This window comes from Siculibacillus lacustris (assembly GCF_004328075.1).
GTDB lineage: Bacteria > Pseudomonadota > Alphaproteobacteria > Rhizobiales > Ancalomicrobiaceae > Siculibacillus > Siculibacillus lacustris.
In genome coordinates this window covers 1-57,186 of record NZ_SJFN01000002.1, presented here as the reverse complement: position 1 = coordinate 57,186, position 57,186 = coordinate 1, and the positions used below count along the sequence as shown (strand labels likewise).

At 69.8% G+C, this 57,186-nt stretch carries 46 protein-coding genes, 1 tRNA gene and 1 pseudogene (1 of these 48 only partly in view); 27 read left to right on the top strand and 21 right to left on the bottom strand.

Annotated elements, in window-relative coordinates; all coding sequences use genetic code 11:
- Positions 1–977 carry the 3' portion of a citramalate synthase gene (gene cimA, locus EYW49_RS01665; RefSeq protein WP_131305300.1) on the top strand. 622 nt of this gene lie to the left of the window's left edge, so 977 of the gene's 1,599 nt are visible here — the last part of the coding sequence; its start codon lies off the left edge, out of view; the stop codon is at positions 975–977.
- Positions 978–1,006: 29 nt separating this feature from the next.
- Complete coding sequence (locus EYW49_RS01660; protein ID WP_131305298.1) at positions 1,007–2,164, top strand: acyltransferase family protein; 1,158 nt, start codon at positions 1,007–1,009, stop codon at positions 2,162–2,164.
- Between the two features lie 16 nt (positions 2,165–2,180).
- On the opposite strand, the gene EYW49_RS01655 is transcribed toward EYW49_RS01660, so the two are convergent.
- A complete protein-coding gene (locus EYW49_RS01655) occupies positions 2,181–2,786 on the bottom strand; it encodes an LOG family protein (protein WP_131305296.1) in 606 nt (201 codons plus the stop codon).
- Positions 2,787–2,992: 206 nt separating this feature from the next.
- Between EYW49_RS01655 and EYW49_RS01650 the strand changes: the two genes are divergently transcribed.
- The 3 genes from EYW49_RS01650 (at position 2,993) to EYW49_RS01640 (ending at position 6,629) form a co-directional block, all read left to right on the top strand.
- On the top strand, positions 2,993–4,894 hold the full coding sequence (locus EYW49_RS01650) for an ABCB family ABC transporter ATP-binding protein/permease (protein ID WP_131305294.1): 1,902 nt from the start codon (positions 2,993–2,995) through the stop codon (positions 4,892–4,894).
- A 138-nt stretch (positions 4,895–5,032) separates the two neighbouring features.
- Positions 5,033–5,737 carry a phosphatidylserine decarboxylase gene (locus EYW49_RS01645; RefSeq protein ID WP_131305292.1) on the top strand — a complete coding sequence of 235 codons (705 nt, stop codon included), beginning with the start codon at positions 5,033–5,035 and terminating at the stop codon, positions 5,735–5,737.
- Positions 5,738–5,774: 37 nt separating this feature from the next.
- Entirely contained in the window at positions 5,775–6,629 is an 855-nt protein-coding gene (locus tag EYW49_RS01640; RefSeq protein ID WP_131305290.1) for a CDP-alcohol phosphatidyltransferase family protein, read from the top strand.
- Between the two features lie 4 nt (positions 6,630–6,633).
- On the opposite strand, the gene EYW49_RS01635 is transcribed toward EYW49_RS01640, so the two are convergent.
- Positions 6,634–6,879 (bottom strand): hypothetical protein, encoded by a 246-nt coding sequence (locus EYW49_RS01635; protein WP_131305288.1) that lies wholly within the window; start codon positions 6,877–6,879, stop codon positions 6,634–6,636.
- Positions 6,880–7,175: 296 nt separating this feature from the next.
- Between EYW49_RS01635 and EYW49_RS01630 the strand changes: the two genes are divergently transcribed.
- Positions 7,176–7,586: a hypothetical protein gene (locus EYW49_RS01630; protein ID WP_131305286.1), complete on the top strand. Its 411-nt coding sequence runs from the start codon at positions 7,176–7,178 to the stop codon at positions 7,584–7,586.
- Between the two features lie 260 nt (positions 7,587–7,846).
- Entirely contained in the window at positions 7,847–8,761 is a 915-nt protein-coding gene (puuE, locus tag EYW49_RS01625; protein ID WP_131305284.1) for an allantoinase PuuE, read from the top strand.
- Positions 8,762–8,786: 25 nt separating this feature from the next.
- On the opposite strand, the gene EYW49_RS01620 is transcribed toward puuE, so the two are convergent.
- Both EYW49_RS01620 and EYW49_RS01615 read right to left on the bottom strand, forming a co-directional pair.
- Complete coding sequence (locus EYW49_RS01620) at positions 8,787–9,893, bottom strand: ATP-dependent DNA helicase (protein WP_131305282.1); 1,107 nt, start codon at positions 9,891–9,893, stop codon at positions 8,787–8,789.
- 140 nt (positions 9,894–10,033) lie between these two features.
- Positions 10,034–10,987 carry an AEC family transporter gene (locus tag EYW49_RS01615; protein WP_165498097.1) on the bottom strand — a complete coding sequence of 318 codons (954 nt, stop codon included), beginning with the start codon at positions 10,985–10,987 and terminating at the stop codon, positions 10,034–10,036.
- Between the two features lie 339 nt (positions 10,988–11,326).
- On the opposite strand from EYW49_RS01615, the gene ilvD reads away from it, so the two are divergent.
- Positions 11,327–13,183 (top strand): dihydroxy-acid dehydratase, encoded by a 1,857-nt coding sequence (gene ilvD / locus EYW49_RS01610; RefSeq protein ID WP_131305278.1) that lies wholly within the window; start codon positions 11,327–11,329, stop codon positions 13,181–13,183.
- A 124-nt stretch (positions 13,184–13,307) separates the two neighbouring features.
- Here ilvD and EYW49_RS23345 read toward each other — a convergent pair whose 3' ends face one another.
- The 4 genes and pseudogenes from EYW49_RS23345 to EYW49_RS01595 form a co-directional block, all read right to left on the bottom strand.
- A complete protein-coding gene (locus EYW49_RS23345; RefSeq protein ID WP_228259384.1) occupies positions 13,308–13,919 on the bottom strand; it encodes an EF-hand domain-containing protein in 612 nt (203 codons plus the stop codon).
- Between the two features lie 189 nt (positions 13,920–14,108).
- Positions 14,109–14,471, bottom strand: a pseudogene (locus EYW49_RS23695) (hypothetical protein); the annotation flags it as partial.
- A 756-nt stretch (positions 14,472–15,227) separates the two neighbouring features.
- Positions 15,228–16,037 (bottom strand): RlmE family RNA methyltransferase, encoded by an 810-nt coding sequence (locus EYW49_RS01600; protein WP_131305274.1) that lies wholly within the window; start codon positions 16,035–16,037, stop codon positions 15,228–15,230.
- Complete coding sequence (locus EYW49_RS01595; RefSeq protein WP_131305272.1) at positions 16,034–17,422, bottom strand: Ppx/GppA phosphatase family protein; 1,389 nt, start codon at positions 17,420–17,422, stop codon at positions 16,034–16,036. Before EYW49_RS01595 ends, EYW49_RS01600 begins: the two co-directional genes overlap by 4 nt.
- 1,182 nt (positions 17,423–18,604) lie before the next feature.
- On the opposite strand from EYW49_RS01595, the gene EYW49_RS01590 reads away from it, so the two are divergent.
- Positions 18,605–18,678: transfer RNA gene (locus EYW49_RS01590), tRNA-Gln, on the top strand.
- 502 nt (positions 18,679–19,180) lie between these two features.
- Here EYW49_RS01590 and EYW49_RS01585 read toward each other — a convergent pair.
- The 4 genes from EYW49_RS01585 to EYW49_RS01570 all read right to left on the bottom strand — a co-directional run bounded on the left by EYW49_RS01585 (position 19,181) and on the right by EYW49_RS01570 (position 23,749).
- On the bottom strand, positions 19,181–19,939 hold the full coding sequence (locus EYW49_RS01585; RefSeq protein WP_131305270.1) for an SDR family oxidoreductase: 759 nt from the start codon (positions 19,937–19,939) through the stop codon (positions 19,181–19,183).
- 95 nt (positions 19,940–20,034) lie between these two features.
- Positions 20,035–21,579, bottom strand: coding sequence for a galactarate dehydratase (gene garD / locus EYW49_RS01580; RefSeq protein WP_131305268.1), 1,545 nt, complete (start codon positions 21,577–21,579; stop codon positions 20,035–20,037).
- A gap of 454 nt (positions 21,580–22,033) precedes the next feature.
- On the bottom strand, positions 22,034–23,074 hold the full coding sequence (locus EYW49_RS01575) for a transporter substrate-binding domain-containing protein (protein WP_131305266.1): 1,041 nt from the start codon (positions 23,072–23,074) through the stop codon (positions 22,034–22,036).
- A 117-nt stretch (positions 23,075–23,191) separates the two neighbouring features.
- Positions 23,192–23,749, bottom strand: a complete 558-nt coding sequence (locus tag EYW49_RS01570; RefSeq protein ID WP_165498095.1) for a phosphatase domain-containing putative toxin — start codon at positions 23,747–23,749, stop codon at positions 23,192–23,194.
- An 85-nt stretch (positions 23,750–23,834) separates the two neighbouring features.
- On the opposite strand from EYW49_RS01570, the gene EYW49_RS01565 reads away from it, so the two are divergent.
- A complete protein-coding gene (locus tag EYW49_RS01565) occupies positions 23,835–25,034 on the top strand; it encodes an amino acid ABC transporter permease (RefSeq protein ID WP_165498094.1) in 1,200 nt (399 codons plus the stop codon).
- 5 nt (positions 25,035–25,039) lie between these two features.
- Entirely contained in the window at positions 25,040–26,110 is a 1,071-nt protein-coding gene (locus tag EYW49_RS01560; protein ID WP_131305260.1) for an amino acid ABC transporter permease, read from the top strand.
- A 38-nt stretch (positions 26,111–26,148) separates the two neighbouring features.
- On the opposite strand, the gene EYW49_RS01555 is transcribed toward EYW49_RS01560, so the two are convergent.
- On the bottom strand, positions 26,149–26,895 hold the full coding sequence (locus EYW49_RS01555) for a response regulator transcription factor (protein ID WP_131305258.1): 747 nt from the start codon (positions 26,893–26,895) through the stop codon (positions 26,149–26,151).
- On the bottom strand, positions 26,892–28,145 hold the full coding sequence (locus EYW49_RS01550; protein WP_131305256.1) for a GAF domain-containing sensor histidine kinase: 1,254 nt from the start codon (positions 28,143–28,145) through the stop codon (positions 26,892–26,894). The genes EYW49_RS01555 and EYW49_RS01550 overlap by 4 nt, the downstream gene beginning before the upstream one ends.
- Positions 28,146–28,335: 190 nt before the next feature.
- Between EYW49_RS01550 and EYW49_RS01545 the strand changes: the two genes are divergently transcribed.
- The 5 genes from EYW49_RS01545 to EYW49_RS01525 all read left to right on the top strand — a co-directional run bounded on the left by EYW49_RS01545 (position 28,336) and on the right by EYW49_RS01525 (position 33,879).
- The gene (locus EYW49_RS01545) at positions 28,336–29,256 is read left to right on the top strand and encodes an SMP-30/gluconolactonase/LRE family protein (protein WP_131305254.1); all 921 of its coding nucleotides are present in this window, start codon (positions 28,336–28,338) and stop codon (positions 29,254–29,256) included.
- 45 nt (positions 29,257–29,301) lie between these two features.
- A complete protein-coding gene (locus EYW49_RS01540; RefSeq protein ID WP_131305251.1) occupies positions 29,302–30,324 on the top strand; it encodes a sugar ABC transporter substrate-binding protein in 1,023 nt (340 codons plus the stop codon).
- A gap of 81 nt (positions 30,325–30,405) precedes the next feature.
- Positions 30,406–31,428: an ABC transporter permease gene (locus tag EYW49_RS01535; RefSeq protein WP_131305249.1), complete on the top strand. Its 1,023-nt coding sequence runs from the start codon at positions 30,406–30,408 to the stop codon at positions 31,426–31,428.
- Between the two features lies 1 nt (position 31,429).
- Positions 31,430–32,938 carry a sugar ABC transporter ATP-binding protein gene (locus EYW49_RS01530; RefSeq protein WP_131305247.1) on the top strand — a complete coding sequence of 503 codons (1,509 nt, stop codon included), beginning with the start codon at positions 31,430–31,432 and terminating at the stop codon, positions 32,936–32,938.
- The gene (locus tag EYW49_RS01525; protein WP_131305245.1) at positions 32,935–33,879 is read left to right on the top strand and encodes an ABC transporter permease; all 945 of its coding nucleotides are present in this window, start codon (positions 32,935–32,937) and stop codon (positions 33,877–33,879) included. Before EYW49_RS01530 ends, EYW49_RS01525 begins: the two co-directional genes overlap by 4 nt.
- Positions 33,880–33,940: 61 nt before the next feature.
- Here EYW49_RS01525 and EYW49_RS01520 read toward each other — a convergent pair whose 3' ends face one another.
- Together EYW49_RS01520 and EYW49_RS01515 are read right to left on the bottom strand one after the other, a co-directional pair.
- A complete protein-coding gene (locus tag EYW49_RS01520) occupies positions 33,941–35,071 on the bottom strand; it encodes an iron-containing alcohol dehydrogenase (RefSeq protein ID WP_131305243.1) in 1,131 nt (376 codons plus the stop codon).
- Positions 35,072–35,164: 93 nt separating this feature from the next.
- Complete coding sequence (locus tag EYW49_RS01515; protein WP_131305241.1) at positions 35,165–35,974, bottom strand: IclR family transcriptional regulator; 810 nt, start codon at positions 35,972–35,974, stop codon at positions 35,165–35,167.
- Between the two features lie 1,273 nt (positions 35,975–37,247).
- On the opposite strand from EYW49_RS01515, the gene EYW49_RS01510 reads away from it, so the two are divergent.
- The 3 genes from EYW49_RS01510 (at position 37,248) to EYW49_RS01500 (ending at position 40,873) form a co-directional block, all read left to right on the top strand.
- Positions 37,248–38,144, top strand: a complete 897-nt coding sequence (locus tag EYW49_RS01510) for a dihydrodipicolinate synthase family protein (protein ID WP_131305239.1) — start codon at positions 37,248–37,250, stop codon at positions 38,142–38,144.
- Positions 38,145–38,214: 70 nt separating this feature from the next.
- Complete coding sequence (locus EYW49_RS01505) at positions 38,215–39,615, top strand: sodium:solute symporter family protein (protein WP_131305237.1); 1,401 nt, start codon at positions 38,215–38,217, stop codon at positions 39,613–39,615.
- A 76-nt stretch (positions 39,616–39,691) separates the two neighbouring features.
- Positions 39,692–40,873 carry a sialidase family protein gene (locus EYW49_RS01500; protein ID WP_131305235.1) on the top strand — a complete coding sequence of 394 codons (1,182 nt, stop codon included), beginning with the start codon at positions 39,692–39,694 and terminating at the stop codon, positions 40,871–40,873.
- 78 nt (positions 40,874–40,951) lie between these two features.
- Here EYW49_RS01500 and EYW49_RS01495 read toward each other — a convergent pair whose 3' ends face one another.
- Positions 40,952–41,509: a VOC family protein gene (locus EYW49_RS01495; protein WP_131305233.1), complete on the bottom strand. Its 558-nt coding sequence runs from the start codon at positions 41,507–41,509 to the stop codon at positions 40,952–40,954.
- A gap of 124 nt (positions 41,510–41,633) precedes the next feature.
- On the opposite strand from EYW49_RS01495, the gene EYW49_RS01490 reads away from it, so the two are divergent.
- Together EYW49_RS01490 and EYW49_RS01485 are read left to right on the top strand one after the other, a co-directional pair.
- A complete protein-coding gene (locus EYW49_RS01490) occupies positions 41,634–42,653 on the top strand; it encodes a TRAP transporter substrate-binding protein (RefSeq protein ID WP_131305231.1) in 1,020 nt (339 codons plus the stop codon).
- 4 nt (positions 42,654–42,657) lie between these two features.
- Positions 42,658–44,532 carry a TRAP transporter large permease gene (locus tag EYW49_RS01485; RefSeq protein WP_131305230.1) on the top strand — a complete coding sequence of 625 codons (1,875 nt, stop codon included), beginning with the start codon at positions 42,658–42,660 and terminating at the stop codon, positions 44,530–44,532.
- Positions 44,533–44,952: 420 nt separating this feature from the next.
- Here EYW49_RS01485 and EYW49_RS01480 read toward each other — a convergent pair whose 3' ends face one another.
- Genes EYW49_RS01480 through EYW49_RS01470 form a run of 3 tightly spaced genes read right to left on the bottom strand, consistent with a single transcriptional unit; the run spans position 44,953 to position 47,988 of the window.
- Positions 44,953–45,813, bottom strand: coding sequence for a class I fructose-bisphosphate aldolase (locus tag EYW49_RS01480; protein WP_131305228.1), 861 nt, complete (start codon positions 45,811–45,813; stop codon positions 44,953–44,955).
- A 14-nt stretch (positions 45,814–45,827) separates the two neighbouring features.
- Positions 45,828–46,586, bottom strand: a complete 759-nt coding sequence (locus EYW49_RS01475) for a DeoR/GlpR family DNA-binding transcription regulator (RefSeq protein ID WP_131305226.1) — start codon at positions 46,584–46,586, stop codon at positions 45,828–45,830.
- Between the two features lie 28 nt (positions 46,587–46,614).
- Positions 46,615–47,988 (bottom strand): four-carbon acid sugar kinase family protein, encoded by a 1,374-nt coding sequence (locus EYW49_RS01470; protein WP_131305224.1) that lies wholly within the window; start codon positions 47,986–47,988, stop codon positions 46,615–46,617.
- A 231-nt stretch (positions 47,989–48,219) separates the two neighbouring features.
- Between EYW49_RS01470 and pdxA the strand changes: the two genes are divergently transcribed.
- The 4 genes from pdxA (at position 48,220) to EYW49_RS01450 (ending at position 53,437) form a co-directional block, all read left to right on the top strand.
- Positions 48,220–49,212: a 4-hydroxythreonine-4-phosphate dehydrogenase PdxA gene (pdxA, locus tag EYW49_RS01465; protein ID WP_206365353.1), complete on the top strand. Its 993-nt coding sequence runs from the start codon at positions 48,220–48,222 to the stop codon at positions 49,210–49,212.
- Positions 49,213–49,509: 297 nt separating this feature from the next.
- Positions 49,510–50,490, top strand: a complete 981-nt coding sequence (locus tag EYW49_RS01460; RefSeq protein WP_131305223.1) for a sensor histidine kinase — start codon at positions 49,510–49,512, stop codon at positions 50,488–50,490.
- A gap of 216 nt (positions 50,491–50,706) precedes the next feature.
- Positions 50,707–51,690 (top strand): ABC transporter substrate-binding protein, encoded by a 984-nt coding sequence (locus tag EYW49_RS01455; RefSeq protein ID WP_131305220.1) that lies wholly within the window; start codon positions 50,707–50,709, stop codon positions 51,688–51,690.
- 7 nt (positions 51,691–51,697) lie between these two features.
- The gene (locus EYW49_RS01450; RefSeq protein ID WP_131305218.1) at positions 51,698–53,437 is read left to right on the top strand and encodes an ABC transporter permease; all 1,740 of its coding nucleotides are present in this window, start codon (positions 51,698–51,700) and stop codon (positions 53,435–53,437) included.
- Positions 53,438–53,453: 16 nt separating this feature from the next.
- On the opposite strand, the gene EYW49_RS01445 is transcribed toward EYW49_RS01450, so the two are convergent.
- Positions 53,454–54,497, bottom strand: a complete 1,044-nt coding sequence (locus EYW49_RS01445) for an ABC transporter ATP-binding protein (RefSeq protein ID WP_131305217.1) — start codon at positions 54,495–54,497, stop codon at positions 53,454–53,456.
- 430 nt (positions 54,498–54,927) lie between these two features.
- Here EYW49_RS01445 and EYW49_RS01440 point away from each other — a divergent pair, with 430 nt between their 5' ends.
- Together EYW49_RS01440 and EYW49_RS01435 are read left to right on the top strand one after the other, a co-directional pair.
- A complete protein-coding gene (locus tag EYW49_RS01440; protein ID WP_131305215.1) occupies positions 54,928–56,244 on the top strand; it encodes an MFS transporter in 1,317 nt (438 codons plus the stop codon).
- Between the two features lie 210 nt (positions 56,245–56,454).
- A partial coding sequence (locus tag EYW49_RS01435) for a glucuronate isomerase (RefSeq protein ID WP_206365352.1) occupies positions 56,455–57,186 on the top strand: 732 nt, incomplete at its 3' end.

Genomic DNA, 57,186 nt, shown 5'->3' with positions numbered 1-57,186 from the left:
ACACCGGCCAGGCGGTGGCCAATTCGCTGGCCGCGGTGCGCGCCGGGGTGCGCCAGATCCAGGGTACCCTCAACGGCATCGGCGAGCGCTGCGGCAACGCCAATCTGGTGACGATCATCGCCACCCTGGCGCTGAAGCCGGAATTCTCCGACCGCTTCGTCACCGGCGTGACGCCCGAAAAGCTCGGCGAACTGACCCACGTCAGCCGCGCCTTCGACGACATTCTCAACCGCTCGCCCAACCGCCACGCCCCTTACGTCGGCGCCAATGCCTTCGCCACCAAGGCCGGCATCCATGCCTCGGCGCTGGTCAAGGACCCGCGCACCTACGAGCACGTCCCGCCCGAGACCGTCGGCAATCGCCGCCGCGTGCTGGTCTCCGATCAGGCCGGCAAGTCCAACCTGCTCTCCGAACTCGCCCGCTTCGGCATCACCGTCGACCGCGCCGATCCGCGCCTCGACCGCCTGCTCGGCGAGGTCAAGGACCGCGAGGCCCGCGGCTTCTCCTACGAGGCCGCCGACGCCTCGCTGGAGCTGCTCGCCCGCCGGACGCTCGGCACCGTGCCGCGCTATTTCGAGGTCCAGAGCTTCCGGGTGATGGTCGAGCGCCGCTTCAACGAACTCGGCGAGCTGGTCACCCAGTCGGAGGCGACGGTCAAGGTCAAGATCGGCGATCAGCTGATGCTGTCGGCGGCCGAGGGCAACGGCCCGGTCAATGCGCTGGACGCGGCGCTGCGCAAGGATCTCGGCCCCTACCAGTCGGCGATCGACGATCTGGTGCTGGTCGACTTCAAGGTCCGCATCCTCAACGGCGGCACCGGCGCGACCACCCGCGTCTTGATCGAGAGCCGCGACGGCGCCAAGAACCACTGGACCACCATCGGCGTCTCCGAGAACATCATCGATGCCTCGTTCCAGGCGCTGATGGACGCCGTGGTGTACAAGCTGGTCAAGAGCGGCGTCACCGCCGTCGCCTGAGTCTGTCCGCCCGAGAGGATCGCCGCAGGATGTCGGACGTCTCCCCCGCCACGACCGCCGGTACCGCCCCGGGCGGCGGCCGCATCGCCTTCCTCGACGGGCTGCGCGGCGTCGCGATCCTGATGGTCGTGGCCTTCCACGCCTATGCGCGCTGGCCGGAGCACTATCCGTTCGGCGCCCGCTTCGTCGGCAATCCGTTTCTCGACACCGACCGCACCGGGGTCCTGTTGTTCTTCATGATCTCCGGCTTCGTCATCCTGATGTCGCTGGAGAAGAACGATCGCTTCGGCGGCTTCCTCTGGCGGCGCTGGCTGCGGTTGTTTCCGGCGATGCTGGTGTGCTCGCTCGCCGTCTTCGCCCTCTCGGTGGTGATCGTGCCCTGGCCCAAGGGACCGCTCGCGGCGTTCAACCTGCTGCCCGGCCTGACCCTGCTCGGCGAAGACGTGTGGATGCGCCTGACCGGCCTGTCCTGGGACGACGTCGCCTCGATCGAGGGCTCGTTCTGGTCGCTCTATGTCGAGACCCGGTTCTACCTGATCTTCGGCGCCCTCTATTATCTGTTCGGCCGCACCACCGCGGTCTGGGGGCTGCTCGGCGTCTACGCCCTCCTGCACCTGTTCCGGGTGATCGACCTGCCGATGATCCGCGGCAACGGGGCGCTGCCGCTCGAGTCGATCGCCGCGGCGCTCCAGGCGCTGCACGGCTACGGCGCCCTCAAGGTGATGGGCGCGCCCTATTTCCTGTGGTTCTTCGCCGGAGCGATGTACTACCTGTGGGAGATGGAGCGGCGCGAACGCCACTATGCGATCGCCGTGGTCGCCTCGCTGGTGGCGGCTCTGTCGCCGATCGCCGGCTGCGGCCCGCGCCTGTTCGTGGTCGGCCTGATGGCGGCGGTGATGCGTTTCGAGGCCGTGCGCCGGGTCGTCGCCAACCCGGTGTTCCTGATCCTCGGCTTCGCCAGTTACCCGCTCTACCTGATGCACGAGAACCTGATGGTGGCGCTGATCGTGCGGGTCGGCGCGGCCTGGCCGGGGCTGCCGGCACTCGCCGTGCCGGTCCTGCCGATCGTCCTGGTGATCGCCGTCGGCTGGCTGGTCGCCCGCTTCGTCGAGCCGGGCGCGCGCCGCACCGTCGCCCGCCTCGTCGGCGGGCTCGCGCGCCCGCGGGTGCGCACCGACGCGGCGTGAACCCCCGCGATCGGCGTCACATGTGGCGCAGATCGACCGGCGCCGGTTCGGCGGCCCGCGCCGCCAACTGCCCGAGGCGCTTGCGCATCTTCGGCAGGATGTCGTCGATCGAATTGGCGACGCCGTAGGACAGCTCGAAGCCGGACCGGATGAACGCCGCTTCGTTCATGTGGTGCAGCAGCGTCACCAGCGGGTCCCAGAAGTGGGAGATGTTGGCGAGCATGATCGGCTTGGCGTGCTGGCCGAGCTGCGCCCAGGTCATCTGCTCGACCACCTCCTCGAGCGTGCCGATGCCGCCCGGCAGCGCCACGAAGGCGTCGGCCTTCTCGAACATCAGCCGCTTGCGCTCGTGCATGTCGACGGTGACGATCAGTTCGGACACTTCCGGCAGCATCAGCTCGCGGTCGACCAGGAACTGCGGAATGATGCCGGTGACTTGGCCGCCGGCCGCCAGACAGGCGCGCGCCGCCGCCCCCATCAGCCCCAGCGACCCGCCGCCGTAGACCAGCCGGATGCCCTCGCGGGCGAGCAGCCGCCCGAGATCGACCGCCGCCTGTTCGAAGGCCGGATCGGCCCCGGAGCCGGAACCACAATAGATGCAGATCGAACCGAGTTCGCTCAACGTCGCTCTCCCCTCCGGCGGCGGGCGGCCGGCGGCTCGCCCGATTCCGCGCTGCGGTACGTCGCGCCAGTCTAGCCGCTTCGCCGACGCAGGGAAGCGCGTTTCGCCGCGGCCGTCTTGCACGGATGCGCGGGCCGAGGTTTGAATTTCTCGAAAGAACGCCTATGTGAGGACGACATTCGCCCCCCTTGCGCCAGCGAGTCCCCATGTCCAGGCACCACCGTCCCGTCGGCCCGCGCATCACGGCCGAGGAGGGGCAGACGCTCCGAACCCTGAAGAACCTGTGGCCGCATCTGTGGCCCGCCTCGCGTCCCGACCTCAAGCGGGCGGTGATCCTGGCGCTGGTCGCGCTGTTGGCCGGCAAGGTGGTGACCGTGTGGTTGCCCTTCGCCTACAAATGGGCGACCGATCTGTTGGCGCCGGGCGCCGTGGTGCCCGATCGGCTGACCTGGTGGGCGCTGCCGATCCTGCTGGTCGTCGCCTATTCGGTGGCGCGCATCGCCTCGAACGGCTTCAACCAGCTGCGCGACGCCCTGTTCGCGGCGGTCGGCCAGCATGCGGTGCGCGAGCTCGCCACCGCGACCTTCCGCCACCTCCACGCCCTGTCGCTGCGCTACCACCTGCAGCGCCGCACCGGCGGCCTCTCCCGCGTCGTCGAGCGCGGCGCCAAGGGCATCGAGACCATCGTCCGCATCACCATCCTCGCCGGCATCCCGACGCTGGTCGAATTCGCGCTGATGGCCGCGGTGATCCTGTGGCAGTTCGACTGGATCTACGTCGTGGTGATCGGCGTGACCACCTGGCTCTACGTGTGGTTCTCGATCAAGGCCTCGGACTGGCGGATGGACATCCGCCGCGACATGAACGACGCCGACAACGACTCCATGTCCAAGGCGGTCGACAGCCTGCTGAACTTCGAGACGGTGAAATACTTCACCGCCGAGGAACTCGAGGTGTCGCGCTACGACCGCGCCATGGCCAAGTACGAACACGCGGCGATCCGCACCTTCACCTCGCTGGCCTGGCTCAACATGGGGCAGGCGGTGATCTTCTCGATCGGCATGGGCATCTGTATGGCCCTGTCGGCGGGCGCGGTGCTGCGCGGCGAGCAGACCGTCGGCCATTTCGTGATGATCAACGCGCTGATGATGCAGCTGTCGATCCCGCTCAACTTCATCGGCACGCTCTATCGCGAGATCAAGCAGAGCCTCGTCGACATCGAGAGCCTGTTCGTGATCCTCGAGCAGCCGGCCGAAGTGGTCGACCGCCCCGACGCCAAGCCCTTGGCGATTCACGAGGCCACCGTCCGCTTCGAGAACGTCAGCTTCCACTACGATCCCGAGCGGGAGATCCTCAAGGGCGTCACCTTCGAGGTGCCGGCCGGCAAGACGGTGGCGATCGTCGGCCCCTCCGGCGCCGGCAAGTCGACCATCTCGCGCCTGCTGTTCCGCTTCTACGACGTCAGCGGCGGCCGCATCCTGATCGACGGCCAGGACATCCGCGACGTCACCCAGACCTCGCTGCGCGCCGCCATCGGCATGGTTCCCCAGGACACCGTGCTGTTCAACGACACCGTCGCCTACAACATCCGCTACGGCCGCCCGTCCGCGACCGAGGACGAGGTGATCGAAGCGGCGGCCAATGCCCAGATCGCCGATTTCATCGAGCGCCTGCCCAAGCGCTACGACACCGAAGTCGGCGAGCGCGGCCTGAAGCTCTCCGGCGGCGAGAAGCAGCGCGTCGCCATCGCCCGCACCATCCTCAAGGCGCCGCCGATCCTGATGCTCGACGAGGCCACCTCGGCCCTCGACACGCATACGGAGCGTGAGATCCAGGAGGCGCTCGACCGGGTGTCGCGCAATCGCACCACTCTGGTCATCGCCCATCGCCTGTCGACGGTGGTCGCCGCCGACGAGATCCTGGTGCTCGCCGACGGGGTGGTCGCCGAACGCGGCCGCCACGACGACCTGCTCGCCGCCGATGGGCTCTATGCCTCGATGTGGGCGCGCCAGCGCGCCGCCGACGAGGCCCGCGAGCGTCTCGCCGAGACCGAGGCAGCCGATCCCTTCCGGCCGTCGCCGCGGCCGGCCCCGGTCGCCGCACAGTGACGCACGGGGGCGTCGCGGCGCCCCCGCCGTCCTTGGCTCTTTCCAATTCGGGCGATCCCGTATAGGTCGGAAGCGGCGCGACGGTGCTCGCCGCCGCACCCGTTTCCCGCCGCGCCCGCGGTCTTCAGAGTACCTCCGATGGATTCCCTGTTCGCGACCATCACCCGCGCCTTCCCGCCGATCAATCGCGCGGGCTGGCCCTTCGTCGCCATCGCCCTGATCCTGACCGTGGTGATCGGCCAGTTCTGGCAGCCGCTGTTCTGGCTGCTGCTCGGCCTGACCATCTGGGTCGCCGCCTTTTTCCGCGACCCCGCCCGCGTCACGCCGATCGCCGAAGGTCTGGTGATCGCCCCGGCCGACGGTCGCGTCAGCCACATCGGCCCGGTTCTGCCACCGCCCGAACTCGGTCTGCCGGCCGAGGAGATGCTGCGCATCTCGATCTTCATGAACGTCTTCAACGTCCATGTGAACCGCATGCCGATCACCGGCACGGTCGAGCGCATCGTCTATACGCCCGGCAAGTTCCTCAACGCCGAACTCGACAAGGCCAGCGAGTTCAACGAACGCAATGCCCTGGTGGTCCGTCACGCGCTGGGTACCCTCGCCTGCGTGCAGATCGCCGGGCTGGTCGCCCGCCGCATCGTGGTGTGGACCACGGAAGGCGCCGAACTGGCGGCCGGCGAGCGCTTCGGCATGATCCGCTTCGGCTCGCGCCTCGACGTCTACCTGCCGCTCGGCACCACGCCCCTGGTGGCGCTCGGCCAGACCTCGATCGCCGGCGAGACCATCCTCGCCGACCTCGCCGCCGCACCGAGCGCGGTCCGCATCACCCGTCGCGACTGACGCGGGGGCGCGCGCCCGAATTGGAGCTTCGACGCCGATGAGCGATCTGTTTCCGCCCGTGGTGCATCAGTCGGTCCGCACCGGCCGCCGTTTCGCGCGGCTGCGCTCGGTGCCGTTCCGGGTGGTGCTGCCCAATCTGGTGACGTTGCTGGCCCTGTGCGCCGGCTTGTCGGGCATCCGCGTCGGGCTCGAGGGCCATTTCGAATGGGCGGTCGGGGCGGTGGTGGTGGCGGCGCTGCTCGACGCCGTCGATGGCCGCGTCGCGCGCTGGCTGAAGGGCACCTCGCGCTTCGGCGCCGAGCTCGACAGCCTCGCCGACTTCGTGAACTTCGGCGTGGTGCCGGGGCTGCTGCTCTACATCTGGGTGCTGAATCAGGCCGGTTCGTTCGGCTGGCTGGCGGTGCTGGCCTACGTCATCGCCGCGGTGCTCAGGCTCGCCCGCTTCAACGTGATGATCGAGACCCCCAAGCCCGCCTGGCACGCCGATTTCTTCGTCGGCATGCCGGCCCCGGCGGCGGCGATCACCGCCCTGTTGCCGCTCTATCTCGCCGAGATCCTGCCGATCGGACGGGTCCCCGGTGTCGCGGCGGTTGTCGCGATCCATACCATCTTCGTCGCCTTCATGATGGTCTCGACCATCCCGACCTGGTCGGGCAAGAAGTTCGGCACCCGCGTGCCGCGCGAATCGGTGATCCCGCTGTCGGTGGCGGTGGTGCTGTTCGCGGCGTCGCTGGTGAGCTTTCCGTTCCCGATCCTGACGGTCGTGACCCTCGCCTATGTCGCGGCGATCCCCTTCGGGTGGCGCGCCTTCCGACGTCTCGCCGCCGCCGATGCGGAGGCCGCCAGACGACAGGCGCAGGCCGCGGACGAGGCCGTGACCTCGCCGGGCTGAGCCCTCAGCGGTGCGAGAGCGCCGCGACGCGGTCGGCGAGGCTGGCATCCGGGAAGGCGCTGCGCAGCGCCTGGAGGGCCTCGGCGTCGCTCTGCGGCCGCATCCTGCCGAGCAGGGCGCGCATCGCGACGATCCGCGATTCCAGGACCGGCGAGAACTGCGCCGGGTCGCGCCCGGGCGGGCACTCGCCGAGCGTCCGGCTCATGCCGTCGGCACTCGGTCGCGTCGGTGTCCTGTCGTTGCCGGTCATGTCGCTCTCCGTCCCGACGCCCGAGGGCGATCGTCCATCGTCCGATGGTTAGAAGCAAGGCCCGTGCCGTTCCGACTGCGGATCCCGGCCGTCGGCCCGTCCACGGCCGGCGAGCGCATGATGGCGTCGTCGCATGGCAGAACGACGACCGGATCCTCCGAGTTCCCGAGAGTCGCACGATTTCTCCTCGGATGCGCGCACTGGTTTCGGGCACGCCACCCGCACTTCGACGAATTTCTCCTCGCCTCGGCCCGCGCCGCCCTATGTAGTGGGGAGCGACCCAGGGAGACTCGATCATGACCGCCGACCGCCCGTCAGCCCCATACGACCCCGCCGCGCCGCAGCTGTCGCCGGCCGGCGGTCCGACGCCGCTGCGTCATCAGCCGCTGCTGCGCCTGCTGTTCGTCAATTGGCTGATCGGCGCCGGCGTCGCCCTGGTCCTGGTGGTCGCGGTGCTGGTCACCGACACCGCCCATCTGCGCTCGCTGATGATGGCCTCCGACCAGCCGTGGATCCCGCTGTTCCTGTTGTTCTTCGGTTTCCTGGTGACCATGTGCTCGGTCGCCATGGCCACCGCGGTGATGCTGCTGCCCGGCGACGACGAGTCCGACGGTTCCGGCGGCGGCTCCGCCCCGGCCACGGTCGAGACCCGCACACCGGTGCCGGTCCGTGTCGCCGTGCGTTCGAACACCCGCCGCCGGCGCTGAGCGCCGCTGCGCGAATGCCTCGGGAAATCGCACCAACCATCTGAAATTGAAGCAGAAAGCCTCCGCCTTCACGCGCTCCTCGAGGCACCGGAATCGATTCTTGAGGCGCTTGAATCGGACTCTCTGCTGCAACTGCGGGCCGGTGCCGGCGCTCGCGATCTTCCACCGGAATCGAAACTGCAACGACACGCGCTTGAATTTCGCCGCGTGCCGGGCTCAGTTCGGGGGGAGATGAACCCGTTCGACGAGAGGAGTCGGTCATGACCGACGGCGCGCCCTATCCCCGCGACTTGATCGGCTACGGCCGCAATCCGCCCCATCCGCGCTGGCCGGGCGACGCCCGCGTGGCGGTGCAGTTCGTGCTGAACTACGAAGAGGGCGGCGAGAACAACATCCTGCACGGCGACGCCGCTTCGGAAGCCTTCCTGTCCGACGTGCTCGGCGCCCAGCCCTGGCCGGGCAAGCGCCACATGAACGTCGAGAGCATGTACGAATACGGCTCGCGCGCCGGCTTCTGGCGGCTGTGGCGGCTGTTCACCGCCCGCGAGATCCCGGTCACGGTGTTCGGGGTGGCGACCGCGCTCGCCCGCAACCCCGAGGCCGTGGCGGCGATGCGCGACGCCGATTGGGAGATCGCCTCCCATGGCCTCAAGTGGATCGACTACCGCGACTTCTCCCGCGACGAGGAGCGTCGCCACCTCGACGAGGCGATCCGCATCCACACCGCGGTCACCGGCTCGCGCCCGCTCGGCTGGTACACCGGGCGGACGTCGCTCAACTCGCGCGATCTGGTCAAGGAGGAGGGCGGTTTCCTCTACGACAGCGACACCTATTCCGACGATCTGCCCTATTGGGAACAGGGACCGCAGGGGCCGCACCTGACCATCCCCTACACCCTCGAGACCAACGACATGCGCTTCGCCAACGCCCCCGGCTTCACCGAGAGCGAACAGTTCTTCACCTACATGCGCGATGCCTTCGACGTGCTGTGGGAGGAGGGGGCGACGGCGCCGAAGATGATGTCGATCGGGCTGCACTGCCGCATCGTCGGCCGCCCCGCCCGCATCGCCGGGCTGATCCGCTTCCTCGACCACATCGCCGCCCGCGAGGCGGTGTGGGTCGCCCGGCGCATCGACATCGCCTGGCACTGGCACGCCCATCACCGGCCGACCTGAGGGCCGACCGGGCGGAAGCGGCGGCTCACACCACCAGGGTCAGCCGCTCCGCCGCCCGGGTGATGCCGGTGTAGAGCCAGCGCGCCCGGTGCTCGCGGAAGGCGAAGCTCTCGTCGAACAGCACCACGTCGTCCCATTGCGAGCCCTGGGCCTTGTGGACGGTCAGGGCGTAGCCGTAGTCGAATTCGTCGGAGCGCCGGCGCAGCGCGAAGGGCAGGGCCTCTTCGCCGCCCTCGAAGAAGGCCGGCAGCACGGAAGCCGCGATCCGCCGCTTCTCCACCGTCTCCTCGGCCGCCAGATCGAACTTCAGGAAGCCGTTCTTCGGCTCCTTGATCCGGGTGACCCGGAACAGCCCGCCGTTCTGCAGGCCCTTGGTCTTGTCGTTCCTGAGGCACACCAGCTTCTCGCCGACCTCCGGGGTCGGGCTGGTGTAGCCGCGCAATTCGCGGATCCGCTTGTTGTAGAGGTGCCGGGTCTTGTTGCGCCCGACCAGCACCTGATCGGCCGACAGGATGCGGTCGGCGGAGATGTCGCGCCGGCGGATGATCTGCGTGTCGCCGTGGTCGCCGATCGCCAACTCGCGACCCTCGCGCACCTCCATCGACAGGCGGATGATCGGATTGTCGGCGGCCTGCCGGTGGACCTGGGTCAGCATCACGTCGGGCTGGGCCTCGGTGAAGAAACCGCCGCCCTTGACCGGCGGCAGCTGCGCCGGATCGCCGAGCACCAGGGTCGGCTTGCCGAAGGACAGGAGGTCCTTGCCGAGCTCCTCGTCGACCATCGAACATTCGTCGATGACGATCAGCGACGCCTTGGAGGCTTCCGACTGGCGATTGAGGGCGAAGGAGAAGGTCTCCTCCTCCTCCTCGTCCTCGGCCGGCCGCTTCGGTCGGTAGATCATCGAATGGATGGTCGAGGCGCCGTCGCAGCCCTTCGACCGCATCACCAGCGCCGCCTTGCCGGTGAAGGCGCCGAAGGCCACCGGCCCGGAGATGCCTTCGGCGAGATGGCGGGCGAGCGTCGTCTTGCCGGTGCCGGCATAGCCGAACAACCGGAACACCTGCGGGCTCCCGCGCTTCAGCCAGGCGGCGATTTCGCGCAGCGCCGTATCCTGTTCGCTCGACCAGTCCATGCTCGCCTGCGTCTCCACGCCTCGTCCGGGCGTGCGACCCTATCCGATTCCCGCCGCCGCGCACCGCGCGCACTGTGCAACGACGAGAACGAAAAGGAAACACCGGATCGTCCCGTCGCCGCGACGACGGATCGTCGCGGTCAGACGAAGCGCGCCAGCAGCATCAGCCACAGCGAACTCGTGACCACGCTCACCACCGTGGTCATCACCACCGTCGCCGAGGCGAGGCGCTCGTTGGAGCGGAACTGGATGGCGATCATGTGGACGTTGATGCCGGTCGGCAGCGCGGCGATCAGCACCAGGGGGCCGATGTTCGAGCGTTCGAGGCCGAGCGCCAGCGCGATCGCCAGCACCGCCGCCGGCATCAGCGCCAGTTTGGCGACCGAAGCCGCGACCGCGGTCGCCACCTCGCCCTTGACCCCGTGCGCCCACAGCGACATGCCCAGCGCGAACAGCATCACCGGCGTCGAGGCCTGGGCGATCATGCCGATCGGCTTGTCGACCAGTTCCGGCAGCACCAGCCCGGAGAGGCGGAAGGCCGTGCCGCAGATCACCCCGATGACCACCGGCTGGCGGCCGACGTTGGCGAGGATCTGCAGCATCACCCGCAAGGGCGAGCGCCCGTCGCCGCCCTTGACCTGCCGCTCGGCCCTTTCCATCAGGATCGTCGCCGTCGCCATCATGATCGGCATGTGGACGGCGAGCAGCAGCGAGACGATCAGCACGCCGTGTTCGCCATAGGCGCGCTGGGCCAGCGGCAGACCGACGAAGGCGGTGTTGGCGAAGGCCGAGGCGATGCCGGCGATCACCGCGGTCGGCGGATCGCGCCGGAGCACCCGACCGGCGAACAGATGGCCGGCGGTCCAGGCGATCGCCGCGCCGGGGAAGTAGCAGGCCCACAGCATCCACGGGGCGTCGGCGGTCATCTGCGCCGAGGCGATGGTCTTGAAGATCAGCACCGGCAGCCCGACCTTGGCGGCGAATTCGGCGAGCCCGGCGCCGGCGGTGCGCCCGAGCACGCCGACCGCGGCCAGCGTCCAGCCGAAGGCGATCAGCGTGAAGATGGGAAGGACGATCTCGATCGCGAAGAGCAACGGCCGGCTCCGGTCTCGGCATCGGATCGACGATCGGATGCGGGCGCAGGGACAGTCATCGTACGACTGCCCGATCTTCCTATCATCTGTCGGCGCGGGGCGAACCTGCAAGCCGCGCATGGCGTGCGCGGCGCTTCTGCATGGCGGTTTCGAGCAAGCGCTGCTCGCCGGCCCCCGCCGATCGACGGCGGCGTTCCCTCGCGAGCCGATTTTCGGCGAATTTACGATCTCCGCCGCCGGCTCGCCTCTGGTCCGCCGTCTTCGAAGGCGCTATGTCGAACGTCCACCGACCGCAACGCGCCGGGCCCGCCGCCCGCCGCCCGCTCAGAGGGTCCGCCGATGCCCGCCTATCGCTCCCGCACGTCCACCCACGGCCGCAACATGGCCGGCGCCCGCGGCCTGTGGCGCGCCACCGGCATGAAGGACGGCGATTTCGGCAAGCCGATCATCGCGGTGGTCAATTCCTTCACCCAGTTCGTGCCCGGCCACGTCCACTTGAAGGACCTCGGCCAGATGGTCGCCCGCGAGATCGAGGCGGCCGGCGGCATCGCCAAGGAGTTCGACACCATCGCGGTCGACGACGGCATCGCCATGGGCCACGACGGCATGCTCTATTCGCTGCCCTCGCGCGACCTGATCGCCGACTCGGTCGAATACATGGTCAACGCCCACTGCGCCGACGCCATGGTCTGCATCTCCAACTGCGACAAGATCACCCCCGGCATGTTGCTCGCCTCGCTGCGGCTGAACATCCCGACGGTGTTCGTCTCGGGCGGCCCGATGGAGGCCGGCAAGGTGCTGTTGTCGAGCGGCGCGACCAAGGCGGTCGACCTGATCGACGCGATGATCGCCGCCGCCGACGACAAGGTCTCCGACGAGGACGTCAAGTCCTACGAGCGCTCGGCCTGCCCGACCTGCGGCTCCTGCTCGGGCATGTTCACCGCCAATTCGATGAACTGCCTGACCGAGGCCCTCGGATTGTCGCTGCCCGGCAACGGCTCGATGCTGGCGACCCACGCCGACCGCAAGGGCCTGTTCCTCGCCGCCGGCCGGCTGATCGTCGATCTCGCCAAGCGCCACTACGAGCAGGACGACCCGAGCGTGCTGCCGCGCGCCATCGCCTCGAAGCAGGCCTTCGAGAACGCCATGACCCTCGACATCGCCATGGGCGGCTCGACCAACACCGTGCTGCATCTCCTCGCGGCGGCGGAAGAAGCCGGGGTCGACTTCAAGATGGCCGACATCGATCGGCTGTCGCGCCGCGTCCCCTGCCTCAGCAAGGTCGCTCCGGCGGTCGCCGACGTCCACATGGAGGACGTCCACCGCGCCGGCGGCGTCTATGCGCTGCTCGGCGAGCTCGATCGCGCCGGCCTGATCCACGGCGACCTGCCCACCGTCCACACGCCGACCCTGAAGGCGGCGATCGCCCATTGGGACGTGGTCTCGACCAATTCGGAAGAGGTCCGGACCTTCTGGCGCGCCGCGCCCGGCGGCGTGCCGTCGCTCGAGGCCTTCAGCCAGGCCCGGCGCTGGGACGCCCTCGACCTCGACCGCGCCGGCGGGGTGATCCGTTCGCGCGACCACGCCCATTCCAAGGACGGCGGCCTCGCCGTGCTCTACGGCAACATCGCGCTCGACGGCTGCATCGTGAAGACCGCCGGCGTCGACGCCGCGAACCTGACCTTCGAAGGCCCGGTCAAGATCTTCGAGAGCCAGGATTCGGCCTCGGCCGGCATTCTCGGCGGCACGGTGGTCGCCGGCGACGTGGTGGTGATCCGCTACGAGGGCCCCAAGGGCGGCCCGGGCATGCAGGAGATGCTCTATCCGACCAGCTACCTGAAGTCGAAGGGCCTGGGCAAGGCCTGCGCGCTGCTCACCGACGGCCGCTTCTCCGGCGGCACCTCGGGCCTGTCGATCGGCCACGCCTCGCCGGAAGCGGCGGAGGGCGGCGCCATCGGTCTGGTGGAGAGCGGCGACCGCATCCGCATCGACATTCCCGGCCGTACCCTGGCGCTCCTCGTCTCCGACGAGGAGCTGGCGGCGCGGCGGGCGAAGATGGAGGCGAAGGGTTCCGCGGGCTGGAAGCCGGCCGAACAGCGCACCCGCAAGGTCTCCGCGGCGCTGCGCGCCTATGCCGCGATGGCCACCTCGGCCGCCCGCGGCGCAGTCCGCGACGTGTCGCAGATCGAGCGCTGAGTCGACCGGCGCGGCCGGCGCGACCGGGGACCCCGGCTCGCACGGTCGCGGCTCGGAAACGGGAAAGAGGCGGGCTGGGGATCCCGCCTCTTTCTCACCAGGGCCCGGGTGGGGAGCCGGGGCCTCAGGCGATCGCGTCGATCGACTTGAGCAGGGTCGACTGCAGGTCGTTGTGCGAGCCGACGCGCTGGTAGGACTGCTGCAGCATCTGGGCGATCACCGCCGAGAAGGCCGAAGCGGCGTCGGTGCTGCTGCTGGTGCTGCTGTCGGTCGAACTGGTGTCGGTGCCGGTCGAGGACGACGTGGTGGTGGCCGACTTCGCCAGATAGGCGTCGAGTTCGGCCTGCGAGATGGTGCCGTCCTTGTTGGTGTCGATCGCGCTGAAGGCGCTCGACGACCCGGAAGAGCCCGAGGATCCGCCGCTCGACGAACCGCTGTCGCCCGACGTGCTCGTCGCCGTGGTGGCGGTCGTGTCGGTGGTCGCCGCCTGATCGCTCGGCGGCGGGGGCGGCGGCGGCGCATTGGCCTTCATGTAGCTCGCCAGTTCGGTCTGCGACACCGAACCGTCGCCGTCGGTGTCCATCGCCGAGAACAGATCGCTCGCCGAACTGGTCGAGGACGACGACGTGCTCGACGTGGTCGTGGACGACGACGTGGACGAGGTGCTGCCGTTCAGCGCCGCCTCGAGCTCGCTCTGACTGACCGATCCGTCGCCGTTGGTGTCGAGCGCCGCCATCAACCGGCTGGCCGGATCGCTGCCCGTGGTCGAGGTCGACGAGGTCGTGGACCCGGTGGTCGTGCTGCTCGTGCTGCTCGACGAACCGCTGCTCGTCGTCGTGTCGGATGATCCGCTGCTGCCGTCGGGCGGCGGCGGGGGCGGCGGCATCGACGCCTGCATGAAGCTCGACAGTTCGCTCTGGCTGATCGTGCCGTCGCCGTCGCTGTCGATGGTCGCAAAGGCGGACGCCGTGCTCGACGACGTCGACGACGAACTCGCGGTCGAGGTGGTCGAGGACGTCGACGACGTGCCGTTCTCCTGCACGCCGAGCAGGGCGCTGCGGGTGGCGCTCGAGAAGCTGTCGACGAAACTCTGCAGCTCGGTCGACGACACGCCGCCCGAGGAGTCGGAGTCGATGGTGCCGAACAGCGCCTGGAGCGGATCGGTCGAGGATGTGGAGGACGTGGCGGACGACGTCGCCGTCGCGCCGGCCTTGTCGGCGCCCGTCGTAGTGGTCGACGAACGCGGCCAATAGAGGCCCTGGCTGGTGGAAGTCGTGGAACCGATCATTCGGATTCCCCTCTCGTCGGTGACGTCCCGCCATCGGAAGCGATCGGGACGCCTGAGAGAGATCAAGAACCGTGCCGCGGCCCCAGAGGTTAAGATCCGGAAAGTTTTGCAGAATTTCGGAAACGGGCGGGAAACGGACGGGATACGTCGAAGGTCCCCGAAGGTTTCCACGCCTCCGCCCGCATCGGGACGCCGCCTCGTCGACCGGCCGACGCAGGGGCGCGGCGGGGGAGGGGGTGACCCGGATCGGGGGAGGGGCGGAAACGCGCTCGAGCCTGGCCGCCCCTCGGCCTTCATCCCCGGCCGGAGCCGGCGCAAGCCGGCGGAGGGGAAGGGGATCCAGGGGGGCATGCGGTGAGCATTGCCATTTCCCGTGTGGCCTCCGGGTCTCCTTCCCTCGCCCTTCGGGCTCGCCGGGGACGACGGTAGGGGCAGGATGTGACCGATCGGGAGGATGCGGGGTTCGAGGAAACCCCTCGCGATCGCCTGTAGGCGCGCCGAGCGCTCGGCGCCCGCGGGCTTGCCGCCCCTGGCGGCCCTCCCGTAGGCCGCCCCCGTGTTTCCGCCCGCGTTTCCGCCGCCCGCGGTGCCTACACGTCGAAACCGAGCCCATCGCCGCGGCGCTCGGCCCGGCCGTTCACGGCAGCTCTTGCCGGTCGGCGCCGGCGGCCCGGCAGATCCTGCCGCAGGGACACGCTCGGGCGTCGGCCGGCTGCCCCCCACGCCGATCGCGCGGGTCGGGCGGCGCCCGCGTCGTCAGACCTTCTTCAGGGGCGGCATCCAGCCGGAGGTCGGCGCCTCGCGATCCGCGTCGTCGCGCCCGTCGTCGAAATCCTCCTCGGGCGCCTCGGCGAGCGGCTCGACGCCGCTGCCGCGGAAGCCCTTGGCGATGACGTAGAGCTCGGCCGAATCCGCCCGGCTCGCCGGCGGCTTGATGTGGGCGACGGTCGCGAAGTCGCGCTTCAGGTTGGCCAACAGCTCGCCCTCGGTGCCGCCGCGCAGCACCTTGGCGAGGAAATGTCCGCCGGGCCGCAGCACGGTGCGAGCGAAGTCGATCGCCACCTCGCACAGATGCATGATCTTGAGATGGTCGGTCTTCTTGTGGCCGGTCGCCGGCGCCGCCATGTCGGACAGCACCACGTCGGCCATCTCGCCGCCGAGCGCGGCGATCAGCGCCGCCGGCGCGTCGTCGTCGAGAAAGTCCTTCTGCAGGAAGATCGCCCCCGGTACCCCGGTCATCTCGAGATAGTCGATGCCGACCACCCGCGGTGCCTCGTCGCGCGAGCGCACCCGCTGCGCCGCCACCTGGCACCAGCCGCCCGGCGCGCAGCCGAGATCGATCACCCGATTGCCCGGCTTCAGGAGATGCTGCTTGTCGTCGATCTCGATCAGCTTGTAGGCGGCGCGCGAGCGCCAGCCGTCCTTCTTCGACCGCACCACATAGGGGTCGTTCAACTGCCGGAGCAGCCACTTGGTGGACGAGGCGGTCCGCCGTTTGGCGGTCTTCACCTTGACCTTGAGGGCGCGCGGCGCGCCGCCGCCGCCTTCCGAGCCCTTGTCGTTCACGTCCCGCTCCCTTCGCCGCGCCCCGACCGCGCGCCCCGCGAGGGCCGCCGCCAGATGCCGTCACCCATCATCAATTCGGTCAACATGCCCTCGCGCAGGCCCCGATCGGCGACGCGGAGCCGATCGCACCGCCAGCGCCGCCGGATCGCCTCCAGGATCGCGCAACCGGCCAGCACCAAGTCCGCCCGGTCGAGCCCGATGCAGGGATTGGCGACCCGGTCGTCGAAATCCATCGCCAACAACTGGTCGATCATCTCGCCAACCTCGAAGTCCGACAACCAGGTGCCGTCGACGCGCCGGCGATCATAGCGCTTGAGGCCGAGATGCACCCCGGCCAGCGTCGTCACCGTTCCCGAAGTCCCGAGCATGTGATAGCGCCCCGGCCCCAGCCGCGCCTCGAGGCCGCGCCATTCGGTCAATCCGGCGAGCAGATCGTCGACGTCGGCGACCATGTCCTCGAACACCTGCGGTCCGACCGCCACGCCGCCGTGGCGCTCCGACAGGGTCACCACGCCGACCGGCAGCGAGGTCCAGGCGCGGATGTGGCGGGTCGGATCGCTGCCGTAGCGCCGTCCCGTGCCGAATTCCAGCCACACCAGCTCCGACGAGCCGCCGCCGATGTCGAACAGCAGGGCGCCGTCCGACGACCAGTCGATCAGATTGGCGCAGCCGGCGACCGCCAGCCGCGCTTCGGTCTCGCGCGTCAGGATCTCCAGCCGCAGCCCGGCCTCGCGTTCGACCCGGTCGAGGAACTCGGCGCCGTTCTCGGCCGCCCGGCAAGCCTCGGTGGCGACCAGCCGCGAGCGCACGATGCCGCGCCCGTCGAGCTTGCCGCGGCAGACCTTCAGCGCGTCGATCGCCCGGTCCTGTGCCGCCTCCGACAGCCGGCCGCTGCGCGACAGGCCTTCGCCGAGCCGCACGATCCGCGAGAAGGCGTCGACCACCCGGAAGCCCTGGTGCCAGGGTTCGGCGACCAGCAGGCGGCAGTTGTTGGTGCCGAGATCGAGCGCCGCGTAGAGCGGCCCGGTCGCGCGGGCCCGCCCGGCCGGCACGCGCCGCGGCACCGGCTCGCCGCGCAGCGGATCGGCGCCGCCCGGCTCCGGCGCCTCGGCTGCCCAGGGGAGGGCCGTGGCCGCGTCCGAGGGAGCGCCGTGCGGATCCGCGTTGCCGCGGTCCGTGGGCGCGCGAGGATCTGCGCCGTCGGGATCGCGCCCGTCGGGCCGCGGCCGCTGCGGCGCGCGGACGTCGGTCGCCGTGGCATCGCCGAGCCACGCCGACGCGTCGTGGGACTGCAGGCGGCCGTCGCCGCGATGCGGGTCGCGCAACCCCGGATCGGCGTCGCCGCCGGATCGCCGAACCGCGCCCGGATCATCGCCGCGCGCCATGGCCGGGCCGTCGCGATGCGGCGCGCGCTCGTCCCGCTGCCCGACGTCCGTCGCCCGCCGATCGCCGTCGGCATGCAGGGCCGAGGGTCGTGCGCCGCCTCGGTCGGCGCCGTGGTCCGCGCGTGTCCCGCCGAGGCGTGCGGGTTCCCCGCCGCGCCCGTCCCGGCGTCGATCGTCGGCGCCGAAGGGGGATGTGGACGGTCGGTCGCGTCCGTCGCCGCCCGGCGTGCCGGAGGCCGAGGTCCGCGGTCCGCCGACCGGCCCGGTCTCGGCGCCGCGTCGGTCGCGCCGCCGATCGTCCGCCGACGCCGAGCCCGAGCGCGCGCCGCCGCTCTCGCCCGTGGGCGAGGACCGCTGCGCGTCCGGGCCCGATCGCGGATCGGCCCGGCGGGTCGCCTCGACGGGGGGAGGACCGAAGGTGGGAGGGGCGGGGGACGGCGGGCGCACGACCGCGCGGTCGCCGACCGGGGCGGTCGACGTGTCGGCGGGCGACGCCGATGTATCGACCGGCGCCTTCGGCCCGGCCTTGGCCACGGATGGCCAGCGGGTCCGCCGTCCTCGGCGCTTGCGACGACGATGCTTCGTCGGCGCGCCGTCGACGGCAGCCACACCGGGACGACCCGCGGCTGGCGGTTCGTCTCCTCGATTTCCCAAATGTCGTCTCCGCGCCTGCTGCGCGAAGGTCGCGCGCGACGCCTCGGTTGGTCACGTTGTCCCCACTCTACCAGCGCTTCGACGGCTGACAAGCGGAACTCGTTCGAACCATCGGCGGAGAGCACCGCGCCTCCCGCCGAATTGGCGGTTGCGGGCGGCGATCGGGGTACCCCGGGTGGCGGCGCGACTCGTCGGCGGCTCGTCTGTTTCCCTTTTCGCCCCCGTCGGCGCCCGCACGGCGACTTCCGTCGGCGACGCTCGCTCGCCGTGCGGCTTCGGACGCCGCCGCGGCGCATCGCCCGTCGCGGCCGGCATCGGCGGAGGCCGGTACCCTGTCCCGGCGTCGTTGCGCGCCGCCGTCGGTGGCCGGTCCGGTCCCTCGAGGGATGCGGAGGGCGCGGTGTCTGCGGCCGCCCGGATCGGACGCGCAGCGGGGTTGCGTCGTCGTCGGCATCTCGAGGCTTGAAACCCGACCGTCGATCGGTTAGACGGATGCCCACCGGCGACGGGCGCCACGCGTTCGTCCCTTGGGGGATAGTTCAACGGTAGAACTGCGGACTCTGACTCCGTCAATCTTGGTTCGAATCCAGGTCCCCCAGCCAACCATATTTCAGCTGCAATTCTATACTGTTTTCAACGCGTTGATGGGCCGGTCTTGAGCGCTGGTACCCCACGAGTACCGCCTTTGTCACCCCATGGAAGCGCAACGATGGCCCGGGCGCTGGCTATCCCGGGTGGCGGCGCGTGTCACGGTTCGCGATTTCCGAAATCATCGCTTCTCGATCGCGCGCAATCGCGCGCGGTTTCTACGCCGGAAAAGCCGCGGAAGCTCTCGAATGCGCCGTCGGAGCCCGGCGCCGCACGGTCGTCCGAACGGCGACGGGCGCGTAACCTGCTCCTTCGCACTCGTGTGACGCCCACAGGGGACACACGGGTCGGGTGTCGCGACCGCGCGGATCGGTCGGGGGCTTCGATGACGGTCTGCCGAAGCGTCGCCCGGGAGCGATCCGCACCCCTCCGCGCGCGGCCCGACACCGTCGCCTCGGCCCGCTCCGACGGCGCACGCGACTCGCCGATCGCCCGGCGTGGTTCCCGGCGCGGGCCTCAGCCGCGCCCGACGAAGGGCATCTTCGAGGCCATCACGGTCATGAACAGGACGTTGGCGTCGAGCGGCAGGCTCGCCATGTGGGCGACCGATCGGCCGACCACCGCGACGTCCATGCGGTCCTCGGGCAGCATCTCGCCGTTCGGCTGGAGCACGCCGCGGGTCATCCGCTCGGTCAGGTCGGTGGCGGCGTTGCCGATGTCGATCTGGCCGCAGACGATGTCGAACGGCCGCCCGTCCAGGGCGATCGACTTGGTGATGCCGGTCACCGCGTGCTTGGTCGCGGTATAGGCGAGCGAATTGGGGCGCGGCGAATGGGCCGAGATCGACCCGTTGTTGATGATCCGCCCCCCGCGCGGGGTCTGGCTCTGCATCAGGCGGAAGGCCGCCTGGGCGCACAGGAACACGCCGGTCAGATTGACCGCCACCACCGCGTTCCACTGATCGAGCGGATAATCGGCGAAGGGCGTCGCGCCGGCATTGCGTCCGGCGTTGTTGAACAGCACGTCGAGGCGCCCGAAGCGCGCGACGATGGTCGCAAACAGCGCCTCGACCGCGGCCGGATCGGCGACGTCGGTGGGCACCGCGAGCGCCGTGCCGCCGCCCGCCGCGATCTCGGCCGCCACCGCCGCCAGCGCCTCGGCGCGTCGCCCGGCGAGGATCACCGTGAACCCGGCCTCCGCGAGCGCCAGCGCGCTCGCCTTGCCGATGCCGCTGCCTGCCCCGGTGACCAGGGCCGTCTTGAGTCCCGCTGCCATCTCGGTCCGCTCCTGCTCGGGGGTCGCGCTGCTCCTGCCCCCCCGCCGTCGTGCGGGAGGGGCGCGCTTCGGGGTCGTCGCCGGCGGCGGGTCGATCAGGTGATCGGCGCCGGGTTGAAGATCGTCAGGGCGTTGTGCAGGCCCCATTGGTCGGACCACGGCTTGCGTCCGCTCGCCACCTCGAGGATCAGCCGGAACAGCTCCCAGCCGACCTCCTCGATGGTCGCCTCGCCGGTGGCGATGCGGCCGGCGTCGAGATCCATCAGGTCGTGCCAGCGTTTCGCCAGATCGGTCCGCGTCGCGACCTTGATCACCGGCGCGGCGGCGAGCCCGTAGGGCGTGCCGCGGCCGGTCGAGAACACCTGCAGCGTCATGCCCGAGGCGAGCTGCTGGGTGCCGCAGACGAAGTCGGAGGCCGGGGTCGCGGCGAAGATCATGCCCTTGGTGGTCGCCCGTTCGCCCGGCGACAGCACCGCGGCGATCGGGCTCTTGCCCGATTTGGCGATCGAGCCCAGCGCCTTTTCGACGACGTTGGCGAGCCCGCCCTTCTTGTTGCCCGGCGACGGATTGGCCGACCGATCGGTCTCGCCCTCGGCGAGATAGCGGTCGTACCACGCCATCTCGCGCAGGATCGCCCGGCCGACCTCGGCGTTCACCGCCCGCGGCGTCATCAGATGCACCGCGTCGCGCACTTCGGTGACTTCGGAGAACATCACCGTACCACCGGCCCGCACGATCAGGTCGGAGGCGAAGCCGATCGCCGGATTGGCGGTGACCCCGGAGAAGGCATCCGACCCGCCGCACTGCACCCCGACCACCAGATCGGACGCCGGACAGGTCTCGCGGCGGCGCTCGTTCAGGCGCTTCAGCCGCTCTTCGGCCATCTCCAGGATGCCCGCGACCATCGCCTGGAAACCGACGAACTTCTCGTCCTGGAGGCTCAGGATGTCGCCGGCCGCGGCATCCGCGGTCTTGCCCGGCAACAGGCGCTCGGGCTGGAGCTTCTCGCAGCCGAGCCCGATCACCAGCACTTCGCCGCCGAAGTTCGGATTGAGGGTGAGGTTCTGCAGGCTGCGGATCGGGATGATCGCCGCCGGCGCGTTGATCGCCACGCCGCAGCCGTAGGCATGCCCGAGCCCGACCACGTCGTCGACGTTCGGGTACTTGGGCAGAAGCTCGGCCTTGATGATCGCCACCACGTGGTCGACCACGCCGGCGACGCACTGGACGCTCTCGGAGATCGCCAGGATGTTGCGGGTGCCGACCGAACCGTCGGCGTTGCGATAGCCCTGGAAGGTGTAGCCTTCGATCGGCGGCAGGTCGGGGGCCGGCCGGGTGGCGAGCGGCAGGTCGGCGAGCGCCGGCGCGGCCGGCAGGTCGACCAGGAATTCGGTGATCCACGAGCCCTTGGGCAGGGCCTTGACGGCGATGCCGATGACCTCGCCGTAGCGGATCACCGACCCGCCCGCCGCGATGTCCTCGAGCGCCACCTTGTGGCCCTGGGGCACGGCGTCGACGAGGGTCAGGCCGTCGTCGAACACGGTGCCGGCCGGAAGCCCGCCGGAATTGGCGACGATCGCGACATTGTCGCGGGCGTCGAGCTTGATGCGCAGCGGCGTCGGGGCCTGTGTCTCGGTCATCGCGTCCTCCTTACCCGCTCGCGCTCTCGACGGCGCATCGCGGGGGCCGGCGATCGCCGCACCGGCCCCGGAAAGGGGCGTCGGCCGCGGCGATCACCTCGATGGCGAGGATGATACCGTGAGCCTTTTCGCGCCGCCACTACTATTGATCAGACGTCAGACGACTTAATGCGAAGAACCGGCGGCATCGACGAAAAATGTGAGAAAAATCAGCCGAATGACCGAGGGTCCTGGCTCTCCGTCATCCGAGTTCCTGCGTAGGGCGGCGAGCCTGCGGCGGCATCTCCGCCGCACCGGGCGAAGTCATCGGACGACTTCGGTTCGCGGCCGGTCGGGAGCGCCGAAGGCGTGAGGCCGGCGGCCCGGGGTGCCGATCGCCGCGGTCGGTGGTACTTGGCCCCGCCCGGTCCGGGCTTTCGCCCTCACCGACCGAGCGGGTCCCTCGCCGCACCGCTCAGCGGATCGGATAGGTGATCAGCAACCCGCCGTCCTTGACCAGACGATTCGGGGTCTTGGCGCGGTCGATCGCCAGCGCGGTCTTCGGGCCGAGATGCCGATCGAACACGTCGGCGTAGTTGCCGACCTGGCGGATGATCTCGACCGTCCAGTTCGGGGCGATGCCGAGCTTGGTCGCCATGTCGGCGGCGGCGCCCTTGTCGCCGAACAGGCGCTGCACCGCCGCCGGCTGCGACGACAGCTTGGCGACGATCTCGCCGATGTTCTTCTGGTTTATGCCGTACTGCTCGGCGGTCAGCATCACCTGGAAGCTCCAGAACAGCGTCTTCTGCAACTCGGTGTCGGGGCGCGACACCAGCGCCAGCGGCTCCGACGAGATCATGTCGGGCAGGAGTTCATAGGCATCCGGCTTCTCGGCGAGCTGACGGTTGGCGGCGAGCGCCGTGAAGTCGTTCGACATCACGTCGCACTTGCCGGAGAAGAACGCCTGCAGCCGCGCCGTCATGTCGGTGAAGTTCTCGACCTGATACTTGATCTTGTGGTCGGAGAACCAGTCGGCGAGGTTGAGCAGGGTGGTCGAGCCCTCTTCGGCGCAGACCGTGGCGCCGTTGAGTTCGCTCGCCGACTTGAGCCCCATCGACTTGGCGACCATGAAGCCCTGACCGTCGAAGAAGGTCGGGGTGATGAAGGCCAGCCCGGGATCGGCGTCGCGGGTGCCGGTGACGGTCAGCGACCGCGACGCCATGTGGGCGCCGCCGGCGACCAGGGTCTTCAGGCTGTCGGAGAAGCCGACGCCGCGGATGTCGACCTTGCTCGCGTCGCCGAAGATCGCCGCCGCGGCCATGCGGCAGAAGTCGACGTTGAAGCCCTGGAACACCCCCTGCGCATCCGGCACCGAGAAGCCCGGCGACTTCGGATTGACGATGCAGATGATCTTGCCGTCCTTCTTGATCTGGTCGAGGACGGGGCCGGCTTCGGCGGCCATCGGGGCGAGACCGGCGGCGACGAGCGTCGCGGCCATGAGCATGCGGATCGACATGGGGTACCTCTCGGACGACCGACGACGGTCTGACGACGGGGTGGAACTCCGTCAATATGCCCGAGGGCCGGCCTGTCACAAGTGCGGAGCCGCCCGAACGATGGACTTATGAGACATTCATCCTCGCGTCGGCGAGTCCGCGGGCATCTCGTCCTCGCGGCGCGCCGCGGCGACCGCCGCCAGATGGGCCGCCTGATCCTCGGTCTCGACCGCGCGGGCGGTGTGCTCGGCGCGGATCATGGCGATCGCCGCGGCCGCCGAGAGCCCGCCCGCCTCGACCAGCAGCCGCGCGGCGATGGTCCCGGTCCGGCCGACCCCGGCGCGGCAGTGCAGCGCCACCGTCTCGCCGCGCCGCAGACGATCGGCGAGACCGGCCGCCGCCCAATCCGCCTCGAAGGCGGCGCCGGGCACGCCGTAGTCGGCGATCGGCAGCGCCACCGGTGTGAGCCCCGCGGCCCGCACTGCCGCGTCCCAGGCCTCGGCCGACAGCGGCAGTTCCCGGCGCTCGACCAGCGACACCAGCGTCGTCGCGCCCGCGCCGGCGATCGCCGCGAGATCGCGCCGCACCGTCTCGGGCGACGGCGCACCGCTCCAGGTGCCCGGCAGCGGCGACAGATGGAGCCGCCCGGCACAGCCGGGGACGGTGACGATCGAGACACGCGGTCGGTTGGCCAAGTCCGCAGCACCCTCTATGCTCGGGGCATTCCCCGTGTTCCGGTGGCCCCGTACCGGCGCCGGGGGCCCAGTTGCAGGACGTCCGATGCCAGCCACCCTCGCGACGCAGGTGTCGCCCGACCTGCCCCGACCGCGGCCGTCGCTCTTCACGCGACGGCGGATCCGGTCGGCGGTCTGGCAGACCGCCCTGGCGGTGGCACTGCTGACCTTGGGATATGTCGCGCATCTCAACATCACGCGCAATCTCGCCGCGTCGGGCGTGTCGATCGATTTCGGTTTTCTCGCCCGCGAGGCCGGTTTCGACGTCTCCGAACAGTTGATCGCCTATACCCCCAAGGACAGCTACGCCCGCGTTCTGCTGGTCGGCCTGCTCAACACCCTGCTGCTCGCCGCCACCACCCTGGTCGCCGCGACCGTGGTCGGGCTGATGGTCGGGGTGGCCCTGACCAGTCGCAACTGGCTTTTGCGGACGCTGGCGCGGGTCTATGTCGAGCTGCTGCGCAACTTGCCCAAGCTCCTGGTGATTCTGGCGATCTACGTGCTGATGGTGCGCCGCCTGCCGCTGGTGCGGGCCGCCTGGCCGGTGCCGGGCGGCGGCTTCCTGTCGAATCGCGGGCTCTATCTGCCGTGGCCGGAGATCGCCGTCGGCGGCCTCGCCCTGGTGCTCACCCTCGCCGTCTGGCTCGGCGCCACCATGGTCTGGGCGCGGATCGTCAAACGCCGTCAGGATCTGACCGGGCGGCGGCTGCCGGTGGCGCTGCCGTCGCTCGCCGGGATCGCCCTGGCGCTGGCCGCGCTCCTCGGCACCGGTCTGCTCCACGTCGACTGGTCGATGCCGGTGCTGAAGGGCTTCAACATCGTCGGCGGCGCCCATCTGACCGTCCAGTTCACCGCCCTGTGGGTGTCGCTGTCGGTCTATCACGCCAGCCAGATCGCCGAGATCGTGCGCGGCGGCATCGTCTCGGTCGACCGCGGCCAGCGCGAGGCGGCGCTCGCCCAGGGCCTGCGGCCGCTGCAGATCCTGCGGCTGATCGTCCTGCCCCAGGCGATCCGGGTGATCGTGCCGCCGCTCGGCAACCAGTATCTCAACTTGATCAAGAACACCTCGATCGCGCTCGCCGTCGGCTATTCCGATCTGGTCGGCGTCATGAACACCGCGGTCAACCAGACCTTCCGGCCGGTGGAGCTGATGGCGGTGGTGATGGTGGTGTTCCTGGCAATCAATCTCACCACCGCGGCGGCGCTCAACTGGTTCGCCGCGGCGACCCGACCGGTGGGGCGCTGAGGTCCATGTCGAACACCCGCCCCCGTCGCTCCCGCCTCGTCGTCGCCCGCGAATGGGCTCGTGCCAACCTGTTCGACGGGCCGCTCAATACGCTGGCGACCCTGGTGACCGTGGCCTTCCTCGCCTGGGCGATCCCGGCGATGGTGCGCTGGCTGGTGATCGACGCGGTCGGCTACGGCGGTGATCCCGAGGCCTGCCGCCGCGCCGGCGGCGCCTGCTGGGCGTTTCTCCGGGTCAAGGGCGACGTCATCCTGACCGGCACCTATCCCTTCGAGGAGCGCTGGCGCGCCCAGATCGCCGCCGGCGTGACCATGGTCGCGGTGGCGGTGGCGCTGTTCTGGCGCGGCGGCGTCGTCGGCCTCGCCGGATTGTTCGTCGCCGCCTTCGTCGCCGATCTGGCGCTGCTGTCGGGCGGCATCTTCGGGCTGAAGCCGGTCGATTCGACCCGCTGGAACGGCCTGCCGCTGATCCTGTTCCTGTCGGTGTTCACCATGGCCGCCGCCCTGCCGATCGGCATCGCGCTGGCGCTCGCCCGCCAGTCGAAGGCGGTGGTGGTCAAGGTGGTGGCGGTCACCTGGATCGAGACCATCCGCGGCATCCCGATGGTTGCGGTGCTGTTTGCCGGGGTGTTCATCCTGCCGCTGCTGATCCCGCCCGGCTGGCAGTTCTCCTCGATGGTGTCGATCTTCGTGGTCCTGACGGTGTTCCACGCCGCCTATTTCGCCGAGGACTTCCGCTCCGGCCTCGACGATTTCGACGTCGGCCAGATCGAGGCGGCGCGCAGTTCCGGTCTCGGCTACCGTCAGACCCTGCGTCTGGTGGTGCTGCCCCAGGCCCTGCGCATCGCCCTGCCGGCGCTGACCAATTCGATCATCGGCGGCTTCAAGGACACCTCGCTGGTCGCCATCGTCGGGCTCTACGACCTGATGGCCACCGCCCGCATGGCCTCCGCCGACGTCGAGTGGCAGGCCTACACGCTCGAGGGCAACATCGTCGTCGGGCTGTTCTATCTGGTGACCTGCGTCGCGGTGTCGGAGCGCTTCCGCCGCATGGCCGAGGCCCGCCACGGGCACTGAGTCGGCCGTACGAATCGCCGGGCGGGGAGGGCGTTCGCTCAGCCCCGCCGCTCGGGCGCGCCGTCGTCGCCGGCGGTGCGGCGGTAGTCGGAATCCGCCGCCTCGATCGACTTGCCGTTGATCAGCCGCGACATCAGCGCCACCGCGACGGCGCGCGAGCGGCTGTTGTATTCGGCGGTGCCGCCGTCGAGCAGCGGCATCTCGACCAGCCCGAGCTTGGCGTAGAGCAATTGCAGCCGGCCCTGGACGCTGCGGAGCGAGATCCGCCGCCGGGTGGCGATCGCCTGATCGGTCAGCCCGATGGCGATGTCGAGCAGCGCCTCGTATTCGGCGTCGGTGAGGCCCTCGCTGTGACCGGCGCCGCGCTGCTGCACGCCGCGGATCTCGCGGTCGACGATGTTCTGGCCTTCCTGGAAGACGCATTGGATCGAGCGCAGCAGCCGCTCCTTCGATGCCGTCTTGAGCAGATAGCCGTAGGTCGCGCAGGCCGGCACGATCTTGGTGATGCCGCGCACATAGGCCTCGTCGGCGTAGTTCGACCAGAACACGATCGGCATCGCCGGGTTGGTCGCCCAGATCGCCTTGGCCGCCTGGACGCCGGTCTTCTTCGGCATCTGCAGGTCCATGACGATGCCGGCCGGCTCGACCTCGCGGGCGAGACGCACCGCCGCTTCGCCGTCCTCGGCCTCGACCAGCCGGGTGCAGCCGAGGTCGGAGAGGAGAATCACCTCGCGCAGGAAGCTGCGATGCAGGGCATCGTCCTCGACGATCAGGAAGGTGCTCATCGCTCGGTGCATTTCCGTGGTTCGGGGGGCAGGGGACGGGGCGGCAGCACCAGTTCGAGCCGGGTGCCGACGCCGCCGCTGCCCGGCCCGGTGACGAGGTCGGCCTGGATCAGCGAAGCGCGGGTGCGCATGTTGGCGAGCCCGCCGGTGCGGCGGCCGCCGACCTTGGCCAGCCCCTGGCCGTCGTCCTCGACGACGATGCGGGCGCGATCGTCCTCGGTGGTCAGCCGCACCTCGATGCGCGAGGCGCCGGCGTGCCGCAGGGTGTTGTTGATCGCCTCCTGGACGATCCGGTAGAGCGCCACCACGGTGGCCGGCGGCAACTCGTCGAGGCCGCAGGTTCCGTCGTCGATCAGCCGCCAGGTCAGGGGCGTCGCCGCCGATCCGACCGTCCGCTCGAGCAGCGCCTCGACCGCCTGACCGAAGCCGAAGAACTGCAGCACCGACGGTTTGGCGTTGTCGATGATCACCCGCAGCTCGCGCAGGCAGTGGTCGATGTCCTCCTGCAGCGGCTGCAACTCGCCGCCGCGTAAGGAGGCCTTGGCGACCAGCCGCTTGAGGTTGCGCGAGATCCGCGTGAGGTCGGCCAGCGTCTGGTCGTGCAGGTCCATGCCCACCGCCTGACGGGCATATTCGAGCTCCTCGGTGAGGTGCAGGGCGCCGATTCTGAGGCCCTCGGCCCGCGCCTCGGCCTCGACCTGCTGCAACTCGCTCTGCTTGGCCAGTTCGCTCTGCTGCAGGGCGTAGATGTAGGACGACAGGATGTCGGCGACGATCTGGGCGCAGTCGACCTCGGCCGGACCGTAGGAGGCGATCGCCTGGGTCGAGAACGACAGCGCGCCGATCACCCGACCCTCGACCTTCAGCGGCACGTGCAGGCGGCTGCGCAGCCCCGCCGCGAAGATCGGCTTGGAGAAGGCGCCTTCGAAGTGGAAGCGCGGATCGTTCTGGGCGTCGTCGGTCAGGATGTGATCGACCTCGCCGGTGAACAGGTCGCGAATCGGGCTGGCCTCGACCGGCTTGGTCGCCGTGGTGGCGGCGTCCCATTCAGTGTGCAGCCCGGTCTCGTAGGCCGTCAGCACGGTCCGGTCGGGGCTGAGCAGGGCGACGTCGAGATGGTCGTGCGGCAGAAGATCGCGGATCGCCGAGGACGCGGCGTGAATCACCGCGCGAAAGTCGAGTTGGCCCGCGACGGCCCGCAGGATCGACAGGATCTGGGCCATATCGATCGTTCGTTCGGGCGTGGTCATCGGCGGTCTCCGGCGTGGCGCGAGACTCGCACGCCGTGCCGACGCGGGAAAGCGGAGATTCCCGGTCGAGGCTGCGGGATCCCGCAAGGAAGTTTCGCGGATGACGGTTGGCGACCTCTCGGCCCCATGGGACTGTTCGGCCACCTCACGAGAACCGGAACGGTCCGTACGAGGGCTCCGGGGAGGGCACATGGGCGTCGCCGAATTCACCATTCTCGATCCGCGGATGCGGCGGCTGATCCTGCCCGGCGCGCATCTGGAGCGCCTGCACCAGGGCTCGCGATGGGCCGAAGGCCCGGTCTATTTCCCGGCCGGCGACTATCTGATGTGGTCCGACATCCCCAATGCCCGAGTGTGGCAATGGGTGCCCGAGCTCGGCGCCCGGATCTGGTCGCACAGCTCCAACAACTGCAACGGCAACACCCGTGACGCCCAGGGCCGCCGCGTCACCTGCGAGCACCTGACCCGCTCGGTGGTGCGCTTCGAGCCCGACGGTTCGCGCACCGTCCTCGCCGACGCCTTCGAGGGCCGCCGCCTCAATTCGCCCAACGACGTGATCGTCGCCTCCGACGGCGCGGTGTGGTTCACCGATCCGACCTACGGCATCCTCACCGACTACGAGGGCAAGCGCTCGACACCGGAACAGCCGGGCTGCTTCGTCTATCGCATCGCGCCCGAGACCGGCGCGGTCGAGGCCAAGATCCGCTCGATGGGCAAGCCCAACGGGCTGGCCTTCTCGCTCGACGAGACGACCCTCTACGTCGCCGACAGCGCGCGTTCCCACGACGACGCCGGCCAGCATCACGTGATGGCGTTTCCCGTCGCCGCCGACGGCACGGTCGGCGAAGGCGCGGTCTTCGCCGAGATCGCCGACGGCGTGCCCGACGGGCTGCGCCTCGACGAATACGGCGACCTGTGGGTCAGCTCGGCGCGCGGCGTCGAGATCTTCGCGCCGGACGGTACGCCGCTCGGCCATCTCCACGTGCCCGAGACGGTCGCCAACCTGACCTTCGGCGGGCCCAAGAACAACCGCCTGTTCATCACCGCCTCGACCTCGGTCTATGCGGTGTTCACGGCGGTTCGCGGGGCGGAGCGTCCGACCCGCCCCTGAGACGCCACGTCAACCAGATCAAAAAAGAGCAAAAGGGAGGAAGACATGTCCGAGATCGAATCCGTCGGCGCCCATCGCCGCAATTTCCTGAAGAGCCTGGCCCTCGGTTCGGCCGCGGTCGGCGCGGCGAGCGCCGGCCTGTTCACCGACGTCGCCACCGGCACGATCGGCGTTCCCGCGGCGCGCGCCGCCGGCAACATCAAGATGGCCTTCATCCAGTGGCAGCCCCACACCGTGTCCTCGGCCTGGTCGAAGGGCATCGAGGAAGTGCTGAAGACCCAGCAGACCGTCGACTACCGCCTGCTCGACGGCCAGAACAAGGTCGAAGTCCAGGTCAGCCTGATGGACACGCTGATCAACGAAGGCGCTGCGGTGATCTTCCTGCAGCCCATCGACAGCGTCGCGCTCGCCCCGTCGATCGCCAAGGCCAAGCGGGCCGGCATCGCCGTCCTGACCCTCAACATCGACGCCACCGAGCCCCATGCGGCCCATGTCGAGATGAACCACTACTTCGGCGCCATGGACATCGCCAAGGCGCTCGGCGACAAGCTCGGCGGCAAGGGCGAAGTGGCGATCCTCAACGCCCCTCCCGGCATCATCATCCGCGACCAGCGCACCAACGGCTTCGTCGACGGCCTCAAGAAGCATCACCCGGGAATCAAGATCGTCGCCGATCAGTCGGCCGACTGGTCGCGCAAGAAGGCCCAGGACGTCGCCACCACCCTGCTCGCCGCCAATCCGAACCTCGGCGGCTTCTACGGCGTCAACGACTCGATGGCGCTCGGCGCGGTCGACGTCGCCAAGACCAAGGGCCTGATCGGCAAGCTGGTGATCTTCGGCAACGACGGTGAGAAGGACGCGCTCGAGTCGATCGAGAAGGGCGAACTGACCGGTACCCAGTACACCGACGTCTACCAGCAGGGCCGTTTCGCCGCCGCCGCCGCGACGGTGCTCGCCTCCGGTCTGGTCCCGGCGACCGCCTTCAAGCAGCAGGGCAAGCTCCTGATGCCCTATACCATCGCCACCAAGGAAACGGTCGCCTCGATCCAGCCCGCCCAGCGCTGGTGAGATCGTCCGTCCCGTCGAGTTGAAGGCCGCGGCGGTGCTCCCGCCGCGGTCTCCCGTCCGCCGTCCGCCTCCGGAGTCGCGATGACCGCCAGATCCGCCACGCTCGCCCTCCTGGCGTTCTTCGTCGCGACGCTCGCCTTCTTCTGGTTCGCCGCGCCGCGCTTCGCCACCGCCGGCAACATCGAGAATCTGATGTCCGGGTTCTCCTTCGTGGCGATCCTGGCGATCGGCCAGGCCTTCCCGATCCTGCTGCGCGGCATCGACCTGTCGATCGGCGCGATCGTCGCGCTGGCCGGGATGGTCGCCTTCGATCTGGTGCTGATCCTCCATTGGCCGGGGTGGCTGGTGATCCCCGCGGCGATCCTGGCGGCGACCCTCGCCGGCGCGCTCAACGGCGTGCTGATCGTCCGCCTGCGCCTGCAGCCCTTCATCGCCACCCTGGCGACGCTCGCCGCCTACCGCGGTCTGGTCTATTCGATCTCCGGGCGCCAACTGGTGCCGGGCCTGTCGACCACGCCGATCCGCGATCCCTGGATCACCGGCCTCGAGAGCTATCTCGACATCGCCGGCACCCTCGGCCTCTCCGACCTGATCACGCTGCCCTGGGTGCCCTTGTCGTTCTTCGTGATGCTGGCGGTGCTCGCCGGCTTCCAGTTCATGCTCGGCTCGACCCGCTTCGGCCGCGACCTCTACACCGTCGGCGGCAACGTCGAGGCGGCGCGCCTCGCCGGCATCGCCGTCGGCCGGGTCACCATCGTCGCTTATGCGCTGTCCGGCTTCTGCGCCGGGGTCGCCGCGCTGCTGCTGGTGGCGCGGCTCACCACCGCCACCGAGGCGCTCGGCACCGGCATGGAAATGTCGGCGATCGCCGCCGCGGTGATCGGCGGGGTCAGCCTGTCGGGCGGCATCGGCTCGCTCTACGGCCCGGTGATCGGCGCCTTCCTGCTCGGGACCATCCTGATCGGCCTGACTCTGCTCGGCATCTCGCAGTTCGTGCAGCAGATCCTGACCGGGGGCATCCTGCTCGCCGCCGTCGCCTACGACCGCGTCCTCTTCCTCCGCCGCCAACGGCGCCTGACCGCCAACCTCGGCGAGGAGGCCTGACATGGACACGCCGCTGATCCGGGGCATCGGCCTCGGCCGCACCTACGGCGCCCTGACCGCGCTCGCCGACGCCGATTTCGCGGTCATGCCCGGCGAAGTCCGCGGCCTGATCGGTTCCAACGGTGCCGGCAAGTCGACGCTGATCAAGATCCTCACCGGCGCCGTCGCGCCGACCTCCGGCAGCGTCGAGGTCAAGGGCGAGACCGTCCGCCTCGGCGACCCGAGCGAGATGATCCGCCGCGGCGTCGCCTGCATCTACCAGCATTCCAACCTCGCCCCGGCGATGTCGGTGATGGACAACATCTTCCTCGGCCGCCAGCCGACCGGCCGCTTCGGTCGTATCGACCGCCGCCGCCAGCGCGCCGATGCCCAGGCCCTGATGGCCCGCCACGGCATCACCCTCGACCTCGACGCCGCGGTCGGCACGCTGCCGACCGTCAAGCAGAAGGAGGTCGAGATCCTCAAGGCGCTGGCGCTCGACGCCCGCGTCCTGCTGATGGACGAGCCGACCGGCTGGCTGTCGGCCGCCGACGTGGTCCGCCTCCACACCACCATCCGCGGGCTGAAGGCCGACGGCGTCGCCATCGTCTACATCAGCCACATGCTCGACGAGATCTTCACCGTCTGCGACACCATGACCATCATGCGCGACGGCCGGGTGATCGCCGAGGCCAAGGTCGCCGAGATGACCCGGCCGCGGGTGATCGAACTGATGGTCGGCGAGAAGCTCGCGCGCGATTCCGCCGCCGCCGCGCGGGTGCCGCGCCGCCCCGGCGGCACCGGCGAGGTCCGCCTCCAGGTCCGCGACCTGACCCGCACCAACGTCTTCCGCGACGTGAGCTTCGATCTCCACGCCGGCGAGATCCTGTGCATCACCGGCCTGATCGGCTCCAAGCGCACCGAACTGATGCACGTGCTGTTCGGCGCCGACCGCGCCGACTCCGGCACCATCGAGGTCGACGGCCGGCCGGTCGCCTTCGGCTCGCCGCGCGAGGCGATGGCCGGCGGCATCGGCTTCGTGCCCGAGGACCGCCACCGCGACGGCCTGATGCTCGGCCTGTCGATGACCGAGAATCTGGTGATGGCGACCCTGTCGCGCTTCTGCCGCGCGCTGCTGCTCGACCATCGCGCCATCGCCGCGCGCTCGACCCGCTCGATCGCCGAACTGGCGATCCAGCCGCCGGACGGCACCAAGGCGGTGCGTCTCCTGTCGGGCGGCAACCAGCAGAAGGTGCTGGTCGGCAAATGGCTGAACCTCGGGCCGCGGGTGCTGATCCTCGACGAGCCGACGGTCGGCGTCGACGTCGGCGCCAAGGCCGAGATCTACGCCATCCTGCGCGCCGAGCGCGACAAGGGGGCGGCGATCCTGGTCGTCTCTTCCGACCTCGAAGAGGTCATGACCCTCGCCGATCGGATCGCGGTGATGGTCGCCGGACGTCTCGTCGCGATCCACGACGCCGAGGCGGTGACCATGGCCCGGGTCGTCGACGAAATCGGAGGTGCGGCATGAACGCGTCGATCCAGGCCTTCGGGCGCCGTCTCGCCCCCCAGGCCCTGCCGCTGGCGATCCTGGTGATCGTCGCCGCCTTCGCGCTGTCGGAACCGGCCTTCCTCACCCCCGGCAATCTGGTCGGCATCGTCCGCCAAGTGGCGATCACCGGGATCATGGCGATCGCCATGACCTTCGTGATCATGACCGGCGGCATCGATCTGTCGGTCGGCCCGGTGCTGGCGCTGTCGGGCGTGGTCACCTGGTTCTCGCTCGACGCCGGCGTGCCGCTGCCGCTCGCCCTCGGCGTCGGACTGGCGCTCGGCATTGCCATCGGCATGGTCAACGGCGTGATCGTCGCCTTCGCCGGCCTGCCGCCGATCATCGTCACCCTGGCGATGCTGTCGGTGGTGCGCGGCTCGGCGCTGATCCTCGGCGGCCCCGATCTCCATTCGATCCGCGGCCAGGAGGCCTATTCCTTCATCGGCTCGGGCAGCGTCTTCGGCATTCCGGTGTCGGTGCTGATCTTCGCGGCGGTGGCAATTGCCATGGTCTTCGTGCAGCGGGCGACGCCGCTCGGCCTCAGGGTCGCGGCGATCGGCGAGAACGAACGCGCCGCCACTCTCAGCGGCCACCGCACCCGCCTGACCAAGCTCTCGCTCTACGCCATCTCCGGCCTCGGCGCGGCGATCGCCGGCATCGTCCAGTCGTCGCAGGTCCACACCGCCTCGGCGACCTACGGCGAATTCGGCACCGAGCTCGACGTCATCGCCGCGGTGGTGCTCGGCGGCACCAGCCTGATGGGCGGCAACGGCTCGATCGCCCGCACGGTGATGGGGGTGATGTTCCTCGGCGTGATGAACAACGGCATGAACATTCTCAACGTGCCGCTCGACATCCAGTTGATCGCCAAGGGCGCGATCATCGTCCTGTCGCTGGCGTTGGGCGAGTTGAAGTCCTGACGCCGACGCCCCGCGCCGGGGCGGGCGAACCTCCGCCACCCGTCCCGGCCGTCGGCGCGTCTCAGAACGCCGCCCGGTAGATCGCCAGGATCTCGGCTTCGCCGATCGGCCGCGGGTTGTTGTCGAGGAGACGCCGGATCGCCGCGGCGTCGGTCGCCATCGGCGCGAGATCGCCCTCACCGAGGCCGCGCGCCGACAGACGCATCTCGATGCCCAGCGACCGGCACCAGCCCCAGGCGCGTTCGTACACCGTCTGCGGGTCGGACGACGGTTCGAGGCCGAGCGCCGCCAGGATCTCGGCGGTGCGTTCGGGCCGCGCCGGAGCGTTGTAGGCGAGCACGTGCGGGAAGATCACCGCATTGGCGGCGCCGTGCGGCATGTGGTGGCGGGTGCCGAGCGGATAGGCCACGGCATGGCCGGCATGGGTGTTGACCGGGCCGAGGCAGATGCCGCCCTGCAGGGAGGCGAGCGCCAGCCCGGCGCGGGCCTCGCGATCGGCGCCGTCGGCGACCGCCCGCGGCAGGAAGCGGCCGATCAGCCGGATACCGCTGAGCGCATAGACGTCGATCAGTGGATGCGCCTTGATGTTGGTATAGGCCTCGGCGCAATGGGCGAGCGCATCGACGCCGGTCTCGGCGGTGATCCGCGCCGGCACGGTGAGCGTCAGATCGGGATCGACCACCGCGAGATCGGCGAGCATTTCCGCGCTCTGCACCGCCAGTTTGGCGGCGGTCTCGGGATCGGTGACCAGCGCGCGGATGCCCATCTCCGAGCCGGTGCCGGCGGTGGTGGCGACCTGCGCGAGGGCGGTGCGGCGCGGCGCCACCCGGTCGGGCCCGACCACCTCGTGGAGGGTCTGCTCGCCCGTCCACAGCACCGCCACCAGCTTGGCGAGGTCCATGGCACTGCCACCGCCGAAGCCGACCACCAGATCCGGCGCGAAGTCGGCGGCCACCGCGAGAGCCGCCGCGAGGTCGGTGATGGTGGGCTCGGCGGTCACCCGATCGAACACCACCACCGCGCCGGGAAGCGCCAGCAGATCGACCCGCGCGCCGTTGAAGGCGTCGGCGACCACCAGGGTGCGGCCGAACCCGCGCTTGGCGGCAAACGCCCCGATCTCGGCGACCGTGCCCGGGCCGAACTTCAGGATCGGCGGATGGAGGATTTCGATCGGGGTGGTGAGGTCGGCCATGACGTCGCCTTTCACGGGCTCGTTCGAGGGGCGCGGCGGACGCGCTGGGGGGGAGGGAGGCCGGCGCCGAGCGACGCCGTCCGGGCGCGGCGCTCAGGGGCGCTGCACGCCGCGCACGATCTCGCCGAAGGACAGGCGGATCGCCGTGGTGAGATCGCCGGTCACCGCCAGAACCCGCGGCACCGCCGCGGCGACGAAGTCGTCGAGCGAACAGCGGTCGGCGCGCACCGTGGCGCTGATCGCCGCCACCGCGCGTCCGGCGTGGTCGAAGATCGGCGCGGCGACGGTGCGCAGGCCGTAGGCGTTCTCGCCGTCCGACAGCGCCCAACCGCGCTCCCGGATCTCGCCCATGCGGGCGAGCAGGGCGTCGATGTCGGTGATCGTCCGCTCCGACAGCATCGGCCGTTCGGCCATCTCGAGCACCTCGCGCTGGCGCTCGGGCGTGTCGAAGGCGAGGATCGCCTGGCCCAGCGCCGCGGCATAGATGCCGGTGCGGCTGCCGGTGCGGCGGTCGACGTGGCGGCGGCCGATGTCGCCCTGGACGCGCTCGACATAGACCACGTCGGGGCCGTCGAGCATGCCGAGGGAGGCGGCGTCGGCGAGATCGGCGCAGAGTTCGACCAGCAGCGGCCGCGACAGGGTCTTCAGGTCGGAATGGGCGAGCGGCAGATAGCCGAGCTCGAGGCACTTCAGCGTCAGCCGGAAGCGCCGGCAGCCGGGCACCCCGACCACGTAGCCGAGGTCGCGCAGGGTGTGGAGCAGGCGGAACGAGGTGCCGCGGTCGAGATCGGTGCGCGCGGCGATCTCGCTGATCGTCAGTTCGGCGAGATCCGGCCCGAAGGCGCGCAGCACCGCGAAGGCCTTGGCCACCGACATCACGACGTTCTTCGGATTTTCCGCCATCCGCGCCCCCCTGTCGTCTTCGCGATCGAGTGAGATCGGAATACGAACAAATGTTGTTGATTGCTTCGAAGAAACACCGCCCCCGCGGGCAAGTCAAGACGGCGCACGGATCCGCAGGAACCCGGACGCTGCGACGGGGGGGCGGCGGAGACTCGGGTGGGCCGATGCCGATTTGGCCGAGGCCGGGCAGCGACGGGGCGGGCCGGCTCGAGCGGCCGATCCGCACGAGATTCGTCGCCATCCGGGCGAAGGGGAGGGGGAGGCACACCCGGTCCTCGACCGAGCGAGGTCCGGTCGCGGCCGTGACGCGCGGTCCGCGGCCCAGGGATGACGCCGAATCGGCCGCCGGTTCGTGACGCGGTCGAGGCCGCCGCGTCGGTCGCCATCGGCGGACCCTCGCCCCCGGCGGCGCGGTCATCGGCCAGGGAAGAGCGCACCGCGCTCCTGCGACGGGTCGATGGGCCGCGCGGGTACCTCGCCTGACCGGAGCTCGTCGAGAGCAACGACTGCTGCGGGGCGAACAGGCCCGCCCGGGCGCCGAAAGGGCGCCGGAGCCGACGTCGCGTTGACGGAATAGCGGCGCGACGTCGAGGCGGTCGCGGCCGCACTGCACAAGAATCGGGGCTCGCGCGCGCCGCGGCCGAGCCTTCGGCCGCGGCCCCTTCGCCCCGCCGTGCCCTCGTCGGATCTGCCGAATGTCCTGCCCCGACCGGCCGGTCGCGCACGAAACCCGCTCGCGCGCGAGCGGCGCCCGATCGCCGCGCTTCGCACGGGTCGCCGGCGCAGGTCTACCGCACTGCAGTAGAACGACAGTAATTCCAGGGTCAGTTCATTTGATCGGACTGCGAACACAAGACTACGCAAACATCCGTGGCCGCTCCCTGCTTGACGAAATCGACGCGATGATGTTTGCATCGTGACGAGACAAAAACAAATGTTCGCCATCCGAGCAAACGGCGTTCAGGGAGGAACCACAGGACGACCCGATGCCTGCCGAGGGGGCGACCGATCCCGGTCGGATCCCCGCAGCATCCCTCCACGGACGGCCGACCGACGAAACCGGCAAGTCTGCCGCCGTCGGCGACCACCGCGATCACCGCCGAAACCGGCGAAATGCCGCCCGCCGCCCCGCCACTCGGGTCGTCGGGACCGCTCTGCGATGTCTTCGAATTCGAGCCCGTCCGGCTCGCCGACCCGCGCGTCCCGCTTTCGTCGGTCCGCGCCCGCCGTCTCCCGTCGTCCGCGGCGGGGTCGCCATCAGAAAGGTGCTCAGATGAGCCAGCGAATCCAAGGTGTCCTGTCCGCGGTCGTCACCCCCTTCGACGGGGCCGGGGACTTCGCGCCGGCCGCCCTGCGTCGTCAGATCGAACGTCAGGTCGCTCAAGGCAACGGCCTGTTCTGCGCCGGCACCAACGGCGAATTCTTCGTCCTGGAGACCGCCGAGAAGATCGCCGTCGCCGAGACCACGGTCGATGCCGTCGCCGGCCGCGTGCCGGTGGTCGCCCATATCGGCGAAGTCTCGACCGCCGCCACCATCTCGCTCGGACGTGCCGTCGCCGCGGCCGGCGTCGACGCCGTCTCGGTGGTCACGCCGTGGTTCGTGCCGCTGAAGCAGTCCGAACTGATCGACCACTACACCCGCATCGCCGATGCCGTGCCGGTGCCGGTGTTCCTCTACAACATCCCGGCCCGCACCGGCGCCACCATCGCGCCCGAGACCGCCGCGACCCTCGGCGCCCATCCCAACATCGTCGGCGTCAAGGACAGCGCCGGCAGCTGGGAGAGCCTCGCCGCCTATCTCGAAGCGGCGAAGGACGTCGACGGCTTCGACGTGCTGTGCGGCCCCGACCATCTCGCCCATCGCGGCTTCCTCGCCGGCTGTTCGGCCTGTATCTCGGGCCTCTCCAACCTCGCGCCGCAGTGGGTCGGCCGGATCTGGAGCCGCTTCGCCGCCGGCGACGTCGCCGGTTCGGCCGAAGCGCAGGACGTGGTGAGCGGCATCCGCCAGGATCTCTACGCCGTCGGCTTCGCGCCGGCCGCCGTCAAGAAGGCGGTGGCCCTACTCGGCGAGGACGTCGGCGACAGCCGCTACGCCACGGCCTTCTCGGCCGAGGACCTCGCCGCCATCCGGGCGGTCATCGCCAAATATCGTCTCGACACCGATCGCTGAACCGACGGCCGCGGTCGGCGGGGGGCCGAAGACCGCGTGAACCGTCCCGAGAGGGCAAGGAGCAGGGGAAATGCACGAGTTCAGTACCTTCGACACGATGATCATCGTCGGCATGATCGTCGCCTATATCCTGGGCACCGGATGGCTCACCATGCGCCTCCGCTCGACCACCAACTCGCAGTTCATGGTCGCCTCGCGCGCCATGCCCGCCGCGGTGGTCGGCGTGCTGCTGATGTCGGAATTCATCGGCGCCAAGTCGACCGTCGGCACCTCGCAGGAGGCCTTCACCTCCGGCGCCGCCGCCGCCTGGTCGGTGATCGCCGCCGGCATCGGCTATCTGCTTTTCGGCCTGTTCTTCGTGCGCAAGGTCTACGGATCGGGTGAATATACGATCTCGGGCGTGCTCAAGCAGAAGTACGGTCAGGCGACGATGGTCGTCGTCTCGCTGATCATGATCTACGCCCTGTTCCTGGTGAACGTCGGCAACTACATCTCCGGCGCCGCGGCGCTGTCGACGATCCTCAAGGTCGACATTCCGCTGGCGATGATCATCATCGGCGTGATCTCGACCTTCTATTTCACCCTCGGTGGCCTGAAGGGCGTCGCCTACGTCACCCTGCTGCACAGCGGGATCAAGATCATCGGCATCGGCGTGATCCTCGGCGTCGCGCTCTACATGACCGGCGGTATCCGCCCGATGATCGACCAGATGCCCCCGGAATACTTCACCGCCACCGGCAAGATCGGCGTCTCGACCATCTTCGCCTGGGTCATCGGCACCGTCGGCTCGATCTTCTCGACCCAGTTCGTGATCCAGGCGATCTCGTCCAACAAGTCGGCCGACGACGCCCGTCGCTCCTGCTACTACGCCGCGGCGCTGTGCATCCCGGTCGGTCTTGCGCTCGGCCTGATCGGCGTCTGCGCCAAGTTCCTGTTCCCGACCATGAAGAGCATCTACGCCCTGCCGGTGTTCCTGCAGGACATGAACGTGGTGCTCGCCGGCCTCGTCGCCACCTCGCTGGTCGCCTCGGTGTTCGTGTCGGTCGCCACCGTGGCGCTGGCCATCGCCTCGCTGATCGTCAAGGACTTCTACGTCCCGATGCGCAAGCCGACCGAGGAGCAGCAGTTCCGCACCACCCGCATCCTGTCGGTGATCATCGGCCTGGCGCCGCTGGTGTTCTGCTTCTTTCTGCCCGAGATCCTCAAGCTGTCGTTCTTCACCCGGGCGATCCGCATGTCGATCTCGATCGTCGCGCTGGTCGGTTTCTACCTGCCGTTCTTCCGCACCTCGATCGGCGCCATCGGCGGCCTGCTCACCTCCACCGTGGTGACCAGCCTCTGGTACTATTGGAACAACCCCTACGGCATCGACAACATGTACGTGGCCCTCGCCACGCCGGTGTTGTTCATCGCCGTGGAGCGCTCGGTCGAGATGGCCTTCGGGTTGAAGCGGTCGATTCCCGCCGAATGAACCGGTCCTGCGGACCTCGACGACCGACGGCGGCCACGGCCGCCGTCCCACAGACCCTTCCGCGGAGACCGCGCCGATGACCACCGACACGCTCGACACCCTCGATCCGCCGCGCGACGGCATCCTGCGCTCCTACACCGGCATCGCCGCCGGCACCGAGGCCCTGATCCCGTCGCCCTGCGTCCAGAACCACGCCGCCAATCTGATGCCGCTCGCCGACGGCAGCCTCGGCTGCGTGTGGTTCGGCGGCACCCAGGAAGGTATCCCCGACATTTCGATCTGGTTCTCGCGTCTGCCGGCCGGCGGCACGCGGTGGAGCGAGCCGGTCAAGCTCTCCGACGATCCGACCCGCTCGGAACAGAATCCGGTGCTGTTTCCCGCCCCCGACGGGCGGCTGTGGCTCCTGTGGACGGCCCAGATCTCCGGCCGGCAGGACACCGCGATCGTCCGCGCCCGGGTCAGCACCGACCACGGCGCCAACTGGGGCCCGATCGATACGCTGATCGACGAGCCCGGCACCTTCATCCGCCAGCCGGTGGTGGTGCGCGGCGACGGCGCTTGGCTGCTGCCGCTGTTCCTCTGCCGCACCACGCCGGGCGTCGCCTGGGTCGGCGACGACGACGTCTCGGCGGTGGCGATTCTCACCGATCAGGGCCGCAACGGGCGCCGCGTCGAAGTGCCCGACAGCCTCGGCGCGGTGCACATGAACATCGTGCCGCTCGGCGGCGACCGGCTCGTCGCCTTCTATCGCTCGCGCTGGGCCGATCACGTCCGGGCCTCGCGCTCCGAGGACGGCGGCGAGACCTGGACTGCACCCGAGAATCTGGCGCTGCCCAACAACAACGCCTCGATCCAGGCGGTCCGCCTCGCCGACGGTCGCCTCGCCATGGTCCACAACTGGGCGAGCCGGCTCGATGCCCGCGAACGGCGGCTGTCGCTCTACGACGAGATCGAGGATCCGGAGGCCGGTGCCGCTGCGCCGGTGGCGACCGATCCGGCCGCGCCGACCGCCTTCTGGGGAGCGCCGCGGGCGCCGATGACCCTGTCGATCTCCGCCGACGAGGGTCGCACCTGGCCGCTGCGCATCGATCTGGAGGAGGGCGACGGCTACTGCATGTCGAACAATTCCAAGGAGAGCAAGAACCGCGAACTCTCCTATCCGTCGATCGTCCAGACCGCCGACGGCCGCATCCACGTCGCCTACACTTGGTTCCGCAAGGCGATCAAACATCTCGCCTTCGATCCGCCGGCCGCCTGAGGCCGCGCGACACCGATCACTCTCGAAGAAAGCGCACCCGGGGGCCGTCGACGCCCCCGGGCGCAACCATTCCCGGTCTCAGGAGGACGCGGGCGTGGTCTTGGCGTTGAGGTCCGGGAAGGGTCGGATCGGATCACGGCCGTCCCAGTCGATGCTCGCCTTGCGGATCGTCTCGAACAGCGCTCCCTTCGGTCCGTTGACCTCCGAGAGCTCGATCACCGTGCCCGGATGGGTCTCGCAATCGAAATAGACGTAGCGGCCGTTGGCCCCGACCTGACCGCCCATGCCGACGGTCATGCCGGCCGCGGTGGCGCGGGCCATGTGCTCGTCGAACGTGGTGGTCCAGTAGGCGAAGTGCTGCACGCCGGTGTTTCCGGCGTCGAGGAAGTCGAGATACATCGATGGCGCCCGGTTGCGCTGTTGAACCAGTTCCATCTGGATGAATCCGGAATTGGCGAGCGCCACCGACCGCTCGATCGGCGACGGCTGTCCCCGGTAATAGAAGTCGCGATCGACGATCTTCTCGGCGTAGTACCACGGACCGATTCCGAGGACCTCGGACCAGTGCTTCATGGCCGCTTCGATATCCTTCACGACATACCCGATCTGGCGGATCTCTCCGAACAGCCTGCTCATGCCCGAACTCCCATTGACGACGTGTCGCACCCGTTTTCTAACAAATCGAACATCGGTAGACAACATTGGTATCACGGACTATGTTACATTCCCATAAGAGAACTCAATGGGGAGAGAAATCGCGATGCCCGACTTCAGCCGCCGCACCCTCATCAAGACGGCCGCCCTGGCGGTTCCCGCCACCCTGGCGATGCCCTGGGTGAGCGCTCGCGCCGCCGCCAAATTCACCTACAAGTACGGGAACAATCTGCCGCTGACCCACCCGCTGAACGTGCGTGCGGCGGAAGCCGCCGACCGCATCCGGGCGGCGACCAACGGCGACCTCGACATCCGGATCTTCCCGAACAACCAGCTCGGTGGCGACACCGACATGTTGAATCAGGTCCGCTCCGGCGCCATCGACTTCTTCACGCCCTCGGCCCTGGTGATCGCCACCCTGGTGCCCTCGGCGCCGATCAACGCCGTCGGCTTCGCCTTCCCGAGCTACGACAAGGTGTGGGCCGCCATGGACGGTGACCTCGGTGCCTATGTCGGCGCCGAGATCGAGAAGGTCGGTCTGCACATGATGAAGAACGTGTGGGACAACGGCTTCCGTCAGCTCACCACTTCGGCCAAGCCGGTGGTGACCCCCGACGATCTCGCCGGCATCAAGATCCGCGTTCCGGTCAGCCCGCTGTCGATCAGCCTGTTCCAGTCGCTCGGCGCCGCCCCGACCCCGATGCAGTTCTCCGAAGTCTACACCGCGCTGCAGACCAAGGTGATCGACGCCCAGGAAAACCCGCTGCCGATCCTTCAGACCGCGAAACTCTACGAGGTCCAGAAATACGGCATGCTGACCAACCACATCTGGGACGGCTTCCTGTTCATCGCCTCGGGCAAGACCTGGTCGCGGCTGCCGGAAGACGTGCGCAAGATCGCCGAAGGCGCCCTGAACGAGTCCGGCATCAAGCAGCGCGAGGACATCGCCAAGATGAACTCGTCGGTCAAGGCCGATCTGGAATCCAAGGGCATGGTCTTCAATGCGCCCGACCCGGCCCCGTTCCGCGAAGTTCTGAAGGCCAAGGGCTTCTACGCCCAGTGGCACGAGAAGTTCGGCGACGAAGCCTGGACGCGTCTCGAGAAATACGTCGGAAAGCTCGGGTGATCCCATGAACAACGCCAACCCGTCGGATCTCTCGTCCGGCGGGTTCGCCGCCCTGAAGGCCGCCTGCGGGCGCCTCGAGCGGGGGATCGCTCTGGTGACGGAAGTCCCGGGTGCCATCCTCGTCGTGGTCGAGGTCGTCGTACTCTTCGCCGGTGTCACCTTCCGATACGGTCTGCACAAGCCGTTGGTCTGGTCGGACGAACTCGCCTCCATCCTGTTCCTCTGGCTGTGCATGCTCGGCGCCGTGGTCGCGCAGCACCGCGGCGCCCACATGCGCCTGACGGTGATCGCCGGCCTCCTGAAGGCGCCCTGGCGCGCCCGCATCGAGACCATCTCGTCGGCCGCGGTGATCCTGTTCCTCGGCCTGACCGTCGCGCCCGCCTTGGAACACGCCGTCGATCAGATGCTGATCACCACCCCGGCCCTGCATCTGCCCGACGCGGTCCGCTCGGCGGCGATCCTCACCGGCACCACGCTGATGCTGGTGATCGCCGTGTTGCAGCTGATCCAGACGTCGAAACTCCTCGACGTGATCATCGCCGTGGTGCTGATCGCGGTCTGCGGCGGCCTGCTCCAACTGTTCCTGCCGCAACTGCAGGACATGGAGAACTGGAATCTCGTGGTGTTCTTCGGCATCGGCGTCACCGCGCTGGTGCTCGGCGGCGCCCCGATCGCCTTCGCCTTCGGTCTCGCCACCACCGTCTATCTGCGCTTCATGACCTTCATGCCCGAGAGCATCGTCATCAGCCGCATGGACGAGGGCATGTCGACCTTCGTGCTCCTGTCGATCCCGCTGTTCGTGCTGCTCGGCCTCTTGATCGAGGTCACCGGCATCGCCGCGGCCCTGGTCAACCTGCTGGTCGTGCTGGTCGGCCACTTCAAGGGCGGCCTGTCCTATGTGCTGATCGGCGCGATGTATCTGGTCTCCGGCATCTCCGGTTCGAAGGCCGCCGACATGGCGGCGATCGCCCCGGTGCTGCTGCCCGAGATGCAGCGGCGCGGCAAGGAGCCGGGCGAGCTGATCGGCCTCCTGTCGTCGTCGGCCGCCATGGCCGAGACCATCCCGCCGTCGATCGTGTTGATCACCGTCGGCTCGGTCACCGGCGTGTCGATCGCCGCGCTGTTCACCGGCGGTCTCCTGCCGGCGGCGGTCGGCGCCCTCGGTCTGGTCCTCGTCGCCTTCCTGCGCTCGCGCCGCGAAGACGTCACCCACGCCGAACGTGCCTCGTGGAACCAGATCGTCAAGGCGCTGGTCACTTCGATTCCGGCGCTGCTGCTGCTCGCCCTGATCCGCTGGGCGGTGGTCTCCGGCGTCGCCACCGCGACCGAGGTCTCGACCCTCGGCGTGGTCTACACCGTGCTGGTCGCGGTACTGGTGTTCCGCCGCTTCCCGCTCGATCGGGTGTGGCCGATGCTCTGCGACACGCTGGCGCTCTCCGGCGCGATCATGATCATCCTCGGCTGTGCCACCGCCATGGCCTGGGCGCTGACCCAGTCCGGCTTCTCCCAGCAGCTCGCCCATGCCATGGCGCAGATGCCGGGCGGCGCCGCCGGCTTCATGGCGCTGTCGATCGTCGTCTTCGCCGTCCTCGGCAGCGTGCTCGAGGGCATCCCGGCGATCGTCGTGTTCGCGCCGCTCTTGTTCCCGATCGCCCATGATCTGGGGATCGACCCGGTGCACTATGCGATCATGATGGTCCTGTCGATGAGCCTCGGTCTGTTCACGCCGCCGCTCGGCATCGGCTTCTACCAGGCCTGCGCCATCGGCCGCGTCGATCCCGACAAGGCGATGCGCGCCATCTGGCCCTACATGACCGCCCTGTTCGTCGCCGCGATCATCGTCGCCGCGGTGCCCTGGCTGTCGCGGCCGCATCTCTGAGCGCTCCCGTCGGGCCGCGGTCCGACGGCGCGAAACCAAGACGAGAGAGCCCGCGACGCCACCGTCGCGGGCTTTCTCATTCGAGCGTCGGCTTCAGGAGAAGTCGCCCGGAGGCCCGCGACGGGGCCGCCCGGAGAGGGAAGCGCGGTCCACGCACGGCCGTCATCCCCGGCGGCGCGGCACGCGCCGGGAGGGGGATCCAGCCTTTTCAACGAGTTGATGGTCCCGTGGGCTCCCTTCCCTCGCTTCGCTCGCCGGGAGTGACGGCGAAGCGGGATGGGGGGGAAGCGGCCTACGGCACGGGTCCAATGCTCCGCCGACCTGCTGCCCCCGCGCGCGCCGCCGGGGAGGCCCGAAAGCGACGAGGGGCGGTGCCGCCGGCATCGCCCCTCGTTCTTCAGGCTCCGATCGGTCGCCGGGTCAGGCGGCTTCCGGCCGGCGCGCGAAGCCCGCACCGTCGATCGCCTCGTCGACCGAGGCGCCGGCGTGGATGATCGCCCGACAGGCCTTCATCACCGCCAGCGGCTCGCGCGCCTGGAAGATCGAACGGCCGAACAGGATGCCGGCGGCGCCGGCCCCGATGATGCCGTGGACCAGCTCCAGCGTGCCGCGGTCCGAGCCCGACCCCGGCCCGCCCGCCAGCATCACCGGCACCGGCGATTCGCCGACGATCCGCCGCAGCGCCGCGACGCTGCCCGGCCAGTCGGTCTTGATCACGTCGGCGCCGAGCTCGATGCCGATCCGCACATGGAAGCGCACGAACTCGCCGTCGTGGATGTCGACCGCCTTGGCCGACCGCGCGCCCATGGTCTCGACGATGTGGATCATGCCGGCGGCGCGGGCTTCGGCGTTGACCGCGGCGTTGTCGCGGATCGCCGCGGTCTCGAGCGCCGGATCGTTGGGCGCGAAGAAGCAATAGGTGATCACCGCTTCGGCGCCGGCCGCCACCGCGTCGTCGACCGAGGCGACCAGCCTCGTGTGGCCGTCGGGATAGGCGAGCGGCGTGCCCTCGCGCCACATCGTGGTCTGGTCGAGGCGCAGGATCAGGCCGGGGCCGCGGTTGGCGGCGAGCCGCGGCCCATAGTGCCGGGCCGAGCCGAGCGGCAGGATCACCGCATCGACGCCGGCCTCCGCCATCTGATCGAGCGTCGCCTCCGGCGTCTCGAGCCCGGGGCAGGGGCCGAGTTGCAGCGCATGGTCGAAGGCGATGCAGAAGCCGCGCCCCGACTTGGGATCGAGGAGGCGGGAGAGGCGAATCTTCTTGCCCAGGGACTGCGGCATGGGAACTCTTTCTGTCAGACGAGGTCGAACGGGATGCCCGCCTGGCGCAGGCGCTGTGCCGAGGCCTCGTCGAGGCGGCGATCGATGAAGATGCGCTGGAATTCGGTGATGTCGGCGAAGTGGTTGAGGGCCCGAGTCGTGAACTTCGGCGAGGTCAGCAGCAGGACTGAACGCTCGGCGGAAGCCATCAGGGCGCGCTTCATCCGCACGACTTCCTGGTCCTGGTGGTAGAGCGCGGTGCCGATCGCCGCCGGCGCCGACAGGAAGGCCCAGTCGGCGCGCAGCCGATGCAGCGTCTGTTCGCAGATCAGCCCGTAGAAGCCCTGCAGCGTGTCGACGTAATTGCCGCCGGTCATCACCAGTTGCACGTTGGTCTGCGACCGCAGCCGCTCGCACACCGCCAGCGAATTGGAGATCACCGTGACGTGCTCGATGGTCTCGAGCTCGTCGCAGATCATCAGGGTGGTGGTGCTGTCGTCGAGCATGATCACGTTGCCCGGCTCGATCAGCGCCCGCGCCGCCTTGGCCAGCGCTCGTTTCTCGGGCAGGTCCATCTGGGCGCGGTAATGGAAATTGCTCTCGAACAGCAGCGAACTCTCGGCGGTGGCGCTGCCGCGGTCCTTGCGCAGCAGCCCGCGGCTCTCGAGATAGTCGAGATCGCGGTGGATGGTCATGCGGCTGACGGCGAAGCGCTCGGCGAGCTCGTCGAGTTGCACGGTCTTCTCGTTCTGGACCGCCGCGACGATGGCGCGGCGACGTTCGTCGAGTCTCATGGTCTTCCCCGCTCGCCTGTTCCCGCCCTCATCGGCCGGCCATCACCCGGGCGAAATAGTCGGGCCCGCCGACCTGTCCGCCCTTCAACGAGATCTCGACGCCGTCGATCGCTCCTTCGGCGGCATGGATCCGGCACAGCGGCGCCCCCGGCACCAGCGGCCCGGCGACCGCCAGGGCCTCGACCCCCATCGCCGAGACCGCATGGCTGGAACTGTCGCCGCCGGCCAGCACCACCCGACCGATCCCGGTCGCCGCCACCGCGTCGCGCAGGATCCGCCCGAGCGCGGAGCCCAGCACCGCCGAACTGTCGAGCGCCCCGAGGCCGCGCCGGTCGAGCGCCTCCCGGGTCGGGGCGAGGCGCGGGTCGGCGCCGCCGCGCGCGGTGTGCAGCACCACGCCGGGATGATCGCCGAGCGCTCGGGCGATCGCCGCGACCACCGCGGCGCGGGGGGCGGGACCGTCGTCCTCGACCAGCCCGACCGTGTCGAGAGCGATCACCGCGAAACCGGCATTTTCCGCCCAGGCGATCTGCGCTTCGGTGATCGGCGAGCAACTGCCGCAGCCGGCGATCAGCTTGTCGACCGGACCGCGGGCGGTCGGCGGCGGGGCGATCGGCAGGCGGCCGCTGGCGGTCAGATGGTCGACCAGGGCATATTCGACCCCCGACGAGCCGATCACGAAGGCCGGCCGGCGGTCGCCGTGTTCGCCGAGCAGGCGCCCGGCGGCGCGGGTGGTGGCGGCGTCGAAGGTGTCGAGCACCACGATGTCGTGGGTCGCCGCCAGCGCTTCGAACTCCGCCGAGGCGTCCGGCCCGAGCATCGACGGGAAGTCGAAGCCGGCGATCGACGCCTCGGTCTGAGCGGCGAGATGGCGGCGCAGGTCGGCCTCGCCCATCGGCGTCACCGGGTGACGGCTCATGGTCGGATGGCGATCGATGCGGAAGATCTCGCGCGCCGCCGAGATGCTGCCGGCCGCGAACAGGTTGGAGAACACCACATAGCGCTTGTGACGCACCACACCGACCACACAGGGCACCGAGCCGCCGAAGATCCGCCGGCCGATCTCCGCGGCGCGGCCGATGTTGCCGACGTCAGGTGCCGAATCGAAGGTCGAGCAGGTCTTGTAGTGGAGCAGCGGCGCGCCCAGCGCCTTGAGCTTCTCGAAGATCGCCGGCAGGTGGGCGTCCATCCACGCCGGGCTCTCGCTGCGGCTGGTGCCGGCCACGCCGATCGCCGCGAGCCCGGGAAACCGCGCCAGATCCGCCGGGCTCGGCGGTTCGAGGAACAGCATCGCCGGTGCGCCGGCCATCGCCACCGCTTCCAGCGCGTCGGTGGACCCGGTGAAGTCGTCACCGTAGAACGTCAGGAGGGGGCGCGTGACGTCGCCCGCGGTATCGACCATGTGCCGTCTCTTCCCCGCGGCGAGGGCCCTCGGGCTCCGCCGCTCGATCGTGCCGACGTGCATTGCACGACGTCGGCGGTTTCCAATGACCGCCTTTGTACCATGTTCATTGTTCCATATGAACAGAAACCGTGTGATATTGAACGACGAGTTTGTCGCGCAACCGCCGGCGTCGGGCCGCGCGGACGGGAAATGCCGTCCGTGCGCCGCCCGGGACGTGGAGATGAAGGCATGAACAGGATCGGTATCACCATGGGCGATCCGGCCGGGATCGGCCCGGAGGTCGTCTGCAAGGCGCTGATGACGATGAGCGACGCCGACCGCGCCGCGACCCTGGTGATCGGCGACCCGGTGTTCATGCGCCGCGCGGCGGCGCTGGTCGGGGCGCCCTTCGCCTTCGTCGAGACCCCCGGCGCGGTGCCGGCCGGCGACGTGCCGCTCTTGGCGATCGACGCGCCCAATCGCGACGCGATTCTGCCCGGGCAGCTGTCGGTCGATGCCGGCGAGATCGGCTATCTCTGCGTCGAGCGGGCGGTGCACCTGGCGCTCGCCGGCGAGATCGACGTGGTCTGTACCGCGTCGCTCAACAAGACCTCGCTGCGTCAGGCCGGTCGCGGTGCCAACGGCCACGCCGGCATCCTCGCGGCGCTGACCGGCGCGACCAAGAGCTATGCGGTGCTGGCCAGCCCCCAGTTCTCGGTGATCCACGTCTCGACCCACGTCTCGCTCGCCCGCGCTGCGGAAGTGTGCCGCACGCCGTTGGTGCTCGAGACCATCCGCGCCGCCGATCTGCACATGCGCACCGCGGGCGTCGCCCGGCCGCGGGTGGTCGTCGCCGGGCTCAATCCCCATTGCGGCGAGGGCGGCCTCTACGGCCGCGAGGACGACGATCAGGTCGGCCCGGCGATCGCCGCGGCCCGCGCCGAGGGCATCGACGTCGCCGGCCCGGTGCCCGGCGACGTGGTGTTCCAGCAGGCGATCGACGGCAAGTACGACATCGTCGTTGCCCAATATCACGACCAGGGCCACATCCCGGCCAAGCTGATCGGCGGCCACGACTGCGTCAACGTCACCGCCGGCCTGCCGATCCTGCGCACCTCGGTCGACCACGGCACCGCCTTCGACATCGCCTGGACCGGCGTCGCCGACCCGAGCAACATGAAGGCGGCGATCGCCATGGCCCGCCGCATGAAGCCGCTGGCCCGAAACCCCGCGGCGGCGTGATCCGGGACGTCCCGCCCCGGGGCGGGGCTCGTTCGTGAGTAGTTTCCGAATCTGACGCTTCGGCCGACAGACGTCCAATCTCTCGGCCGATCGCCGGGAGATCCTGGCGCGAAAGGGACCGTGTTCGGCGCGCCTCGGGTGACGGCGGGATTGCGACGGATCGACCTTCGTGCCGGGATCGAGACCCACCCGAGCGACGGTCGCGACGCCGTTCCCTACCCCCGTCCCCGCGCGCCGCTGCGGATGAAGCTTCGAGACCGGCCGCCACGCGTCGATCGGCCGCCGAGAGAGTCCGCCATGATGAAATGGAACGAAACCAATCTCCTCCGGGCCCTGACGGCCGCGGAGGTGGCGCTGTGGTCCTGGAACGTCGACACCGACAAGATCGTGCTCGACGAACTGGGGTGCGAAATGTGGGGCGTTCCCGAAGATCGCGAGGTGACCTTCGAGGATCTGTCCGCGCAGATCTTCCCCCATGATCTGGACCGGGTCCGGGAGGCTTTCGCCGCGACCCGCACCATCGAAGGTCACTACGAAATCGATTTCCGGATCACCGTGGGGAGCCGAGTGTCCTGGGTTTCCGCCCGCGGCCAGGGCTCGGACGTCGACATCGTCGGCCGCAACATGCTCGGCGTGTTCCTCGACGTCACCGCCCGCAAACGCGCCGAGGAAGCCAACGAACTCCTCGCCGGCGAGATGAGCCACCGCGTCAAGAATCTGTTGGCGATCGCCTCGGCGCTGGCCACCATCACCGCCCATTCGTCGGCCACCGCCGTCGAAATGTCGCGCGACCTCGGCCATCGCCTGACGGCGCTCGGCCGCGCCCACGACCTCGTCCGCCCGGCGCCGGGGCAGAAGGTTCAGGCTGCGCTGCTCGGTGAGCTGTTTTCGGTCCTGCTGGCCCCCTACGACGAGACCGGCGCCTTCGTCGGGCGGATCCGCGTCTCGGTGCCGCGCCTGGAAGTGGGCGAAACCGCCGCGACCAATCTGGCCCTCGTCGTCCATGAACTGGCGACCAACTCCATCAAATACGGCGCGCTCTCGACCAAGACCGGCACGCTCGACGTGTCCTGCGTCGAGCAGGACGGCGAGGCCGTGGTGGCGATATGGACGGAACGCGGCGGGCCGCCGGTCGCCGAGAGTCCGACCCCCGGCGGGTTCGGCAGCAAGCTGTTGGCGCGCAGCATGGCCGGGCTCGGCGGGTCGCTCGAGACGACGTGGGACGGCGCCGGCGTCGTCGTGACCCTGCGGATGACCCGGGCGGCGCTGGTCGCCTAGGTGGTCGGCCGCCCACCGGCCCACCCGCGCTCGCGCCCCCCGCATCGGCGCGGACTTGTCGGGCCGTGCGTCCGGCGCCATACCCGAGGGCGTCGTCGCGACTCGGGGGTCGGCGCGCGCCGGCGGCGTCATCGCGCCGACATCTCGGCCTCCTAGAGGAGTGGACTCGACCCGCGGTCGCCCGTCGCCGTCGCGGGAACGCCGATGGAGTGATTCATGCGTATTTCCTTCGCCGCCGGTCCGCTGTTTGCCCTCGCCCTCGGGTTCGCCTCCGCGGCGGTCGCCGCCGAGGGCAAGCTCGTCCTCTACACCAGCCAGCCCAACACCGACGCCCAGCAGACCGTCGACGCCTTCACCGCCAAGAACCCCGGCGTCAAGGTCGAATGGGTCCGCGACGGCACGCCGAAGATCCTCGCCAAGCTGCGCGCCGAGATCGAGGCCGGCCAGCCCCAGGCCGACGTGCTGCTGATCGCCGACGTCGTCACCATGGAAGGCCTGAAGAAGGAAGGGCGCCTGCTCGCCTATCCCCAGGCCGATCTCGCCGCCTTCGATCCGGCGATCATGGACAAGGACCGCACCTGGTTCTCGACCAAGCTGATCACCACCGGCATCGTCTACAACACCAAGGCGCCGATCGTTCCGAAGTCGTGGCGCGACCTCGCCCGGCCCGAGGCCAAGGGCCTGATCGCCATGCCGAGCCCGCTCGCCTCGGGCGCCGCGCTGATCCACACCGTCTCGCTCGTCGAGAATCTCCCCGGCGGCTGGGACTATTTCACCGCCCTCGGCGCCAACGGCGCCCAGGCGACCGGCGGCAACGGCGACGTGCTCAAGGCGGTGGCCGGCGGCGACAAGCTCTACGGCATGGTCGTCGACTTCATGGCGATCCGCGAGAAGGCCAAGGGTGCCCCCGTCGCCTTCGTCTTCCCGGCCGAAGGCGTCTCGGCGGTGACCGAGCCGGTGGCGATTCTGAAGACCGCCCGCAACCCGGACGCCGCCAGGGCCTTCGTCGACTTCGTGCTGTCGCCCGAGGGGCAGACGCTGGAGGTCGGCCAGGGCTACATCCCGGCGCGCGCCGACGTGGCGCTGCCGGCCGGCTATCCGCCCCGCAGCGAGATCAAGATCCTGGCCTTCGACGCCGCCAAGGCGCTCGCCGAGGAGAAGGCCAACAAGGAGAAGTTCTCCGACGCGATGAGCCGATGAGTCGCGCATGAGCCTGGTGTCGGTACCGGCCGGATCCGGCCCACGCGCCCCGGCCGAGCCGCCGAGCGGGCTCTCCGCCCTCGGCGGGCGCGGCGTGGTCACCGTCCTGGTCTGTGGCGTGGTGGCGATCCTCGCCCTGTCGCCGCTGCTGCGCCTCGCCTTCGCGGCGCTGGCGCCGGGCGGCGAGCTCGATCTCGGCCTGTTCGCCGCCCGCATCGCCCGGCCGGCGACCCTGCGCGCCACGATCCACACCGTCGACACGGCGTTCTTCGGGGCGCTGGTGTCGCTGATCCTCGGCGTGCCCTTCGCGGTCGCGGTCTCGACCACCGACCTGCCCGGGCGGCGGGCGCTGAGCTTCTTCCTGATCCTGCCCCTGATGATCGCGCCGCAGGTCACGGCGCTGGCTTGGCTGCACCTGTTCGGGCCGTCGAGCACGCTGCTGGCGATGGTCGGGCTGGCGCCGCCGATCGGCACCATCAATCCGATGCTCGGCCACGACGGCATCGTCCTGCTCTACGGCGTCCAGCATGCGCCGATCGTCTTCGTCACCGTCCGCGCCGGTCTCGCCGGGGTGCCGCGTGATCTCGTCGAGGCGGCGCGGGCCTGCGGCGCCCGGCCGCTGCGGGCGCTGCGCACGGTGGCGCTGCCGGTGGTGCGGCCCCATCTCGTCGCCGCCTTCGCGCTGGCCTTCGTCTCCGGGGTCGGCAACTTCGGCATTCCCGCGCTGCTCGGCCTGCCGGTCGCCTATCTGACCCTGACCACCCTGATCTATCAGAAGATCTCCAGCTTCGGCCCCGAGGTCCTGCCGGAGGTCGCGGCGCTGTCGATGGTGATCGCCGTCGCCGCGGTGCTCGGCGGGGTGCTCCAGTCGCTGGCGCTGGAGCGCCGCACCCACCGCCTGCGCTCCGGTCAGCCCGCCTGCCTGCCGCTCGGCCGCTTCCGCGTCGCCGCGGCGATCGTCGCCTGGGTGGTGATCGGCCTGACCCTGTTCCTGCCGGCGCTCGCCCTGCTCGCCACCTCGCTGATCCCGGCCTTCGGCGTGCCGCTGACCCCGTCCACGGTGACGCTGGCCAATTTCGTCGAGGTGCTGACCCGCCAGGCCTCGACCATGCGCGCCTTCTCCAATTCGCTGCTCCTGTCGGGGGCCGCGGCGGTGCTGCTCGCCGCCTTCGCGGTGCCGCTCGGCTGGGTCCTCGACCAGGCCTCGCCGCGCCGCCGCGCCCTGGTCCGCCACGCCGTCGATCTGCCCTATGCGATCCCCGGCATCGTCCTGGCGATCGCCTGCATCCTGTTGTTCCTGAAGCCCCTGCCGCTGATCGGCAGCCTCTATGCGACGCCCTGGATCATCCTCGTCGCCTATCTGATGCGTTTCCTGGCGCTCGCCGCCAAACCGGTCGCGACCGCCATCGCCCAGATCCCGCGCGATCTCGACGAGGCCGCCGCGGCCTGCGGCGCGCGACCTCTCAGGCGGCTGGCGAGCATCACCGCGCCGCTCTGCGCGGCCTCCGCGGTGGCCGGGGCGATCCTGGTGTTCATGAGCGCCTTCAACGAGTTGACCGTCTCGGCCCTGCTCTGGTCGAGCGGGCGGGAGACCGTCGGCGTGGTGCTGTTCAGCCTCGAGGAGGCCGGCCTCGGCACCCAGGCCGCGGCGATCGCGGTGACCGCGCTGGTGGTGGTGGTGGCGCTGCTGCTCGGCGTCGACCGCCTCGGCCGCCGCCTGCCGGCCGGCGTCCTGCCCTGGCGCTGAGCCCCGCGCGCGGGCCTCACGCCTCGGGAATCACCCAGGCGTCGGCGACCGCCAGCCGCACGCTCGATCCCAGCGGCGGCGCTTCCGTGCAGTCGAAGATCAGCCGGCCGGGGGCGCCGATCAGCGTCGCCTCGATCTCTGTGACCGGGCCGCGATAGGTCGCCCGCCGCACCAGCACCGGCAGTCCGTCGTCGGCGAGCCGCAGCGCCTCGGGGCGCAGCAATACCTGCACCGGTCCGTCGGCGCCGCCCGCCCGTCGTGCCTCGAAGGTCGCGCCGGCGCAGGTCACCCGCGCGCGGTGCTCGTCGAGACCGACGGCGGTCGCCTCGACGAGCGCGCCGCGGCCGATGAACTGGGCCACCGTGGCGTTGCGCGGCGCCGCGTAGAGCCGGCGCGGCGGGGCGAACTGCACCACCCGCCCGGCGTCCATCACGGCGATCCGATCGGCCATCGCCAGGGCCTCGGCCTGATCGTGGGTGACGTAGACGATGGTGGTGCCGGTGCGGGCGTGGAGATCGCGGAAGCTCTCGACCATCGAGGCGCGCAGGTGGATGTCGAGATTGGCCAACGGCTCGTCGAAGACGATGACGCTGGCCTCGGCGACCAGACAGCGCGCCAGCGCCACCCGTTGCCGCTGGCCGCCGGAAAGGTCCTCCGGCGCCCGCTGCCCGAGCCCGCCGAGCCCGACCCGCTCCAGCGCCGCGCCGACCCGGGCGGCGATCTCGGCCTTGGCGAGGCCGCGCGTCTCGAGCGGATAGGCGATGTTGCGGGCGACCGTCAGATGCGGCCACAGGGCATAGGACTGGAACACCACCCCGACCTTGCGGTCTTCCGGCGGCACTTCCTGGTGGGCGTCGCAGACCAGCGTGCCGTCGAACAGGATGCGCCCGGCGGTCGGTCGCTCGAAGCCGGCGATCAGCCGCAACAGCGTGGTCTTGCCGCAGCCGGAGGCGCCGAGCAGGGCGGTGAAGGACCCGCCGGCGAGATCGAGGGAGACGTCGTCGAGGGCGAGCGTGTCGCCGAAGCGCTTGGTCGCGCCTTCGATTCGGATGTGCGTCATGGGCTCCGCGGTCCTGTCTGGCGTCCCGTCCGCCGCACCGATCGGCGCCGGGACGGGCGGCGACAGGGGGAACCGTCGGAGGTTACGAATTCATGACGCCGCCGTCGATTTTTCGGGGCCGAGGCGGCGGGGATGTGGGCCGTGCATCCTCGGCGACCGCGTCGGGACGATCGGTCTGCCCGCCCGGGAATGGGTCGGATCCCGATCGCCGCAACCGGCCGATCGACGCCGACCCGGGTTTCCGCGCGCCGCAGACGCCGCGGCGGAGCCGATCCACCGGCTCCGCCCCTCGCGCTTTCCCCTATTTGACATGGTAATATGGTAGTGTGTAACTGCCGACGGAGCGCGAGCGGCCACGGAGAGACCGTGGGAATGAAGCGCCCGGAAACAATCTTCGTGGCACGCCCACAATTCGGCTTGGGGACCAGAGATGTCTAATGTAGGAACTGCGGCCACAGCGAGCTTCGCGGCCGCCGCTCTCACGAAGGTGGGGCGCTATCGCTGGACGATTTGCGGACTTCTGTTCTTTTCGACCACCATCAACTACATGGATCGGCAGGTTCTCGGCCTGCTGAAGCCGACGTTGATGGGCGAGTTGCATTGGAGCGAGTCGGACTTCGGTGACATCGTCGCCGCCTTCTCGCTGTTCTATGCCTTCGGCTACGTCGGCGTCGGCCGCCTGATGGACAAGATCGGCGTGCGTATCGGTCTGCCGGCCGCGGTCGCCGGCTGGAGCCTGTTCGCCTGCGTCCATGCCTTCATGGGCAGCGTCATCGGCTTCAAGTTCGCCCGCGCCGGCCTCGGCATCACCGAAGGCGGCAACTTCCCGGCTTCGATCAAGACCATCTCCGAATGGTTCCCGGCCAAGGAACGGGCGCTCGCCACCGGCATCTTCAACGCCGGCTCGAACGTCGGCGCCGTCGTCGCCCCGATCATCGTGCCGCTGATCATGCTGACCTGGGGCTGGCAGGCCGCCTTCCTGATCACCGGCAGCATCGGCTTCCTGTGGGTGATCGTGTGGGCTCTGGTCTACAAGCGTCCCGAAGATCATCCGAAGGTCTCGGCCGCCGAGCTCGCCTACATCCGCTCCGACCCGGTGCAGCCGACCGTCCACATCCCCTGGCTCCAGCTCCTGCGCTATCGCGGCACCTGGGCCAACATCGTCGGCACCTGCTTCTCGGCGCCGGTGTGGTGGTTCTACCTGAACTGGGTTCCGGGCTTCCTCAACAAGCAGTACGGCCTGAATCTGATGGCTGCGATGCTGCCGCTGATCCTGATCTACACCATGGCCGACATCGGCTCGATCGGTGGCGGCTGGCTGTCCTCGACGCTGATCAAGCGCGGCGTCAAGACTCTCCGCGCCCGCAAGATCACCTTCCTGGTCTGCGGCCTCTGCGTCGTCCCGGTGTTCATGGCCTCGCAGGTCACCAACGTCTGGGTCGCCGTGGCGCTGATCGGCGTCGCCGCCTCCGCCCACCAGGGCTATTCGGCCAACGTCTACACCATCGTCTCCGACACCATGCCGCAGAATGCGGTCGGCTCGGTGGTCGGCATCGGCGGCTTCTGCGCCTACATCGTCGGCATGTTCGTCTCGATGGGCGTCGGCCGTCTGCTCGATGCGACCGGCGGCAACTACCATGTGCTGTTCGCCATCGCCTCGTCGCTCTACCTGATCGGCCTGGTCATCATGCACTTCATCCTGCCCAAGACCGGCTCCGGCCGGACCCCGGCCGGCATCGAGGTCTGAGACCACGCCACCCTGCTCTCGCCTCGGGACGGGCCGTCGGCTCGCCCCGGGGCGGATCCTTCGAACGATCCCGCCGCCGCCGCCGGCGCGATCCCTCGGCCTCAGCGGCGCCCCGTTTCGACGACGTCCGTGGACGTGACGAGGGGGCCTGCCGTCGACGCCGAGCGCGGCGCCGGGGCAGGGCGCACCTCGCGACAGAGGAAGATCCCGATGCCTGCCCCCTACGCCCTGCACCCCGACCGTCTGCTGCCCGCCGATCCGGGCACCCGCGCCATCGCCCGCGAGCTCTATGCCTCGGTCGCCGGTCTGCCGATCGTCAGCCCGCACGGCCACACCGATCCCGCCTGGTACGCCGAAAACGCCGCCTTCCCGGACCCCGCGAGCCTGTTCGTGATCCCCGATCACTACGTCCACCGCATGCTCTATTCCCAAGGCATTCGGCCGGAGCGGGTCGGCGTGCCGCGCCTCGACGGCGGCCCGGTCGAGACCGACAAGCGCAAGATCTGGCGCATCCTCGCCGAAAACTTCCACCTCTACCGCGGCACGCCGTCGTGGATCTGGCTCAACCACGCCTTCCAGACGGTGTTCGGCATCGACGAGCGTCTGTCGGCCGACAGCGCCGACCGCATCTACGACAAGATCGCCGCCGCCCTCGAGCGCCCCGAGTTCCGCCCGCGCGCCCTGTTCGAACGCTTCAACATCGAAGTCATCTCGACCACCGAGAGCCCGCTCGACGACCTCCGCCACCATGCGGCGATCCGCGCCTCCGACTGGTCCGGCCGCGTCGTCACCGCCTTCCGGCCCGATCCGGTCGTCGATCCGGCCTTCCCCGGCTTTACCGCCAATCTCGACACGCTCGGCCGGATCACCGGCGAGGACACCGGCTCCTACGCCGGCTATCTGTCGGCCTTGGTCAAGCGGCGCAAATACTTCGTCGAGGTC

Excerpts from the sequence above, each read along its gene's own strand:
- EYW49_RS01660 (WP_131305298.1), top strand. The coding sequence starts at position 1,007 with ATGTCGGACGTCTCCCCCGCCACGACCGCCGGTACCGCCCCGGGCGGC.
- EYW49_RS01650 (WP_131305294.1), top strand. The coding sequence starts at position 2,993 with ATGTCCAGGCACCACCGTCCCGTCGGCCCGCGCATCACGGCCGAGGAG.
- EYW49_RS01645 (WP_131305292.1), top strand. The coding sequence starts at position 5,033 with ATGGATTCCCTGTTCGCGACCATCACCCGCGCCTTCCCGCCGATCAAT.
- EYW49_RS01640 (WP_131305290.1), top strand. The coding sequence starts at position 5,775 with ATGAGCGATCTGTTTCCGCCCGTGGTGCATCAGTCGGTCCGCACCGGC.
- EYW49_RS01635 (WP_131305288.1), bottom strand. The coding sequence starts at position 6,879 with ATGACCGGCAACGACAGGACACCGACGCGACCGAGTGCCGACGGCATG.
- EYW49_RS01630 (WP_131305286.1), top strand. The coding sequence starts at position 7,176 with ATGACCGCCGACCGCCCGTCAGCCCCATACGACCCCGCCGCGCCGCAG.
- puuE (WP_131305284.1), top strand. The coding sequence starts at position 7,847 with ATGACCGACGGCGCGCCCTATCCCCGCGACTTGATCGGCTACGGCCGC.
- EYW49_RS01620 (WP_131305282.1), bottom strand. The coding sequence starts at position 9,893 with ATGGACTGGTCGAGCGAACAGGATACGGCGCTGCGCGAAATCGCCGCC.
- ilvD (WP_131305278.1), top strand. The coding sequence starts at position 11,327 with ATGCCCGCCTATCGCTCCCGCACGTCCACCCACGGCCGCAACATGGCC.
- EYW49_RS23345 (WP_228259384.1), bottom strand. The coding sequence starts at position 13,919 with ATGGCGGCGCTCGACACCAACGGCGACGGATCGGTCAGTCAGAGCGAG.
- EYW49_RS01595 (WP_131305272.1), bottom strand. The coding sequence starts at position 17,422 with ATGGCGCGCGGCGATGATCCGGGCGCGGTTCGGCGATCCGGCGGCGAC.
- EYW49_RS01585 (WP_131305270.1), bottom strand. The coding sequence starts at position 19,939 with ATGGCAGCGGGACTCAAGACGGCCCTGGTCACCGGGGCAGGCAGCGGC.
- garD (WP_131305268.1), bottom strand. The coding sequence starts at position 21,579 with ATGACCGAGACACAGGCCCCGACGCCGCTGCGCATCAAGCTCGACGCC.
- EYW49_RS01575 (WP_131305266.1), bottom strand. The coding sequence starts at position 23,074 with ATGTCGATCCGCATGCTCATGGCCGCGACGCTCGTCGCCGCCGGTCTC.
- EYW49_RS01565 (WP_165498094.1), top strand. The coding sequence starts at position 23,835 with ATGCCAGCCACCCTCGCGACGCAGGTGTCGCCCGACCTGCCCCGACCG.
- EYW49_RS01560 (WP_131305260.1), top strand. The coding sequence starts at position 25,040 with ATGTCGAACACCCGCCCCCGTCGCTCCCGCCTCGTCGTCGCCCGCGAA.
- EYW49_RS01555 (WP_131305258.1), bottom strand. The coding sequence starts at position 26,895 with ATGAGCACCTTCCTGATCGTCGAGGACGATGCCCTGCATCGCAGCTTC.
- EYW49_RS01550 (WP_131305256.1), bottom strand. The coding sequence starts at position 28,145 with ATGACCACGCCCGAACGAACGATCGATATGGCCCAGATCCTGTCGATC.
- EYW49_RS01545 (WP_131305254.1), top strand. The coding sequence starts at position 28,336 with ATGGGCGTCGCCGAATTCACCATTCTCGATCCGCGGATGCGGCGGCTG.
- EYW49_RS01540 (WP_131305251.1), top strand. The coding sequence starts at position 29,302 with ATGTCCGAGATCGAATCCGTCGGCGCCCATCGCCGCAATTTCCTGAAG.
- EYW49_RS01535 (WP_131305249.1), top strand. The coding sequence starts at position 30,406 with ATGACCGCCAGATCCGCCACGCTCGCCCTCCTGGCGTTCTTCGTCGCG.
- EYW49_RS01530 (WP_131305247.1), top strand. The coding sequence starts at position 31,430 with ATGGACACGCCGCTGATCCGGGGCATCGGCCTCGGCCGCACCTACGGC.
- EYW49_RS01525 (WP_131305245.1), top strand. The coding sequence starts at position 32,935 with ATGAACGCGTCGATCCAGGCCTTCGGGCGCCGTCTCGCCCCCCAGGCC.
- EYW49_RS01520 (WP_131305243.1), bottom strand. The coding sequence starts at position 35,071 with ATGGCCGACCTCACCACCCCGATCGAAATCCTCCATCCGCCGATCCTG.
- EYW49_RS01515 (WP_131305241.1), bottom strand. The coding sequence starts at position 35,974 with ATGGCGGAAAATCCGAAGAACGTCGTGATGTCGGTGGCCAAGGCCTTC.
- EYW49_RS01510 (WP_131305239.1), top strand. The coding sequence starts at position 37,248 with ATGAGCCAGCGAATCCAAGGTGTCCTGTCCGCGGTCGTCACCCCCTTC.
- EYW49_RS01505 (WP_131305237.1), top strand. The coding sequence starts at position 38,215 with ATGCACGAGTTCAGTACCTTCGACACGATGATCATCGTCGGCATGATC.
- EYW49_RS01500 (WP_131305235.1), top strand. The coding sequence starts at position 39,692 with ATGACCACCGACACGCTCGACACCCTCGATCCGCCGCGCGACGGCATC.
- EYW49_RS01495 (WP_131305233.1), bottom strand. The coding sequence starts at position 41,509 with ATGAGCAGGCTGTTCGGAGAGATCCGCCAGATCGGGTATGTCGTGAAG.
- EYW49_RS01490 (WP_131305231.1), top strand. The coding sequence starts at position 41,634 with ATGCCCGACTTCAGCCGCCGCACCCTCATCAAGACGGCCGCCCTGGCG.
- EYW49_RS01485 (WP_131305230.1), top strand. The coding sequence starts at position 42,658 with ATGAACAACGCCAACCCGTCGGATCTCTCGTCCGGCGGGTTCGCCGCC.
- EYW49_RS01480 (WP_131305228.1), bottom strand. The coding sequence starts at position 45,813 with ATGCCGCAGTCCCTGGGCAAGAAGATTCGCCTCTCCCGCCTCCTCGAT.
- EYW49_RS01475 (WP_131305226.1), bottom strand. The coding sequence starts at position 46,586 with ATGAGACTCGACGAACGTCGCCGCGCCATCGTCGCGGCGGTCCAGAAC.
- EYW49_RS01470 (WP_131305224.1), bottom strand. The coding sequence starts at position 47,988 with ATGGTCGATACCGCGGGCGACGTCACGCGCCCCCTCCTGACGTTCTAC.
- pdxA (WP_206365353.1), top strand. The coding sequence starts at position 48,220 with ATGAACAGGATCGGTATCACCATGGGCGATCCGGCCGGGATCGGCCCG.
- EYW49_RS01460 (WP_131305223.1), top strand. The coding sequence starts at position 49,510 with ATGATGAAATGGAACGAAACCAATCTCCTCCGGGCCCTGACGGCCGCG.
- EYW49_RS01455 (WP_131305220.1), top strand. The coding sequence starts at position 50,707 with ATGCGTATTTCCTTCGCCGCCGGTCCGCTGTTTGCCCTCGCCCTCGGG.
- EYW49_RS01450 (WP_131305218.1), top strand. The coding sequence starts at position 51,698 with ATGAGCCTGGTGTCGGTACCGGCCGGATCCGGCCCACGCGCCCCGGCC.
- EYW49_RS01445 (WP_131305217.1), bottom strand. The coding sequence starts at position 54,497 with ATGACGCACATCCGAATCGAAGGCGCGACCAAGCGCTTCGGCGACACG.
- EYW49_RS01440 (WP_131305215.1), top strand. The coding sequence starts at position 54,928 with ATGTCTAATGTAGGAACTGCGGCCACAGCGAGCTTCGCGGCCGCCGCT.